The following is a 53,828-nucleotide window of genomic DNA, read 5'->3' on the forward strand; positions in this document are numbered from 1 at the left end:
GGGGGGGCGGGGGGGGCCCCCCGCCGTGCCTCGGGTGTCCTAACCCCCATTTTCTACCGGTGTGTGCCCCGAAAGTGGCTTTCGCGACACCACCTCCAGAACCCCAGGTCGGACCGGACCCGGGATCACCAGCGGCCGGGAGCCAGTAGGTACCTGAAGACCCTTGGCTAGAACCGTCCTTACCACTCGCGAGACGCTCAGCGGCGTTCCGCGTGTTTCACCAGGCGGGTGGCCAGGATCGAGATCACGGCGCGCAGGGCCGTGCGAACGGCGGCGCCCGTGCCGGGCAGCGGTTCGGTGAACCGGCCCGCCCAGCGCAGATCCGTGCCGCCGGAGGCGTTCGGCGTGAACGAGACTTCGGCGCGGTAGTCCTTCAGCGGCGCGAGACCCGCGAAGCCGTAGACGTGCTTTCGGTCCTGTTCGTACTCCAGCGTCTCTTCGTGGACGTACACCGGCCACAGCCCGACGGCCCGGACGGCGCCCACTCCGCCCGCGTCCGGCTTCCGCGCCCAGCGCGAGTGGAACACCACCGGCTTCGCCCATTCCGACCACCGGGAACCATCGGCCTCCAGCGCGAACAGCGAAGCGGGCGAGGCGCTGCTCGTCCGGTTGACCTCGAAGGAGTACGTCTTGCCCATGTGGCGACGATAACCGCTCCGGCAGCCACGGATAAGTCAAGATAGGGGCGTGAGCACGACGCGCCGCGAGATCGCCGCACCACATTGGCTGGTGCAGCTGCTCCGCAGCACACCGGTTCCCATTCCGTGGAACATGGTCGCCCGCGCCGTCCTCGCCCTCGCCGTTCCGCTGGCCGTCGGCTACGCGCTCGGCGACATCGGTGTCGGCGCGCTCATCTCCACCGGCGCCCTCCCCACCGTCCTCTCCGAATCCGCCGGCCCGTACCGCTACCGCGCCCGGCGGCTCGGCGGCGCCACCGCGGCGGCAGGCCTCGGCTACTTCGCCGGGCTGATCACCGGCGGTATCCCGGCCGCGTCCATCCCGGTCGTCGTCGGGGTCGCGGCGGTGTCCGCGCTGATCAGCGCGGCGGGCAGCAACGCGTCGGTCGCCGGGCTCCAGATGTTCGTCTTCTGCGTCCTCGGCACCGGCCAGCACCTCACCGGCCTGCGCGTCGAAGTCCTCCTCGGCTACTTCTGCGCCGGCGCGGCCTGGAGCCTGCTCGTCGCGCTCGCCACCTGGACCTTCCGCGCCACCAGCCCCGAACGCGGCGCAGTGGCGCACGTCTACGTCGAACTCGCCGCGATGCTGTCCGCGACCGACGAAGCCACCTCCCGCGTCGCGCGCCACCAGCTCACGACCGCGATGAACACCGCGTACGACCGGCTGCTCACTGCGCGCTCCTGGCTGTCGGGCCGCGACGCCACCTACCGCCAGTTGCTCAACCTGCTTTCCGCCAGCACCCCCGCCGTCGAGGCGTCCGTCGCGATGGTCAACGCCGGCCGCCGTGCCCCGGAAGACGTGATCGACCACTTCATCGCGACTTCGGCGGCCGTACTCGCGAACCAGGAACTGCCGGAGCCGCCCGAAGCGCCCGAAGACGCCGACCCGGTCCTCGCCGCGCTCTACGCCGGGCTCGGCCGGATCGGCAAGGGCGACAACCGGAAACGGCGCGAGATCCAGCCGTGGCACAAACGTCTTCGCGGCTGGGCGGGGTCGCTGATCTCCGGCCCGCTCACCTGGTTCGCCGCGCTCCGCCTCACGTTGTGCGTCGCGATCGCCGAAGTGGTCGCGCTGCTCGTCCCGTTCGAACGGTCCTACTGGATCACGCTCACCGTCGGCATCGTCCTCAAACCGGACTTCGGCTCGGTGTTCGGCCGCGCGGTGCTGCGCGGCATCGGCACGGTGATCGGCGTGGGCATCGGCGCGGCCGTGCTCGCCGCGGGCGGCGAAGGCTGGCTGCTGGTCCTGCTGATCGCCGTGTTCGCGGGCGGCGTCGCGGTCGGCAAGGTCCGCAACTACGGCATCCTCAGCGCCTTCGTGACGCCGCTGATCATCCTGCAGATGGATCTCGCCAGCACCGGAAGCTGGGACGTCGTGCTCGCGCGGCTCGTGGACACCGTGCTCGGCTGCGCGATCGTCCTGCTCTTCGGCTACCTGCTCTGGCCGGGCAGCCGGCGGCCGCAGGTCGGCGGACGGCTCGCCGACAGCCTCGACAGCCTGGTGCAATACGTCGACAAGGGGCTCGTGCTCGCGCCGTCGGGCGAAGCGCGCTTGGAACGGTCCCGCGCGCGTCGCCGCGCCTACCGCGCGCTGGCCGACCTGCGGACCGCGTTCCAGCAGGTCGTCGTCGAACCCTCGGCGGCCGGGCGGCAGGCCGTCGCCTGGTGGCCGGTGATCGCCGGGCTCGAACGCGTCGCCGACGCCGTCACCGAGGTCGGCGTCACCCTCGGCCGCGGTGCCCCGGCCCCGGCCGACGCCGATATCGCCCTCCTGACGGCCGCCCTCTCCGAACTCGCGGCCGCCGTTCGCGAAGAACGGGAGCCGGCGGAGATGCCGATGCCCGACAACGAGCAGCTGTCCGGCGTCGTCGACCAGATCGGCGCCGCCTTCGACGCCGTGCGCGGTCCCGATCTCGTCGAACGCGCGCCGCTGCGGCTGGTCCGGCGGTTCCTGCCCTACCACCGCCGCGCCTGAGCGTCAGCCGAACCGGATGTGCTTGACGCTCGTCCACTTGCGACGTGCGAAACCCCGCAGCGCGCCGTCCGTGTTCGGGGCAAGGGTCAGCCCGGCCGACGCGGCGATCCGATCGGCGACCCGCGCGACGGTGAGCGTGTCCGTGTGGATGTGCTCACCGAACTCCGCACCGCTCAGCCGGTCCAGGCAGAGGTCGAGCTTCGACACCGCGAAACTCTCGCGCTTCGGTGGCCGCCCCTTCCGCCGTACGGAATGGACGATGCCGCGTTCGCTCAGCCGTCGCAGCACGGTCTCGCGTTCGGCCAGCAGCGCGAAGTGCCGGACGTCGTGCCCGCGGCCGGCCAGCCTGCCGACGATCTCCTCGAAGTACCGGGGTTCCACCAGCGTCATCGGCACGATCACCGGACCGTCCTGCTTGCCGAGCACCAGGTCGAGCACCTCGAAAACACCCTGACGCCAGGCGGCGAGATCCTGGAAGTCGCCGCGCAGCCGCGGCGGCATCATCCGCTGCAGCCCGAACCCCGCGACCTCGGGATCGGACAGGACGCTGCCGGGAAGGCGCCGGTGCAGTTCGTGCGCGGTCTGCGTCTTGCCGCCGCCGAACGGGCCGTTGATCCAGACGAGCATGCCGCCGACCCTAGCCATGCGACCACCCGTACGGGGGAGGGTGAGCATCATCTCGAACTAATGTTCGAGTTTTCACGCATAATCGACGCATGCTCGACACTGGTGACACGCTGCCGCCGGGGCCGCGTCACCTGCACATGGTCCGGCCCAACCAGCCCGTTTGGGTCGATCTCAAGCTGGTGTACCCCGTCGGCGCGGTGAAGACCCGCCTGCCCGACGGCCTGGATCTGACCGGCACCGTCCCCGGGCTGCTGGGGATGTGGCGGGCGACGACGACGGGACACTGGGTCGGCTGGGTCACCTTCCAGCTCGGTCCGGTCGGCCGGGGCGGCACGACGCACTCACAGTGGGTGCTGGCCGAGGCGCTGCGCCCACGCGAGGAGCGGAACACTTGGTCGGGCAGCTTCCCCTCCGAGCGGAGGCGATGATCGTCCCGTCCGGTGGACGGTATTGACCGCACGCCAAAACGCGCCCACGATGGCCCCGTGTCCGTCCACTGGGAGTCCGCGCCGACACGTTCGGCCGGCGAAGGCATTGCCGCATTGCTCCTGCGCCGTGGACGTTTGGGTTCCCCGCCCGCGTAGCTCCTCATCTCGCCAAGTCATCCGACCGGTGAATCCAGGGAGCACGTATGTCCATCGCACTGCCCGACCGTGTCCGCCTCCGCCCCGCGACCGTCCCCGACGGCGGGATCCTCGAAGGGCCGCGGCTGCTGCGGCGCCTGCCGGAGGGTGCCGAAGAACGCCCGTACGAGCTTTTCGCGCTGCGCCCGCTGGGACGGGTGATCGGTGCCGAGATCGGCGGCGTCGACCTCGCCCGGCCACTGACGCCCGCACTCCACGCCGAGCTGAATCGCGCGCTGCTGGAGTGGAAGGTGCTGTTCTTCCGCGACCAGGACATCACTTCGGAGCACCAGCGCGCCTTCGCCGCCCACTGGGGTGAACTGGAGACGAACCCGTTCATCCCGAAAGGGGCGACCGAGGACACCACCCGGTTCACCCGCTCGGCGAGCATGCCCGCGTTCGAGAACATCTGGCACGTCGACGTCACCTTCCGCCCCGAGCCCGCGCTCGGTTCGGTGCTGCGGCTGATCGAGATCCCGCCGGTCGGCGGAGACACGATGTGGGCCGACATGGCCGCCGCCTACGACAACCTGCCGGAAGAGGTCCGCGAGCGGATCGACGGCTTGACCGCGGTGCACGACTTCATCCCCGGCTTCGACCGCTTCTCCGATCCGGAACTACTGCTGCGCCACCAGGACGCGTTCCCGCCGGTCGAGCATCCGGTCGTCCGCACGCATCCGGAGACCGGGCGGCGCACCCTCTTCGTGAACCAGGCGTTCACGACGCACATCGTCGGCATGGAACGCGACGAGAGCGACAGGCTCCTGCGCTACCTGTTCAGCCGGGCGCATATCCCGGAGTTCCAGGTGCGCTTCAGCTGGCGGCCGGGTTCGGTGGCCTTCTGGGACAACCGCGCCACCCAGCACTACGCCGTCAACGACTACCACCCGTACGCGCGCGTGGCCGAACGCGTCGCCATCGTGGGCGACCGGCCGTTCTGAGCGTCCCCACGACGGGTGATCGCCGGGGCGTCTTCGCCCGTACCTGTGTGACGATGTGGCCATGGGCATCAACTTCGACGAATTGAAGAACAAGGCCACCGACGCTCTCCGCGAGCACAACGACAAGATCGAGGGCGGCCTGGACAAGGCGGCGGACTTCGCGAAGTCGAAGTTCTCCGGTCACGACTCGCAGATCGACTCCGGGGTCGAGAAGGCGAAGGGCTTCATCAACAAGTTCGACGACACCCCCGACACCCCGCCCCAGAACCCGCCGCAGGGCCGGTGACCTCCCGCGTTTCGTCCTCTGGATGCGGTACTTGCGTGTGCAAGGACCGCGTTCAGAGGACGAAACGCGTCAAGAGACCTCGCCGATCGCGGTGTCGCCGTCGATCGCCGTGATCCGGCCGCCGCGCTCGCCGAGCGCGATCAGGCCGTCGCGCGCGTCCGGCGCGCTCAGACTGACCCGGACCCCCGCGCGTTCCGCGTCCTTGGCGGCCGCGAACGCTTGCGCCCCTTCGTGACCCGCGTTGACCGTCACCGCGAGGCCGCCCGTCGAAGCCAGCGAACCCCGCGCGGCACCCAGCCGCCCGAGCGCCTCGTCGACGATCGGCAGCAGCGCGTCCCGGTTGCCCTCGGTCATCGCCCGCACCAGCGCCGGGCTCGACCCGGCCACCCGCGTGCCGTCCGTGTAGGACCCGGCGGCCAGCGCCATCGCCAGCGGCCCGCCCTGCGCGCCGATCGTGGCCAGGATGGCCGCGAAGATATGCGGCAGATGCGAGATCCGCGCGACCGTCTCGTCGTGCGAGTCCGCCGGCAGCGGTACGACATGCGCGCCGACGTCCAGCACCAGCCGGGCGACCTCCGCCCAAGCGGTCAGATCTGTGTCGTGTTCGACGCCCAGCACCCAGGCCGCGCCGCCGAACAGCGCCGGGTCGCTCGCCTTCCAGCCGGAGTTCGCCGTCCCGGCCATCGGATGCCCACCGACGAACTTCGCGTACGGCGCGCGACGGCGGACCGAGTCGAGCACCGGGCCCTTCACGCTGGTCACGTCGGTGAGCACGCAGTGCCCGGCGACCCGCGAAACGGTCCGGAGCACCTCCTCGACCGCGGGCAGCGGCACCGCGAGCACGATCATCGCGTCCCGTTCGGCCGCCTTGCCCAGCGCGGCTTCGACCTGCGTCGTCACGTCGAAACCCGCTCTGCTGGCGGCGTCCGCGTCAGCTTCGGAGGTCGTCGCCCCGAACGTGGTGCGGCCGATCGAATGCGCCGCGCGCAGCAGCGAACCACCGATCAACCCGAGCCCGATCACGCATACGTCCCGCACAAGGGTTCATCCTGCCATCTGTGAGGCCACTCGTCAGAGAACGGCGGCGAGGCGGGTTCCCTGATCGATGGCCCGTTTGGCGTCCAGTTCGGCCGCGACGTCGGCGCCGCCGATGAGATGCACCGGCAGCCCGGCCGCGCGCAGGTCGTCCACCAGGTCGCGCACCGGCTCCTGCCCCGCGCAGACGACGACGTTGTCCACATCGAGCACGCGCGGCTTGTCACCGACGGTGATGTGCAGGCCGTCGTCGTCGATCCGATCGTAGGTGACCCCGGTGAGCTGCTCGACGCGTTTGGCCTTCAGCGCGGCCCGGTGCACCCAGCCGCTGGTCTTGCCCAGTCCCGCGCCGATGCCGGACTTCTTGCGCTGCAGGAGGAAGACCTGCCGCGGTGACGGCTCGACCTTCCGCTCGGTCAGCCCGCCCGCGGCCCGCTCGGGATCGGTGACGCCCCATTCGGCCATCCAGGCGTCCAGATCGAGCGCCGGGGAGGTGGTGTGCGTCAGGAATTCGCTGACGTCCACGCCGATTCCGCCGGCGCCGATCACGGCGACCTTGCCGCCCACCGGTTTCCCGTGCCGGACGACGTCCACATAGGACAGAACCTTGGGATGGTCGATACCGGGGAGCGACGGCACCCGCGGCGTCACGCCGGTGGCCAGTACGACCTCGTCGAACCCGGCGTCGATCAGATCGGCCGCGGCCACGCGCGTGCCCAGGTGCACCTTGACGCCGGTGACCTCCAGCCGCCGCGTGTAGTAGCGGATGGTCTCCGCGAACTCCTCCTTGCCCGGGATCTTCCGCGCGATCCCGAACTGGCCGCCGATCTCGTCGTCGGCTTCGAACAGTTCGACCGTGTGCCCGCGTTCGCCGAGGCCGGTCGCGGCCGCGAGCCCCGCGGGACCCGCGCCGACGACGGCGACGCGCTTGGTCTTGCGCGTGGGCGAAAGCGTCAGCGTCGTCTCGTGGCCGGCGCGCGGATTCACCATGCAGGACACCAGTTTGCGCTTGAACGCGTGGTCGAGACAGGCCTGGTTGCAGGCGATGCAGGTGTTGATCTCGTCCTCGCGCCCGCTCTCGGCCTTGCGGATCCATTCCGGATCGGCGAGGAACGGCCGCGCCATCGACACCAGGTCCGCGTCGCCGCTCGCCAGCGCCTCCTCGGCGACCTCGGGCATGTTGATCCGGTTCGACGTGACCACCGGGATCCCGACGTGCGGTTTGAGCTTGCCGGTCACCCAGGTGAACGCCGCGCGCGGCACGGACGTCACGATCGTCGGCACCCTCGCCTCATGCCAGCCGATGCCGGTGTTGATGATCGTCGCGCCCGCCTCTTCGACCTCCTTGGCCAGCGCGACGACGTCTTCCCAGCGCTGTCCGCCTTCGACGAGGTCCAACATGGACAGTCGATAGACGATGATGAAGTCCTCGCCGACCGCCTCGCGCGTACGGCGCACGATCTCGACGGCGATCCTTCGGCGGTTTTCCGCGCTGCCGCCCCATTTGTCGGTGCGCTTGTTGGTCCGCTCGGCGAGGAACTGGTTGATGAAGTAGCCCTCGGAGCCCATGATCTCGACGCCGTCGTAGCCCGCTTCCTTGGCCAGGAAGGCGCAATCGGCGAACGCGCGGATCTGGCGCAGCACGCCGTATCCGGTAAGGGCCCGCGGTTTGAAGGGATTGATCGGCGCCTTGATGCCCGACGCGGAAACGCTCAGCGGATGGTAGGAATACCGGCCCGCGTGCAGGATCTGCAGCGCGATCTTGCCGCCCGCCTCATGTACCGGATCGGTGAGTCGCCTGTGCGCCTTGGCTTCCGCGCGCGTCGAGAGTTTCGACGCCAGCGGCAGGAGCCAGCCGGTCCGGTTCGGGGCGAAGCCGCCGGTGACGATCAGCCCGACGCCGCCGCGGGCGCGTTCGGCGTAGTACTCGGCCAGTTGCGGGAAATGCGCTTCCTTGTCTTCGAGGCCGGTGTGCATCGAACCCATGATCACCCTGTTGCGCAGGGTGGTGAAGCCGAGGTCGAGAGGGGACAGCAGGTTCGGGTACGGGCTCATCGCTGGTCCTTACGCATCGTGGTGGAATGCCCGGAGGACTTCCTCGAGCCACTCGACGTGACCCTGTTCGGTTCGGATTCCTCCGCGCAGCACGAGGAACTGATGCAACGACTGTCCACTGAGGACGCTCGGGTCGGGGAAGTCGTGCTTCTCGATCAGCAGGTAGGCGTCGAGTCGTGCCGCGTGCGCGTCGCGATGCCGGGCGACCTCGGCGGCGACGGCGGCCGGGTCGCCGAGGGTGGCGCCGCGGATCTTCACGGCGAGCTCCCTGGCGGTGGCCGACGGATCGGGCTCGGCGAGCCAGCGGGCGAGTTCGGCCCGCCCCGCGTCGCCGACGGTGTAGACCTTCTTGTCGGGTTTCCCGGACTGCGCGACCGACGCGACGGCGACCCAGCCCGCGTCCTCCATCCGCTTCAGGACGCGGTAGATCTGCTGGTGGGTGGCACTCCACCACAACCCGATGGACTTCTCGAAGCGGCGCGTCAGCTCGTAGCCCGAGCCGGACCGCTCGGACAGTGAGACCAGGATCGCGTGCTCCAGTGCCATGCACCTAGTTTCATATGCACCTAGTTGCACGGCAAGGCGACGTGGGTCACAAGTGTTACGGCTTGCGGGCGATACCCCCGATGACGCGGGACTCCGAGGGGTTCGCGGCGAAGATCGTCTTCTCGTCCGGATGCCACGCCGGCGCGTAGACCAGGCCCGGCTCCAGCAGCGGCCAGCCGCCGAAGAACCGCCGGAACTCGTCCATGGTGCGCAGGAAACCGGGGTTGGTCGTGGTCTCGTAGTACTTGAGGAGGTCCAGAAGCGCCTGCTTCTCGTCCTCGTTGGCCGGGTTCTCGTTGGTCATCTGCGAGAGCACCAGCAGTGAACCCGGCGCGAGCCGGTCGCGGTAGAAGTCCAGCAGCCCGTCGGGGTCCTGCTCGTCCTTGATGAAGTGCATGACCGCGTTGACCACCAGCGCGACCGGCTCCCGGACATCGATGATGCCGGAGTCCATCACCCGCTCCCAGAGGTCTTCGGGGTCGAACAGGTCGGCGGCGATCGCATGGTGACGCTCCGGGTCCGCGGTGTCGGCGAGCAGCAGCGTCGAATGCGCGAGCGCGATCGGCTCGTTGTCGATGTAGAGGACGTGCGTGTCCTCCTGCGGTCGCGCCTCGTCGGCGACCTCGTGCACGTTGCCCGCCGTGGGCAGGCCGGAACCGATGTCGACGAACTGGCGGATGCCCAGTCCGGCGCAGTGCCGCACGGCCCGGCCGAGGAACTGCCTGCTGGTCTTGCAGTAGTCGCCCATGAGCGGCAGGCGCTCGCGCACCTTCTCGGCGAAGTTGCGGTCGATGGCGTAGTGCGTGTCGCCGCCGATGAAGTAGTCGTAGACGCGGGCCGCGGACGGCCGGTCCAAGCTGTTCTCGACGGCCTTGAGCGCCGCGTCGTGATCGATCATCGTCATCCCTTTGTCCGCGCCGGAAATTCCATGCTAACCGGCCGGGACGTAGGCCTCGCGGTAGGCGTTCACGGATTCGGTCAAGCGATCGAGTTCCGCGCGGGTGCGGGCGAGACCGGCCGCGTCGAGGCCCATCGCGTCGCCGATGATCTTCGGGATCCCGCTCGCGCGCTCCCGGAGCCGGGCGCCGTCCCCGGTCAGGCTGATGCGCACGGACCGCTCGTCGTCGGCCTGCCGGACGCGCTCGACCAGCCCGGACTTCTCCAGCCGCTTGAGCAGCGGCGACAGGGTTCCGGAGTCGAGGTTCAGCACGGTGCCGAGTTCCTTGACGAGCCGCTCGTCCTCCTCCCAGAGGGCGAGCATCACCAGGTACTGCGGATAGGTCAGGCCCAGATCGTCGAGTACCACGCGGTAGAGCGCGGTCACGGCCCGCGATGCCGCGTAGAGCCCGAAACACAGCTGATCGTCCAGGCACAGCGATCCGGTGTTGTCCTTCGGCATCGGTCCTCCTCGTCCCCATGGTGCGTCGATCATGCCGCAGACCGCCACTCGAGTGAGCCAAATCTCCTTGAGTGCATTTTAGTTGTGCGCAACTGAGTTGCGAGCTACCTTTGTCGCATCGACTTCGGAACCCAGGAGGCAGAAATGACCGCCAACCCGCACAACCTGGCCCTCGAACCGGCCGCGCAGGCTTTCGTGGAGGCCACCGCCACCCCGCCGTTCCTCTTCCAGTTGCCGCCGGAGGAAGGACGCAAGGCCGTCGACGAGGTCCAAGGCGGCGATGTCGAACTGCCCGCCGCGGACGTCGAGACCACGCACGTGGACGGCGTCGAGGTCCGCATCGTCCGGCCCCGGGGCGTGACCGGCCCGCTGCCCGTGATCGTCTACATCCACGGCGCCGGCTGGGTCTTCGGGAACTTCCACACCCACGAGCGCTTGGTGCGCGAGCTCGCCGTCGGCGCGGGCGCGGCCGTCGTCTTCCCCGAATACGACCGCTCGCCGGAAGCGCGTTACCCGGTCGCCATCGAGCAGAGCTACGCGGTGGCGAAGTGGGTCGCCGAGCACGGCGCCGAAAACGGGCTCGACGGCACGAAGATCGCGATCGCCGGCGACTCCGTCGGCGGCAACATGACCGCCGCGCTGACCCTGCTCGCGAAGCAGCGCGGCGACATCGCCTTCCGGCAGCAGGTGCTCTTCTACCCGGTCACCGACGCGAACTTCGACACCGAGTCCTACCGGCGGTTCGCCGAGGGCTACTTCCTCGCCCTCGACGGCATGAAGTGGTTCTGGGACCAGTACACGACCGATCCGGCGCAGCGCGCGGAAATCACCGCTTCGCCGCTGCGGGCGAGCCTCGACGACCTCGCGGGCTTGCCGCCCGCGCTGGTGATCACCGCCGAGGCCGACGTCCTGCGCGACGAAGGCGAGGCGTACGCCGCCAAGCTGCGTCAGGCCGGAGTTCCGGTGACCGCCGTGCGATACCAGGGCATCGTGCACGACTTCGTCATGCTCAACACGTTGCGCGGAACGCAAGCCGCGGAAGCCGCGATCGCGCAGGCGATCGGGGTGCTGCGCGCCGCACTCGAAGGCTGAGCGAGTTGTCCAGGGTGACACCCGTCACCCTGGACAACACTTTCCGGTGGTCGCACGTCTCTTGATCCAGATGTGGGAAGCGCGGTGCGGGGGCGTGCCGCCGCCGGAGAGGGACACGATCGCCATGGGACTGGGACTGAGTGCCATCCGGCTCGATTCCACACTGAACCTCGTCATCGTCGTGGTGCTGACCCTGCTCGCGATCATCGCCGTACCGTTCTTCTGGGAACGCTGGCGCCGCAAGCTTCTCGGCCGCAGCGCCACCATTCTCATGGCGGTGGTGCTGATCGTGGTCAGCACCGGAATGGGCGGGAACATGATCGGCGGGTTCTTCCCGACGGTCGGCGCCCTGTTCGGCACCGGCGTGTACTCGGCGGAAAACGTCGACGCCGTCGCCGGCGAGAACGGCTCGGACCTCGACAAACTGCGTGACGCCGGAGCGATGCGGGCCAAGGAGGGCAAGGGTTCCGTCGTGCACATGACGGTGACCGGCAAGCGCACCGGCCTCACGCGCGACGTCTCGGTGTATTTTCCGCCCCAGTACTACGATCCCGCGTACCGGTCGCTCAAATTCCCGGTCATCGAATGGATCCCGAACTATCCGTCCGGTCCGGAAGTGGTCACCGGCCCGTACGGGATGCCGGCCAGGCTCGACGAAGCCATCGCGAAACACGTGCTCCCGCCGACCCTGGTGATCATCCCGGATCCGACCGGGAAACCGAAGGTCGGCCACGACACCGAATGCGTCGACGAAGTCAACGGCGCTCCCAACGACACCTACCTGAGCGCCGACCTCCGCGACTGGGCCATCGAGAAGCTGGGCGCGAGTACGCAGCGGAAGGCATGGACGATGGCGGGCTGGTCATCGGGCGGCTACTGCGCGATGAACCTGGTGACCCGGCACCCGCAGTGGTACGGCCAGGCGGCGAGCGTCAGCGGCTACTACAAGGCTTCGGTCGACGCGGAGACGGAGAACCTTTTCAAGGGCAGGCAGGACATCGTCGACGCGAACACGATCACCTTGACCCTGCAGAAGCATCCGTCGCCGGTCGACATCCTCGCGATCGCGGGGGACAAGGAAAGCTTCGAGAGCTTCTCGCTCGACCAGCTCCAGTCCGCCGTCCGCGCGCCCGCGACGCTGTCCACTTGGCGGATCCCCGACGCCGGGCACAACATGAACACCTTCAAGGCGCAGATCCCGGACGTGCTGGCGTGGATCGGCGCGCGTACCGCGCCGCCGGGCGCGCCGCAGGACAAGAAGATCGTCGGCGGCGGCGGGGTCAAACCGTGGCCGTTGCCGAACACCGGCGCCAAGGGCGCGCTGGTCGACGTCGTCGAGTAGCTAGGCGCGGTATGCCCTGGGGTACAACCGAAGCCGGTCGGGAACGCGGTTTCCGGCCACCTTCATGACGGTGCCAAGCCGCCGAAGCCTGCGCTCGTCCGCGTCCGTCCACTTGAGACTCAAGCGATCGCGAAGCGGCTGGGGCAGCAGGCCGATCGCGCACAGGGTCAGCACGTTCCCGCCCACCGGCCGGACGGGGCGCCACAAGGCCTCCGGCAGGAACCACCACGGCGGCGGTGGCGTGTCCCGCATGGTGATCGAGTGGAGCAGTTCCCGGACCGTGTGGTTGTCCTCGAGCCGGTTCGCGACGACGTCGTCGAAATAGGCGTCGAATCCTTCCAAGTCCTCGGGCATGTGGTGCTCGCGAAGGCCGAGCAGCAGGCCGAGGCGCCGCCATTCCGCGTAGAAGTGGCGCTTTTCGGTGTGGGACAAGGGATGTATGAACATCTCCTGCAGGCGGACCGTCGTCCAGAACGTCGATCCGTGCACCCACCAGTAAGCCTCGGGGTTCAGCGCGTGATAGCGGTCGCCGTGGTGGTCGACGCCTTTGATCGCCTTGTGCAGCTCGCGGAGCCGCTCGGCCTCCGCGACCGCTTCCCGGCCGCCGAAAACCTGGCACAGCAAGGAGTCGATGGTCCGGTCGAGGCGGCCCCACGGGTCTTCGGTGTAGTTCGAATGGTCGTGGACGCCGGCGCCGACCACCGGATGCGCGACCTGCAGCAGCAACGCCGTTCCCGCGCCGAGCAGCAGTCTCCGGTCGCCGACCACTCGCCAGGCGACGGAATCCGGGCCGAGCGGGGCCAGGGCGGGCAGGTGGGCCTCGGTGCTCATGACGACCTCCCGAGAGAGTGGCGTGAGGCCACTGTCCCACCTTGTTTACACATCGTCAATAGCTGGTCGAAGCGCCTTCACCACCTCGGTCACCCGCCTGCCGGCGCCGGTGTAGGTGGTCGACGTCGGTTGAGACGTCAGGACGACGACGATGCGGCGATCGTCGTCGCCGACGGTGCCGGAGCTGTGCAGGATCCGCGAGCCGCGGCAGCACGCCCAGCCCTGTTTGATCGACCAGCGAAGGGAACCGACGGCGTCCGGGATGCCGAAGTACTGCCGGACGCCGTCGGAACCGCTCTCCGTCGCGCCGCTCAACGCCCGCATTATCGTCGTCCGCGTCCCCGCGCCCGCCTGGTCCAGCAGGTAGCGGTAGATCTTCGCGACGTCCGCGGCGGTGATCCGCGTGTCGCCCCAGCGGCCGGGATCTTCGGGCGGACGCGTGCCGCCGAGGCCGATCTTGGTCGCCCAGCGGGTGACGATGGCGGGTCCACCGTAAGCCGTCCACAGCCTGCTGGCGATGTCGTCGTCGCTGGCCGAGAGCATCCGCTGCACGCTGCTCGCCGGTGCGCCCGCTTGAAGCGCTTCCAGCGCGATGAGGAGTTTCACCAGCGAAGCCGAGGTGTACGGCCGGTCCGCCTTGACGGAGACCGTGGTCTTCTTGGCGGCGCGGTCGTAGACGACCACGCTCACCTGCCCGCCGGGGACGAGGCCTGGGAGTGCGTCGATGTCGACGGTCTTCGGCGGTGGTCCTGGCACCACCGAGGAGGACGGGGGCGGGGATTCGACCGGCACCGGCTCCGGCTCCGCTTCGAGGGTGATCACCGTGTCCTCCGACGCCGCGGCCACGACGGCCGCCGGGCCGGGCCGCGGCGACGGAAGCAGCACCATCGCGAGGATGGCTCCCAGGCACAGCCCCACCAGGAGGAAGACTCCGCTCACCTTGCCCACACGACTTCTTGACCGGATCACTCGTTCGTGTTCACGGATTAGGCCGTTCGGACGCCTCGGTTTGCCCAGGAGGGCCCCGGGGTATCCGGCCCCCAAGCCTGAAATCAGGTCGCCAACTCTGGGAGGCGGAGCAATGGCACGTACACAACGCGCTCGTATCCGGACGGCGGGTGTCCAGCCCGCGCAGGTTCTCGCCGGGCTGTCGAGCCTGGCCTTCCTGGTGTTCGGGATCGTGGGCTTCACCAGGACCGGATTCGCCGATTTCGCCGGTCGCAGCGACGAGACGGTGCTCGGGTTCTCGGTGAATCCCCTCTACAACCTCGGGTTCGTCGTGCTGGGCGTGATCGGTCTGCTGCTGACCTTCGGCTCGGGCCGGTCCAGGGTCTTCGGTCTCCTGACGTTCGCCGCCTTCGGGGCGCTGTTCGTCTGGGGTCTGATGATCGCCGGGACCGTTTCGACGAATCCGGTATCAGAGGCGGGGAACCCGTTCAACCTCAACGCGACGGACAACTGGCTGCACCTCGGCCTCGCCGCCCTCGGGCTGCTGATCGCGTTCCTGCCCGCGCGGCACAAGGTGCTGCTGCCGGAGGACGAAGAGGAGAACGTGGTGACGGACCGGGCCGACAGCGCAACGGTCGTCGACCCCCTTCCCGACGGCTCGCGACGGCCGAAGCATGAAAAAGGCCCGACCGCCGCTCGTGAAGAGCGACCGCCGGGCCTCGCCCACTAGGTCTCAGTAGCCGTACTCCTGGGCGGGAGCGTCGGCCTCCTTCTTGGAGGTGGCGTTCCCGCTCTGCGCGGCCTTGTTCTTCACCGGCGCGGTGCTCTTGCAGCCGGCGGGCTCGATCACGAACCAGGTGCCGCCGACGCCGTGCCCGTTCGCCTCGCCGGCGTTCGCGTCCTTGGCGTAGCGGTAGACGGCCCAGCCGCCGACGGTGACCTGCGTGGTGCCGTCCGCGCGCTTCACCGTGCCGAGCAGCTTCTGGTCGATGCCTTCGAGCTGGACCTCGCCCTCGGCGAGCACCGGCGGCCAGGTCTTCGCGCAGTCACCGTTGCAGGTCGGCTGCTTGTTCTTCTTGTCCTTGGTGAACATGTAGAGGGTGAAGCCCTCCTTGTCCACAATGGCCGGTCCGATACCGTCGACGTTGCTCGCGACCAGCTTCGTGTCGCCCTCTTTTTGTTCGGCAGGAGCCTCTTTGGCTTCCTTGGCCGCCTGGCCGGCCTTGCCGCCCTTGGCGTTCGCGGCGTACCAGGTGCCGCCGACGCCCTGTCCCTTCGCCTCGCCCGCCTTGGCGTCCTTGGCGTAGCGGTAAAGCGCCCAGCCGTCGACGGTGACCTGCTTGCGGCCGTCGGTGCGGGTCACTTCGCTGACCAGCGCCTGATCCACGCCCTCGATCTGGACTTCGCCCTCGGCGAGCACCGGCGGCCAGGTCTTCGCGCAGTCACCGTCGCAATTGGACTTCGGCGGCTTCGCGCTGTCCTTGTCGAAGCGGTACAAGGTGAATCCGTCCTTGTCGACGAGCACCTGACCGAGATCACCGGCTTCGGCCACGGCCAGCTTGGTCTCACCCTTGGCCGCGGGGGCGTTCCCTCCCGCCCCGGCCACCGCGGCGGCGGGAGCGACGGCCGGTGCCGCCGTCTCGGTGCCGCCGGAGCAGGCCGACAGCGCGACCAGGCCCACGGCCGCGGACGCCGCTGCGACGACGAAACGCTTGCGAAGCATGGGATTTCTCCTTGTTCGTAGGGGTTCCGCGGCTTGGCGCGGTGAGCTTGTACCCCCTACACGGAGCCGGCGCGGGACCGGTTCAAGGAGTTTTCGGGTTTTCTTCGCGGTCCTCCAGCGCGGCGTCGGTGAGCACTCCGGCCGACCCGGTGTAGTTCGCCGGATCCAGCAGCTCGGCAAGGGAATCCGCAGGGAGCACTCCGGTTATCTCCGGCAGGCCGGAAAGAACCTCGCCGAGCGGCTTGTCCTGCTCCAGCGCGAGCTTCGATGCCTCCCCGAGGATCTCCTTGGCCCGCGCCTTGCCGAGCAGCGGGGCGAGCACGGTCGACAAGCGCTCGGAGACGATCTGGCCGTGCGTGAGGCCGAGGTTCTCGCGCATGCGCCCGTCGTCGACCACCAGACCGCGGGCGAGCTCGGCGGCCGTATGCGCGGCACCGCCGGTCAGGCGGAGGCATTCGCGCAGCAGCTGCCACTCGGCGTGCCAAGCGCCCGCGGACCGTTCGTCCTCGGAGACCAGGGCCTGGGTGACGCCGGTGGCCAGCACCGGGACCTGGAGCGCGGCCGACCGGATCAGCGTCGCGAGCACCGGATTGCGCTTGTGCGGCATCGCCGAGGAGCCGCCACGACCCTCGCCCGCCGGTTCGGTGACCTCCCCGACCTCGGTGCGCGTCAGGAACTGCACGTCGACCGCGATCTTCCCGAGTGCGGCCGCCGTGAACGCGAGGGCGGCCGCGAGGTCGGCCGTCGGGGTGCGGAGCGTGTGCCAGGGGAGTGTGGTCTCGGCGAGACCGGTCTCCTCGGCGAAGGCCGTCTGGAGCCGCTGCGGATAGCCGTCGGGCAGGTTCGCGAGGCGCGCGTACTCGGCGTACGCGGCCCTCGTGCCCGCCGCGCCACCGAGCGAGACCGGGAGGACGACCCGGTTCAGCCTGTCGAGCGCGTCGAGCGTCAACCGGCGCCAGCCCGCCGCCTTGAGCCCGAACGTGGTCGGGACCGCGTGGGCGGTGAGGGTGCGCCCGGCCATGATCGTGTCGCGATGCGCGTGGGCAAGGTCCGCCAGCGCGTCCGCCGTCGCCTCGAGATCCGCGACCAGGAGCGCCCGCGTCCGCGCGGCGACCAGCATCATCGCGGTGTCGAAGATGTCCTGGCTGGTGGAGCCGCGATGGACGTACTCCGTCCCGGCGGCCTCGGTCAGCTCCTTGATCAGCCCCACGACCGGGTTCGCCGTCGCACGAGCCGCCCTCGCCAACGCGACCACGTCGATCTCGGCCGACGCGGCGGCCTCCGTGATCGCTTCGGCGGCCGCCTGCGGGATCAGCCCCGTACTGGCCTGCGCCCTGGCGAGCGCCGCCTCCGCGTCCAACAAGGCCCGCACCCAGGCGAGATCACCCGTCGCCGCCTCGGCTGGCGTGCCGGCGCGGACCGGGGACAGGAGGCCGGAATCGGGATCGGCGTTCATCACCCCAGCATCGCATTTCAGGGTTTCAGTGGCCTGTCCTCCCGTCGATGCGCTCGCGCAGGAGGTCCGCATGGCCGGCGTGACGCGCGTACTCGGCGATGTGATGGGTCAGCAGCCACCGCAACGAGAACGGCTCCCCGTCGCGCCGGCTCTTGCCCGTGTCGTCGAGCGACGCGGCCGCCACGATCTCCCGCGACCGCGCACACTCCTCATGCCAAGCCGCCCACGCGGCCTCGACGTCGCCGCCGGTGTCCTCGAAGTCCTGCTCAGGCCACTCGTCGGAGTAATAGAGCAGCGGGACGTCCTCGCCCGCGAACTGCAGGCGGAACCACCAGCGCTCGGTACCCGTGAGGTGCCTGAGCAGCCCGTGCAGCGACAACCCCGACGGCTCCACCGCCCGCAGAGCCATCTGCTCCGGCGTCAACCCCTGGCACTTCAGCTCGAAGGTGCGGCGATGCCAGTCGAGGGTGGACGTCAGGATCTCGCGCTCGCTCGCCACGCGCGGAGGCTCCGGACGGTCGCCCTCCCAGCTGGCCGCGTAGTTCTCGTCGGGGATCGTGTCCATGCTCACGACCATGGCAGAGACCCCCGACAATTCCGTGGCGTTCCGGCGGCCGCCCCGGCATCCTGGTGGCCGACGGCGGTCTACTAGACTCAGCCGCACGGGCCGTTAGCTCAATTGGTAGAGCTGCGGACTTTTAATCCGTAGGTTCTGGGTTCGAGCCCCAGGCGGCCCACTCTTTCGCCTGGTCCACGCGTTGTGGCCACCCAAGACCAAGATCATCTCCCCGGTTTATCCCCGGTTTTGGGTTGAACGGGTTTATCCAGGAGCCCTTCCAGGGCCTTCGCCGTGGCCGGGTCGACCGTCTTCCGCTCCAGGTAGTTGTCCTGCGTCATCGACACCCGCGAGTGGCCGAGCTGGTCCGCGATCAGCCTCGTCGGCACCCCCGCGTCGTCCAGCGCGGTCGCGGTCGTCTTCCGGAAGGTGTGCGAGGTGACCCAGAGGAAGTGGTCGCCACCGCGGATTTCCCTGATGACCCGCAGGACGTTGTTCGGATCGCGCATTCCGCCGGTCGTGCTGGGGAAGATGGGTCCAGACGCCGCCGCCCGCTTCGTCAGCAGCTCCACGGCCCAGGAGGGGAGCGGGAGCGCGCGTTTGCTCGACTCGCTCTTCGGACGCGGCTTGCGGAGCAGCCCCTGGCCCTTGATCCGGACCACGGTGTGCGTGATATCGACCGTGCCCGCGATCAGGTCGACGTCCTCCCAGTACGTCGCGAGCGCTTCACCGACCCGGACACCGGTCGCCATCATGAACCGGGACAAGTCGGGCAGGTCCCAGCGCACCGCCTTCTCACTCGCCTCCAGTCGCGCCAGCCACCCAGCGCGTTCGTCCGCGTCCAGCGCGCGAGGCTTCTTCTTCGCCGTCGGGATGCGCCGAGTGTCCCGAGTGGGGTTGCCGTCGATCGCGTCGTACCGAGCCGCCAGCCCGAGCATTCCCGAAAGGACGGTCCGCGCCGTCTTCGCCGTCGAAGCTCCGACGTTGAGCTGAAGAGCCCCAAGGAAGCGATCCAGCCGCATCACGGTGGCTTCCCGCACCCGCAGCTCCCCGAGGCCGGGCACAACGTGAGCGTTCAAGACCGATTCGTACGCGGTCTCGGTGGTCGGCGACTTCTTGCCGTCCTCGACGTCTTGCCGCACCTGGTCCATCCAGACTTCAGCCAGCACCTTCAGGTACGTCTCCCGCGTGATCTCGCCAGTCGTCGACCCGGTCCATTCGCGGAACACGTCCTTGAGTCGCTGCGCGGCCTTGCCTTTCGTCTTCCCAGTCCGCTCTACCTCGCGGGTCTTGCCGTCGAAGTCGCGGAACAGCGCACGAGCCCGGTACCCGCCCGGAACAGCCGAATACCGGATCTCCCCGTACGTTCCGATCTCCAGTTGAGGCCGAGGCATCAGGCCACCTCGACGGCCAGCTGATCAACCCACGCCCGGACGTCCTCGGGGCGGTACCGCACGTATCGGCCCATGCGACGGCCAGCAGGGCCGTAGCCCTTGCTGCGCCACTGGTACAGCGTCCCGACAGGGACACCGAGGTATGCCGAGACGTCTTCCACTGTCCAGAGTGGATCGATGTCGTGCACGTTGTTCATGTGATCCCCCTTAGGCCGCGAGTGGAGTTGCCGAAAGATTCGGTGGACTCTGTGCGGCTAGTAGTGCTTTGTCGTACTCGGCTTTCCAGGTGATGCGTTCGGAGATGGCGTGCATGACCAGGTGGTCCCGTGGTGGCACGGAGGGGTCGCCGGAGTCGACCTTGCGCCAGACCAGCCGTGCCGGGTCGGGTGTCGGTTTCTCGATCCCGACCGCCGCCAGCGCTTGCAGGACGAACGCCTTCCGGTCCGCCTTGTGGTCGACGAGCGTCTTGCCGGACCACTTGCGCGAGACCAGCACCCGGCGCCCCGGCAGGCCGAGGGTGGTCCGCCGATGAGCACGGCCCTTGCAGTGGCCCGGTGTGGTCTTTCCGTTGGCGCCCTTGGGGTTGATGCCGTAGAGCAGCCACACCGCGCACCGAGGCGAGCAGGGTGTCACCGATAGTTCCGCGTGCAACCGGTCGTGGTGATCCCTCTGCCGGACCGTGTCGGCTTCGACCACCTCACCCGTGGATTTGGTGAGGTACTTGGTCAAATACCCGATGTGCCGCCCAGCTTCTTCGGTCCCGCCGAGGATGCCCTTGGAGTGGACCTGACGGCCGAAGGTGACCACGTGCGCCGGGTGCTCCACGGCCTCTATCGCGTCGTCCCAGTCGGTCAGCGGTGCGCGGGTGTCGGGGTCGACGAACACTCTGGCGTCGCCGTCCCAGACCGGCATCCGGTCGACGTAGACGACCTGGTCATGATTGGGCCACCAGACCTGGTGATAGGTCGCTTCGGTGACCTGTCGGATCACGTCATGCGGGAGGGATCCCCGAATCGCCGCGTGCAGATGGGGCGCCGCGCGTCGTTGGGGTTCGACGGTGGCGAAGTACTGCGCGTCCCAGCCGACCACGCGCCGGAGGTTCTGCCACCAGCGGTCCACCAGTGCGGAGAAGTGCACCGCGTCCCGAGCCGCCCGCCGGTAGTCGTAAGTCGCCGGGTCGACCGGTGCGCCGTCGGAGCGGACTGGGCCGTAGGTGTCGCAGGTGAGTGTGACGAACATTGACGGCCGGAACCGCCCGGCATACTCGCGGCCCACGGTGGTCTTGGCGACCTTGCGCCGAGGTAGGTTGGGCGCGTCCTGCCGCCGCTTGGTCGAGCGCTTCACCGCCTTCTTGGTGGGCAGGTCGATCGAGGGGAGACGGCCGCGCATCCCGAGTTGCCGAAGTTCGTCGTCGACGCTCTGGATCTCCTCCCGCAGCTCGTCGGCTTCGGCCTGGTTCGTCTCTTGCTGGTAAGCGGCGACGAGGTCAGCCCGGAACGCTAACAGCTCCGTTTGGGTCTCGGAGGGTGGCTCTGGGGTGAAGTCCGGTTCGGTGTCTATGTGCCAGCCCTCGCGGCACTGGACCTGTCGCAGTGCCTTCGCCTTGCGAGCGCACGGCAGGCAGACCGATTCGACCGTCGAGCCACACGGGACGGGGACGTAGCGGAGTTCGCCGGTGTCGGTGTCGCCGACCTCCATCGTGAACGGCCGAACGCACACGCCGTGCTTCTCAGCGGTCGCTTTCACCACGTCCGACGCCAGGGGCTCACGCATTCGAGCGGCCCGGGTTTTGGCCGGCATAGTCACCGCGGATTCCTGGGCATTCATCAGGCAGCCACCTCCCCAGGCGTGTTCCACTGCCGCAGGACGAACACCGGCATCTCCTGCCGCATCCCCGCAGGCAGGTCCGGGAAGGTGGCTTCGTCGAACCAGACACCGCCGTAGACGACCACGGGGATGCCGCAGGGAGTCCGGCCGCTGAGTTCCAGGTGCACCGACCCGCCGCCCGCAGGACGCCATAGCGATGCCGTCACGTCGTCGAGCGAGGTAGCCCAGGTGAGCAGTCCGCTGGCGACGTCCTCAAGACGGTCGGAGTCGAGCTGCACCGTGATCGGATCAGGACCCACGCCGACCCGGACGGACGCGGCCGGAGGAAGCGCGAACGAGTCGAGGTGATCGCGGAGCGCGTCGAGGAAGACCATCAGCCGGTTCATGCCGCCCTCCCCTCGGAGACGATGTGAGCGCCGCCGTTGGTCACGTAGGTCTCCAGCGCCTTGATCTGCTCGTCGGCGACCCAACCGGCCCGGACGCGTAAGGGTTCGCGGACGCCTTCGCCCCAGACGTAGCCGACACCGGCTTCGGAATCGCCGATGCGGTTCGCCCACGCGCCCCGTTCGTACGCGCCGTCGCCGAGGACCATCCCGACGTGGGTCTTAGAGGTCACCCGCAGACAGACACGGCGCGGGAACAGTTCACGAACCGGGACGGTGTCCTTTGTGGGTTCCTGGACGTAGCCGCGCACCGTGATCCCCAAGGCCCGGCCCTGCGTGGTGAGGAGCGCGACCTTCTCCACGATCGCGTCACGGGTCTTGCGGTCGGTGTACTTGGTCAGCGCGCCGATCTCGTCGAACTCCAGAACTTCAAGCGGATGCTCGACGCTGATCGGGATCATGCGCACGCGTCCGGCGAACTCATGCTTGCGGGCTTCCATCTCCTCAAGCAGGCCGTCGAGGAGTTCGAGCGCCTGCTTGCCAGTCACCGCGTACCGGGCGAAGATCCCGCGCCCGTAGGCGAGTTCCATCCCCTTGGGATCGATGCCGGACACCCGGACCACACCGGACCTGATCGCGGGTGCGGCCGACACGAGCGGGCACCACATGACCGAGTTCTTGCCCGATCCGGTCGCGCCAGCGGTCAGGCAGTGCGCGCCCGAGCCGACCAGCGGAACCCGCCAGTCCGAGCCGTACTCCGTGGTCCCGGACCACACATGCCGCAGAGCCACGCCGAGCCCATCGGGTGCCACCAGGTCAGGAACCGGCAGGGAGGTCACCGCGGATTTGAGTAGGTCACGGCGCTGGAAGTCGATGGAGACCACGTTGGGCTCCAGTTCCCGCACCTGGCACCGCTTGACCTTGCGCGCCACCGCCAGCGCCCGCGCGGCCTCGTCGAAGTCCTCGGGCTTCTGTCCCGGAACGAGCTGCACCCGCACCTCATCCCACGACGACCCAGACCGGACCTTGAGCACCTTGGGCACCTGAACGGCCCGTGATGCCGAGGCGGCTTTGCGGGACAGCAAACGTCGACGGCCGACCAGGTTCACCGTGACTTCCACCGGCAGCGTCTCGTCCCGGATGCTCAGCCCGCAGGCGTGCAGCCAGGCCGGGAGCTTGCGCGCGTAGACCGCCCAGCGCATCCACCAGGACCGCAGGAACCGGCCGCAGTGGTGGTCATAGGACACCACGTTGAGCAGCCGCCACGACGTCAGCGCGGCAATGACCAAGCTCGTCATGACCGCCAGGGACAGCCACCCGAGGTACTGCCACCACGCCATGATCGCTACCACGGTGAGGCTGGTCCGCCAGCGCGTGATGACTTGCTTTCCCAGCCACAGCAACGATTTGAGTAGCCACCAGAGGGCGATGAACACCAGTGCGGCCGCCGCCAGGACTTCCAGGATCGTGGCGAGCGCGCGGCCGAGCTTGTGCAGCAGCCACACCACCACGCCGAGCACTCCGCCGCCGATGAGAAGGACACCGATCCCGTTCATCGGCGACCACCGCCGGTCAGGTCCAGCGGAAGCATTCCCCGGCAGGGAGCGCATTCGGTCTCGCCGGACAGCAGCTTGGCGAACCGCTTACAAACCGTGCAGCGCGTTCGGGTGACCCCGTCTAGCGCCCGCTTGTTGCCATCGTTTAGCGTTGTCATTGTTCACTTCCAGAGGTTGTGGACAGCGCAGGAGCGGCAAGGTTGGTAGCCGGATTCCGCTTCTGCGCCTTACCGGACAAGAAAAGCGTTTGAGGACGTGTTTGTACGCCGCACGTCCCCGCGTGCGTTTTTCGCTCTGTCATTCAGTTTTCAGCTGGCTTGCGACTTCTCCTGCTGAATCTGCGCGGCCACCTCCTCGGCCTTGCGTTCCTCGTAGCCGACCCAGTAGCGGAGTTCGTGGTGGTGACCTCGGTCCACATCGGACACGGCGCGATACATGCGCGCGTTCTCCTTGTGGAATTTCAGCCACGTCGACAGGTTCGAACCGGGTTTCGGGCGGCGAGCGGAAGCGACGGCGTGTGCGTCCGCCAGCGTCTGCGGCTCATTCCGGCCGGGCGTCGTCATCACGCACCGCCTTGTGCTTGTCGAGGAACACGGCCAGTTCGTCCGCGCTGTCGCGGATTTGGCGAAGGAGCCGGATGAATTCCGGCCACGCGGCCGGGTCGGACGGCGGCAGGATCGCCAGGCTGTCCGGATCGAGGTAGATCACTAGGGCCGGGTTCGCCGAACCATTGCCCTGCATCCCCGCGACCGCCTGCGGCCCCGGCTTCCACATCGCGTTGAACGCCACGGCCCTGCTCCTCCTCACTGTGAGCGCGGATCTCCCACGACCGCGCGTTCTCCTCGAATCCCTCAGCTGCCGCTGTCACGGCCGCGAGCACCCACCACGGCAACTGGCCTTCCGAAGCGAGGTCCCGCCAGGCCGACGCCACCGCGAAGGAAGCAACGGCTAGGTCATGCGCCGCCACGGAGTCGACCGCGTGCGCCCTCAGTGCGCTGTAGTGGTGGTAGGCCATCTCCCACGCCTGGACCAGGTGCGGAGGAACCACGGCCACGCAGCGGCTCCCCGGCACCCCGCCCGGCATCACGCAGCCTTGGGCGTCGACTCAGCGGAACCTGAGGCCCGGCCCGACTTCGAGGCACCGCTAGCGGCCGCAGCCTTGAAGCCGGTCGCGCGGAACGTGTACGACTGGTACTTGAACTCGCCCTGACCAGCCACCTTCGGCTCAGCCGTCAGGCCCTCCAGCTCGATCGGCCGCATACCCGGCAGCACCTCGGACGTGGTCGGCACCGGCTGCACATCGGCCAGCAGCGTGATCTCGAACGACGCGCGCTTGGCCTTGACCTCGTCCGGGTCGGTCACCGTGACCTTCCACTGACGCTTGCCCGTCACCTCGTCGACCCGCTGCCGCGCCGGACGACCCGAAGCACGGTCCTCACGCGACTGGTACTCGTTGTCCGGCGACACCTCACCGACCATGACCAAGCCCTGACCGAAAGCCTCGTCGAACTCGATGGGGAACCGGAAACCCTTGTAGATAGCCATTTATTGCTCCTAAGTGTGATCAGTCGTTCTTGCGCGTGACGGCGTCGTCGGCAGCGTCGGACCACTGGTCATGGAAGGAAGAGGTATGCGAGCGCGTGCGGTGCTGGGTTTCGCACCACTCGCTGAACTCGCTGGCAGCGGCCGCGAGACTCTGCGCGAACCGTGCTGTGTCCATCAGGCCGCCGATACGGGCGGGCACCTGGACGATGAAGGAGGTCTCTTCACTTCCGGCGACGAGCTGACGAACGCCAGGAGAGGGTGAAACCACCGCCGCGCCGTAGCCGACGAGGGGCTGAATCACCACGTGAATGCCCATGTGTGCTCTCCCGATGTCTCGGTCTCGGCGAGCCCGGTCGGGCGCGCTGGACACAGGAGACACCCAGTGAGCAGCCTCACCCCGGACAAACTGTCCGGGTAGGTACTAGCGGGGGAGAGCGTGCTCAGAAATGACGGCTCACCTGGCGTGACGTAGCTGGGTTCAGGAGGCTCGGTACTCGTCGAGGAGGCGGAAGAACACCTTCAGAGGTTCCTCACCGTCGGAATGCGCCTCGATGGCAACCGCCCAGCCAGCAGACATCGACCAGCCAAAACGAGCCTCGATCCATTGGGCGAACGGACCGACAGCCCCCATCGTGAACTTCTCATCGAGTCCGTGAACGTCCAGGGCGACGCCGTAGCCGAAGAGGATGCTCTCCAAGTCCCGCAAAGACCGTTGCCGGAGCCACATCCCCGGCCGAAGCCGGATCTGGTCGAGGATTTCTTGAACGTTCTGACACTGATCGATGGGTTTCGGCCGTTCCCCAGACGCAGCTGTCACACCGTCGATCTTACCGAGCTAGCCCGGCGACGGGACCGCTGCGTTCACCGCGGAAAGTACGGCTGACCAGGGCAGCTCCCTCCCGGGAGCGCTCCGCGGTTCATGCAGCGGCCACACGTCATCCCCGTACACGAGACGCACGCCAGCACGCCGCAGCGCGTCGATGTGGGTTTCCCAGGACGGGTGACGAGCGTGCGCGGCGTTCACGCGTGGGAAGACGACGACCGGAAGGTTCAGAGTTCCGATGGCCTCGTTGACCTGCGTCAGGGCTTGATTGTCGGCGATGCCCATCGCGAGCTTGGCGACCATGTTCGCCGAGGCAGGCGCGACCAGGTAGCAGTCCGGGGCCGGATGCGGGCTGGTTTCGGCCGGCGAGCGCGGCTCCACCCGGACCGGGAACCCGGTGGCCTCCTCGATCTCGGCGCGGCCGCCGTTCTCGTCCAGCCAGCGGCCCGCCGTCGGGGTCAAGGTCACCGCGACCGTCCAGCCGTCCTCCTGGAGGGGGCGGATCACGCGCGGAAGAAGGTCCTCAACACCACCAGCACCCGAGCCCACCAAGCTCAGAACACGCGACGCCACCCGACCTACCTCACCGCGCCGCAGCGCTCAGCCAACGCCAACAAGGGCGAGGACTTCTTACCAGCTGTCGCCGGGGCACGGCGATACATCGACCGCACGACCTCCCGCACCGCCGTACTGTGCCGCACGATCCCCGGCGCCTTCTGCTCAGCCGTCAGCAGCGCTGACAATGCCTCGTCATCCTTCGCGACCAGGCTCAACGCCCGTGCGAAGTCGATCAGGTGCGTGACCTGCCGCTCCACCGGCAGATGGTCGACGCTGATCCTCGGAGCCGACTCGATCACCTGCGAAATGTCGCCCAGATCCAGCGCCGCCGACAACCGGTGCAGCTCGACGTTGGCCGGGCCGAACCCGGTCTGCCAGTGGTTCGCGTCCACGCCGAGCTGATCAGCCGCACGACCCGCGTGAGACAGCAGCTCGTTCGCCGTCGACCGGTCCTGTTGCCGAGCAGCGGCGACAGCCGTCCGCAGGTAGAGCATCCCGTACAGGCTCAGCGCGGCCGGATCACCATCGCGCATCCTCGGAACCAGCCACTTCGCGGCCACGTCCCCCAGCTCAAGAGCGTCATCGAACCTGCCCACCGCCAGCAGCGCGTGAGTACCGGACCGGGCAGCGGAGGCCAGGACCAGCGGGTCGTCTGCCTCGTCGGCTGCCTGCATGGCGCGCTCTGCAGCGATCCAGGCGAGGTCGGCTTCACCGATCTTGCTCAACGTGGTTGCGGCCAGGTGGTGGACGCGAGCTGACACCGCTGCACAGGCCCGCCGGTAGGCCGCATCATCGGCCGAGGCGGACTCCATGCCCTGACTGGTCTTGATCAGACCCGGCAGCGCCGCGACGACACGGCCAAGGTCACCCTTCTGATAGCTGGACCAGGCACCTTCCACCAGTTGAGCCACCGGGGCCGGGTCGATGTACTCGGGCGACATGGCCGAGGAGAACAGGGTGCGGGACAGGCGTCGCGGGGCCATGAGCGCGTCGCGGATGGCCGGGACGTCGTCGTTCTTGTCCTCGTCCTCCATCAGCACCGGTTCGCCGAGCAGGTCTCCCAGCGTCACCCGCAGACCCCGCGCGACGTCAGCCAGCACATCCAGACGCCGGATCTCACGTTCACCGCGCTCGATCTTGCTCAGCCAGTCCTCGGTACGGCCCACCAGGTCAGCAAGAACCGCCTGCGATAGACCACGCCGCCGCCGGTAGAAGGCAATACGCTCCCCGATGCTGAGCTGATCACCCGCACCACGCATACCCCCAGGCTACAACGTAGGAGTCCTGTCTACGTGTAAGGCTAATTCTATTCAGGCGTAAAACTTCCTGAAGTTCCTACTTGTTACGCTGATAGATGTCCTCTCAGGCATCAAGAACGCCTTCCCTTTCGAGGACGAGACGCACTTCTTCGAAGCTTGCGGAGATGTTGCCTTTGGGGAACCTTATTTGACCTAGGCCGTTAATGTTTGAAAACTCTTCGCAGCCTTCCTCTAGCATGACGATGGCGCGAGAGAAGCCTAGTCGCCCTTGGAAAAGCCCGACTTCGTGAATAACGTTCATTCGCGCAGTTGTGCTCCCATCTTGTCGTTCGTCTTCTGCTGTGAGTACAAGAAATGCAATTATGGAGCTGTCGAGCATGCCAATTAGGCGCTGAATGTTTGTTACGCCCGCCACTGGAACCCTGTTGAATTCATCGTATGGCAGCTTTAGGCGGTCGCTGAGAAAGTCCTTCAATTCGCGCCATTGAAGGGAGCGCCCGTGTCCAATAAATACGTTTGTTCCTGTATTTACGGTCGCCAGTGAACCGCCTTCGGCCCTGCGCGCGATATGTCGAACTGTGGAGACTACCGTGGACTTCAGTTCGCGACAGGCGTCAAACGGTGCAATTATCGCGAGCATGTCGGCCAGGATCTCTTGGTGTGGAGCAACTTTAAGCCCGCCGTCGAGGGCGGCGGAGTCGCGAGTGATAATCTGTCCTCGGGGGAGCCAAGCCCGTGCAATCTGTGCCATTAAAGCAATTTCTAGGCCTTCAACCCGTTGTTCCGCTTGAGCCACGTACGTGTCGGGAACGTACTCTTGATAGGTCTTCAATATTGACAAGACATCTTGCTTCGATGTTTCGAATTCTGTCGCGGCTTGCGCCGACAAGGCCCGCACGTCCGCTAGGTCTGGCTCGCCAGCTACCTCGCGAATTTTGGCCTGGACGGTACCCTTATTGTATTCTTTCCAGTTGTCGCTCGATCCATGAAAGGTTCCAGCAAATCCCCACTCGCGGCTAAAGTGATCGCCGGGTGCGACAGGCTTGAAGTTGTGGTAATAGACATTTGCGTGATATCCCAGTGATGATCCCGACCAAGTCTCACCAACTTTCTCCGCCGCATCTTTCATGTGCACCACTGGTTTCATGACGCTGCTCTCTGCGTCAACAGCAGCATACTTGTCTAGGCGAGCAGCGACCTCGATCAACTGTTCATCTGAAGCTTGTGACACTGGGTGGCTCCTTGTGATTGCCGAACTTGGCTCTATGGGATCAAGGGCGCGCCGCCGCCGGGCGGCGCGCCGGGCGCGTAGGTAGCCCCTCGCCTGGGCGGCCGCGCCGGTTCCCGACACGGCGGGCTGCCGCTCCGCTCCGCCCACCGGCCGGGCGACGCGGCCGCCAGCGGGTCACCTTGCGCAGCGCCACCCAGCGGCGGCGCACATGTCCCCATAGCCAACGTCGGCCCTCCTCAACGAGCGTCGTGACATACCGGTCGTCGGTGTATCGCCACCTGTTACGCGCCGTCGTCTATCTCCTCCACCCCGACGCCTGATCGTGACAACGGCCGGTAACGCCGCGTCAAGGCTGGAAAGCATGCCTTGACCCGACGCCACCGGCCGCGTGCTGGCTTCGTATCGGGATGAAGGGGAGGTGTGGGCAGTAGAATGGCGTCACGCGAACGTGCGCGAGACCAGGGCGAGAAGCATGATCATCTCCCCGGTTTATCCCCGGGAAACGACCGCAGACGACGCCAAACGATCACAGGCCATGATCGTTATCGGTCAGAGTTCGCGCTGGTGAGAGCGGTTGTCGGCAGCTAACGGCAGACGTCCGCAGGCCCCGCCCAAGATTCCGTAGGTTCTGGGTTCGAGCCCCAGGCGGCCCACTCACTCGACGTCCTCGCCGACCAGCGGGGACGTTGGTGTTTCCGGCGCATGTTCCCGCGGCTTCGCGCCGTTGATGGTCACGACCGAGCACGCTCGGCCGCGAGCACCTCCTCAGGCCCGAGAACAACCGAGTCGAGGTGGCCGCGCCGTAGCGGGCCACCTCGGCTCAGCGGATCAGCGCGTAGCGAGACCGGGATGACGACTTTCGCGTTGCGCCGCAACCGTTCCTACGGCGCGGTCCTGATCGCTATGGACAGCGGAGCCGAGGAGTGCCGCTACCGGGAGCGCGGTCAGTACGCCACTGTGACGACCTTCCTGCTCGCCTCGGGCTGGTCGATCAGCCGCAGCATGAATTCGGCCGCGTCCGCGGCCGCGATGCGGAGGGCGGCGCGCAGGGTGTGCCCGTAGGCCGTCCGGTAGCGGCCGGTCGGCGGTCGGTCCATCACGTACGGCACCCGCATGACCGTCCAGTCCAGCTCACAGCCGCGCATGAAGTCCTCCATCAGCGCGACATCGACGAAATGAGCGCCGAGCACCCGCCTGGCCACCGGTGTGGCGAAGTACCGCATGATCAGCCCCGCGCCCGGTTCGCGTTTGGGCGGGTGCGGGCGACCGGGCGTCGGCACGGTCGAGACACCGACCCCGCTGACGACGAGCAGGCGGGGTACCGACGCGGACTCCACCGCGGCGGCGAGCGCCATGGCACTTTTCGAGACGATGCCGTGCTCGGCTTTCTTGCGCGGGCCGATCGCCGACAGCACCGCGTCAGCGCCGTCGACCGAGTCCTTGAGCAGGGCCGGATCCGCGTGGCTCAGGTCCGCGGTCACCACCCGCACGTTCGGCGCACTGTGCACCTGGGCGCCGAGTTTCGCCGGATCGCGGGCCACCGCCGTGGTGTCGTGGCCCGCGGCGATGGCCTGAGCCAGGACCTGCTGTCCGACCAGGCCGGTCGGTCCGAAGATGGTCAGTTTCATTTGCTGCTTCCGTTCTTGTCCGCGGGAAACAGGGCATCAGCCAGCGAGACGGGGCGACCAGACCTGTGCCACCAGCACGGTGCTCGCCCCGAACAGCGCCACCCCCAGAGGCACATGGACGGCGAGATCACCGCTGCCGCCGACCACGAACTGGACGCCCACCAGCACCAGAAGGATCGCGCTGACGACCAGGTATCGCGGCGATCCGTGGCCCGCCCGCCACACCAGGAGCGCGGCGACGATCTGCAGGACCATCGCGACCGTGACGAGGGGGCCGGTGGCGTGGTGCACCGAGCTGCCGCCCTCGCCGGACAGGAGCAGGCCGGCGGTGATCCCCTGCACCAGCAGCGTGGCCGCCAGGAACAGCGAGCTCGCCTTCAGCAGGCCGAAGAACCGCCCGTTCACCACGTCACCCGCAACGCGCGCACGCCGTACACGAGGCTGAAGACACGGAAGTCGATCGGTTCCTCCGGGTCGGCCAAGGCGAGGCCGGGGAAACGCCGAAGCAGCGCCGGGAGGGCGATGCGCAGCTCCATCCGCGCCAGTGGTGCACCGAGGCAATGGTGTGCGCCATGCCCGAAGGCGACGTGGCCGGTCGTTCCCCGGGTGATGTCGAACGTCTCGGGATCGTCGATCAGGGCGGGGTCGCGGTTGGCGGCCGGGATCGAGCAGATCACGAGCGATCCCGCGGGGATGTGGTGCCCGGCGACCTCGACGTCCGTCGTGGTCGTCCGCGGCGGCAGCGACTGGACGACGGAAAGCCAGCGCAACAGCTCCTCGACGGCGGGTTCGATCAGGCCGGGATCCGCACGGAGTACGGCCAGCTGATCCGGGTGCCACAGCAGGGCCAGGGTGCCGAGCCCGAGCATGTTCGCGGTCGTCTCGTGTCCCGCGAGCAGCAGAAGGCTCGCGACGCCGGTCAGCTCATCGGAAGTGAGCTCGTCGCCGTGCTCGCGCACGAGCATCCCCAGCATGTCCTCGCCAGGATCCGCCCGCGCGCGGGCCACGAGAGCGGCCATGTAGTCGTGGTCCTCCCGCTGTGCCGTCACCCGCTGATCCACCGGCAGCGAGGTGTCGAGAATCCGCGCGGCACGTTCGTGGAACTCGCCGCGGTCGGCATAGGGGACACCCAGCAGCTCGCAGATCACCAGCGACGGCACCGGCAACGCGAAGTGCGTCACCAGATCGGCCGGTTTACCGGCGCCCTCCAGGTTGTCCAAGGCCGTTCGGACGATCTCGGTGATCCGCGGCTCGAGTCTGTTCATCCGCCGGACGGTGAACTCCGGCGTGAGGAGCCGTCGCAACCGTGTGTGGTCGGGCGGATCGAGCCTGAGCAGCTGTCCCGCCGTGACGTCCTCTTGCCCGGCGCCCGGCAAGGGCGTGGCGCTGCTGAACCGGGCCGGATCCGCCAGCACCTGGCGGACGTCCTCCTTGCGGCTGACCAGATAGGCGGGCAGGCCGAACGGGGTCTCGACCCGCACGACTCCCTCGCCGTCGCGAATCCTCGCCAGCTCCGCGACCGGGTTGAGACCGTTCCTTCGCATGTGAATCGGCATTGTTTCGGTCATTTTCTGCCTTTCCGGTTCAGGATCGGGCGTCGAGCCACTCGGCGAACGTGGGGCCCGCGAGCTTGGCGTGCGGGCTCGGCAGGAAAGCGCCGGCGGCCGCGATCTCGGCGTCGGGCATGCCGGAGCCGTCGACGCCGATGACCTCGATACCCCGGCGGGAGCCGAGGAGACGGGCGGCGTCCGCCATGATTTCCTTGCGGGGCCCCGCGATTTCGGGGATCGGCGTTCCCGGGTCGCTCGTGTCGACGGCGAGATCGACCAGTTCCTCCGCGACGGTGCGGCAGGCCACGAGCTGGGTGGGCAGCGCCGGCAAATGGACGACGTCGCTCTGCTGCCAGTCCAGGAGCTGGCCGACGAACTCGTGGAATTGCGCGGCCCGCAGGAGGCGAACGGGAAGAGGCCCGGCCAGAAGGAGTTCCTCGTGCACCTTCTTGGCGGCGAGGAAACCGGCGGTGGCCTTGTCGGCGCCGATGATGGACGCCGCGGCGATCCGGGCGACCCCAGCCTGACGGCCGGCTTCGTGCAGATTTCGGGCCGACGTACGGAAGAACTCCGTCGCCGCTTCCTGCTCGGAGCCGTGCCATGAGGCGACGTCGATGATGACCTCGACTCCGGTGAGTGCTTCGGCGAGTCCCTCGCCGGTGATGATGTCCACGCCGGTGGCCCGGGACATCGGCACGACGTGGTGCCCTCGTTCGGTGAGGACGTCGACGACGTGTCGTCCCAGCCGTCCGGTCGCTCCGGCGACCGCGAACTTGCTCATGGTTCAAGCCTTTCTCGAAGACGGAAGATTCAGTCGGTGTAATTGCGGCCGGGCGGCATTCCGGGAATCGGCTTGGCGATGAGCGCGGCGGGGGCGAAGAAGCCGATATGCGCGATCGCCATGACGAGCGTCCAGAGTTCCTTGGCGTCGTAGCATTCGGATGCCTTGGCGTACAACGAATCGGGGACTCGCTCGCCGGACGGATTCGGCGTGAGGACGGCCTCCACGAGTTCCAGCGCGATGCGTTCGCCTTCGGAGAAGCAGGTGGCGTCGTGCCAGGTCGCCACCGCGGTGATGCGTTCCTCGGGCTCCCCGGCTTGCCGGAGATTCTTGGTCTCACGAATGGTGAAGTACGTGCTGCCGAGCAGTTGCCCGGCGCGCAACTGCAGCAGGGCGATGGTCGTCGAGGGGATCGCACCGTTCTCGAGGACCTTGTGCAGGCCGCCCGCGACCTCGGCCATCTCGGGAACGAAAGGAATCGGGTTGGGCATACGTGACCGCGGGCCCGTCGTCGTGGACATGAGCGGACTTCCTTTTCTCTCGGCGTTGTGCCCAAGAGATCCCGGCGACGTCGATCCCGTGACAGATCGGCCTTGTGACACAGGCCACCGGAGAGAGTTCGCCGTGTTCAGGCCCCGAGACGGTTGTAGATCCGGCTGGCCAGCGTGGCGGCCAGCTGGTTCAAGGCGCTCCAAGGTTCGGCGAGCGCGAACCGGCCGAGCAGTTCCGCCACCGCGTAGGCCTCGGCTTCCGAGAGCAAGGTCGCGCGCTGGTCTCGCTGCCCCTGCTCGACCAGCCGGCTGAGCGCTTCGGCGTACTCCTCCAGGTCACGCACCTTCGCCAGGCCGTACCGCTCGTCGAGCGAATCACCGGCGAGGTCGTCACTCATGGTCGTCTCTCCTTCTGTCTTCACCCGTCCGACGCGCCGCAGAAAATCTATGGTGGCTGGGGTAGACATTCAACGCCGGGTGTGGGTAATCTTCTCCTCGTACCGAGAAAGACAACGTCAAGCAGGCGCGGGAGATGACGGAACTACCCGCGAGGTGAGACAAGCCGGTCAGGCGGCGTGGGGCCGATCAAGGAACAGGTCCCGCACGGTGATCGGGAGCAAGACCCCGGGGCCGGGTTGTGAAGAGGTTCGACCAGGTAGTGCCGGCCCTGGCAGGAAAGTGCAGGACGCGGGCGGAGCAGGTGCGTCCGTGGAGAAAACGCAGTTGTAGTCAGTGAATGCGGTTGCAGGACCGGTCAGGTGGCCGGAGCCGATCGGTGATGGGGCTCCGGGCAGTGACCAGCGGCGTCAGCGTGCTGGGACCGATCAGTGGAAGGGTTCCCGTCGTTGGCGTTCGCAGCAGGTGAAGTAGCAGTACCCAGCAAGGTGAGAACACAGGAAAGAAGGGAACGGCAACATCATTGGATCGCCCGCAGCGGCAGGGTAGCGCCGCGCGGGTGCCGTAGTTCCATCGAGTTCGGAGGTGGTTCGCGGTCACGAATGAGCGATCCCCGCGAGGTCCGGCTTCCCAGCGGACGCGGGTGCAAGAGGCCGGCGGTCACGTCGGTTGACAATGGTGAAACCCAACCCTGAGGACCCCGGGTGCCGTTCTGGCACCCGGGGTCCTTTGTGATGTGGAGGTGGAATGATCCCTGACCAGAACGGACCGGCCACGCCCGACGGGGCCGACAAATTCGATGACGAGCACTACCCCGCCTACACGATGGGCCGGGCAGCCGACATGCTCGGCGCCACCCAAGGCTTCCTTCGCAGCCTCGACGAGGCCGGTCTGATCACCCCGCAGCGTTCCGCCGGCGGCCACCGCCGCTACTCCCGGCACCAGCTCCGCCTGGCCGCCCGGGTGCGGGAACTGGTCGATCAGGGCACCGCCGTCGAAGCCGCCTGCCGCATCGTCACCCTCGAAGACCAGCTCCACGAAGCTCAGCGTCTCAACGCCGAACTCCGCGCCGACGACTGAAATCCCCACCCTGTGAACGCCCTTGTCCGGACCGGGCAAGGGCGTTCGTGCGTGGATGTCGAGACGGCCGGGCCTGCTCCGACTCCCTCCTGAAAGCGCCGGACAGCGGCGCCACAGGAGCGAAGGAGGCCTTGCGATGAGCAAGGTGGTGCTGGATGTGTCGATGTCGCTGGACGGCTTCACCGCCGGGCCGAACGTCCGGGCCGAAGAGCCCATGGGCGACGGCGGGGAACGCCTGCACGAATGGATGGCCGGGGGAGCGCCCGACGCCCGCGTCTTCGAGGAGGTGAACGCGATGGTCGGGGCGACGGTCATCGGCAGGCGCACCTTCGACCTCGGGTTGCGGCCGTGGGGTGGGACCCCGTGGCCCGGTGTGCCCGGTTTCGTGGTCACCCACCGGACCAGGGAAGACCTCCTCGGCGACAACGGCGGCACGTTCGCCTTCGACGGGCTGGAGGCAGCGGTCCGCCGTGCCAAGGACGCCGCGGGGGACAAGGACGTACTCGTGATGGGCGCCGACGTCGCCGGGCAACTGCTGGCCTCGGGCCTGCTCGACGAGGTCTATCTCCACCTCGCTCCCGTGGTGCTGGGGCAGGGGACCTCCGTGTTCGCCGGGCACTGGGGCGAGCTCATCCCCGAGGGTGAAGCTGTCGCGGGCGTCGCCACCCATCGGCGTTATCGCGTCCGGTGACTACCACGGGATGGTGGCTCGGATGGCGGCCGAGACCGGTTCGAGGTCGGCGACGAGGCGCTTGACTTCGCTAGGGCTCAAGGCGTTGTACGGCGCCTCCGCGAGCCGGTCGGTCATCGCCTCGACGCGCTCTCTCGCGGCCCGGCCGGAGTCGGTGAGCCAGCCGTCGGTGCCGATCAGGCCGCGGTCGCGCATCCCGTCCACGACCGCGGCCAGCTGTGCGGCGGGGAGATGCCAGACCCGGCCGAACTCGTTCGCGGGGATGCCGACGGACAGGGCGTGGAGCACGTGGCACTCGGTTCCGCCGATGCCTTCGGTCAGCAATGCGGCGGTGTGGCCGTCGCCGCGATGTTCACGCAACAGGGTGGCCGCGTGCCACAGCCGCGCCACGGGTTCCTCCGGCACCGGGAGCGTTCGGACGGCGGCGAAGAGGGCGCGTCCCTCGACGGGCGCGCTGGTCGCCGCCTTCAGCAGGAGTTCGCCGGCGCGCGTGACGCCGGGGTCGTCGGCGAGGTCACCGAGGATCCGCCGCATCCCCGCGACGCATCCTCGCTCGCGGGCGGCCAGCGCCGCCTCGGGCGTGGTCAGCTCCCAGACCTTCGGGAGATGACGTGCCACCTCGCCCGGCGCGAAGTTGTAGAAGATCGCGTGGATCACCTCGGCGGGTACCGACCGGCCGAACGGCGCGGCCCGCCCGGCGAAGTAGGCGTCCCACGGATTACGCAGGCCGAGCGCCATCAGCGCCTCGTCGGACTCGTCGGCGAAGTAGGGAATCAGGCCGATCGGCTCGACCAGGTCGTACATGCGGCGGGCGACGGGTTCCGGGTGCGACATCGCGTCTCCTGTGGTCGTGGCGGCGCCCTCGTGGCGACCGCTCGACTACCCCACGAACGGCGCACCCGGAAATCGACATCGGCCTAATTCAGGTGCCGGGCGATGAACCGGCCCGCGGAGTCTCCTTCGAAGTGCGGGACGCCGGTGTGCCCGCCCATGTTGGCGTGCAACGTCTTCTCCCGCGAACCGAAGGCGTCGAACAGGTCGAGGGCGTGCTGCCGGTCGTTGCCTTCGTCGTCCCACTGCAGCAGGACCAGCAGCGGGATGGTGACCTTCCGGGCCTCTTCGAGGATGCTGCGGGGCACGTAGCTTCCGGCGAACAGGACGGCGGCCGCGATCCGGGGTTCGACCACCGCGAGCCGCGTGGCGATGGCGATCACCCCGCCCGAGAACCCGACCGGGCCGCCGATTCCGGGCAGCGCGAGGAGGGCGTCCAAGGTGGTCCGCCATTCCGGGACCGCCGTTTCGACCAGCGGGAGGACGAGCCGGTCGACGATGTCGCCGCTGACCGGCTCCCCGGCCTTCAGCGCGCGCTGAAGGTCGGCGCGGGCCTCGTCGACGGCGGGGAAACGGGGCCGGTCACCGGCTCCGGGGAGTTCGATGGTGGCCGCGGCGTAGCCCGCCGCCGTGCAGGCCAGAGCCCTGGCCGCGAGCCGGGGGTACATCTTGCCGAGTCCGCCGGGATGACCCATCAGGATCACCGGGGCCGGCGCGGCCGCGGGTTCGGGCGTCCACAGGATTCCGGGGATGTCGCCGAGGGTGAATTCGCGCTCGAAGGCGCCTTCGAGACGTCGTTCGGAAGTGAAGTGCATGGTCGTGCCTTTCGGAAGTGCTCGTGAAACGGCGCTCCCGGACGACCTATCGCCCGACCGTGACCCCTGAGGGGAGCACCCTGGTCGAAATGTCCACGGGTACCACCTCCTCGTTCGCTCGCACGGCCTCCGGCAAGGTAGCAGCGGCCGCGATCGCGCGCCAGCGCTTTACCCGATGACCGAAAGCCCGTCCGCCACGACGACGCCGTCGTGCAGCACCGTGCGGTCCTTGCCGCGGTCCATCACCGCGCTCGTCGGGGTCTCGCCGTCCACCAGCACCAGGTCGGCGCGGTCGCCGACGGACACTCCCGGCCGGTCGGCGACACCCGCCAGCCGCGGGACGTCGTGGCTCATGATCGACGCGCCGCCCATCGTCGCGACGGCCAGCGCCATCTCGATCAGGTCGTCGCGGCGGAAGCCGTTGGTGAAGGCCAGCTGCCAGGTGCGGTCGAGCAGGTCGCAGTTGCCGTAGGGGCTCCAGTAATCCCGCTGGCCGTCCTCGCCGAGACCGACGCGCACACCGGCGGTCGTGAGGTCCGCGAGCGACAGCTGTCCGTCGGTGGACGGCGCGACGGTCGCCATCGCGATGTCCAGTTCCGCGAACGTGTCGATCAGGCGGCGGCTCACCGATTCCGAGATCGAGCCCAGTTCGTACGCGTGCGACAGGGTGACCTTGCCACGCATGTCCAGCGCGCGGACCCGTTCGATCACCAGGTCGGTCGAGAACACGCCGAGGTGGCCGGGTTCGTGCAGGTGGATGTCCACCTCGACGCCGTACTTCTCGGCGAGCCCGAACACGACGTCGAGATGCCCCTTGGGGTCCTTGTCCAGCGAGCACGGGTCGATCCCGCCGACGACCGTGGCACCCGAGCGCAGCGAGGCCTCCAGCACGTCCGCGGTGCCGGGTTCGCGCAGGATCCCGGCCTGCGGGAACGCCATGATCTCGACGTCCGCGTGCTGGGCGAAGCGCTCCTTCGCGGCGAGGACGGCGTCGAGCTTCTCGAGCCGGCAGTCGACGTCCACCTGCGCGTACGTGCGCACGCGGGTGGTGCCGTTGGCGATCATGCGCTCCAGCGTCCCGATGACGCGTTCGGGCAGCGGGACCTCGGCGTGGCGCCAGTTTTCGCGGTCGTTCAGCATCATCGCCCATACGCCCGGCGCGCCGGTGTGCGGCCGGAACGGCAGGCCGATCCGCGTCGAATCCAGGTGGACGTGCACGTCGCTGAACGACGGGAAAAGCAGCCGCCCGCGCCCTTCGACCGTGTCCGGAGCCGGCGCGACGGCGGGGTCGTGCGGCCGCACCGCGGTGATCCGGCCGTCGGCCACCTCGACGTCGCTGCGCTGTCCACCCCAGGGACGGACGTCACGGATCATCACAGAAGACACCTCTTTGGTATACCAAATCCGGCGAGGGGCGGCAACGTCACTTGGTGTGCCGGTACGGGCGCGTGTGCCCGGTCTCCGCGTTGTGCTTGGTGATGTGGTCGATCCCCATCGCTTCGAGCCTCGGGTACTCGGTCACGTCGAACACGTTGTCCTCGCGGCGATGCGGGTAGATGTCGTGTCCCTTGCCCGGCCAGTAGGGGAAGACCACGTGTGTGTCCTTGTTGGAGTTCTTGGCGAAGGTTTCGGAGACGAAGTCCCATTTCTCCTGGACGAGCGGTTTCCTCGGGTCGTTGGGATCGTTGATCCACCCGGGCATCTTGATGTTGTTGTCCTTGAGCGTTCCTTCGAGGGTGTTGCCGCCGTTCTGCTTCGCGATCTTGGTGGCCTTCTCCTCGACCGAGCCGAGGTACTCGTCCTCTTCGCCGCGTTTGCGCTTCTTGGTGCCGCCGGACCAGAAGAAGTGCTTGTCCGCCTTCAGGATCTGCTCGAGTTTCGGCTTGAACTTCTCGAACTCCTCCTTCGACATCTTGTCGACGTCGACGGGAGGCTTCCGCGGGCTCCTTCGCAAGGGCTGGGGTTGCCCACTGGGGCCGACCGGTTGGGGCCGCTGTTGGCTGCCAGGGCCGCTCCGCCCACAGGGCGGGACGAGACCGAGCGGGTCACCGATGAGCAGCGGCTGGTCGACGTAGCCCACGGGGTTCGGCGCGGCGGCCAGGCCGAGCGGGTCCTGGCTGAGGTACCGCGAGGTCCTGGGGTCGTAGTACCGGAAGACGTTGTAGTGCAGCCCGGTTTCCTCGTCGCGGTGCTGGCCGGGGAACGCGAGCGGCATCGACGCGGTGTCGGCGCCGGGCAGCGGCACCCCCCAGAAACTGCTGCGGTCCTGCCAGACCAGCGTGCCGTGTTCGTCGAGCAGCTCGGTGGGCGTCCCCGCGGGTGACGTGATCACGGCACGGAACACGGCGTCTTCGAGGGCCCCCGTGCGCTCGATCTGCACGACGGGGCGGTCGTCGTCGTAGCGTTCCCAGGTCAGGAGCCGGTAGGACTCGTCAGCGGGGTCGTAGTCCATCCGCTCGACCACGTTCATCCCGCTCCACAGGAACCGGACGTCGTGCGTGAGCCCGGCTTCGCCCTCCGCGTCGATCAGCCAGCGGCGTTTGGCGAACCGTCGTCCGAGCGCGTCGTAGTGGTAGGTCCAGAGCGCGCCGTCGGGGGTGCGCACGGAGCGCAACCGGTCGAGGTGGTCCCATTCGTAGGCGCAGGACCGGTCGGCGGTGACCCGGCCGCGCTCGTCGTCGCTGTAGACGCCCTCGCCGAGGGCGATGGCTCCCGCGGCGTCGCGGGTGAACCGTTCGGTCCCGGCGGGCCCGCGCGCCTCGCTGACCCGGCCCGCGGTGTCGAAGGTGAGCTGCCATGGCCGGATCGCGTCGTCGACGGCGGCGAGCCTGCCGTCCGGCCGGTAGGCGTAGACGCGCGGCCCGACACCCGCGATGTGCTCTTCGGCGAGCCGGTCTTCGGCGTCGAATCGCCGCCGGAGCACCACGGTGCCGTCGACGCTGCGAGTGACCTCGCGTCCGGCGTCGTCATAGCCGAACTCGACTTCGTGGCCGGCGATCCGCAGCGACCTCGGCAGTCCTGACTCGGTGAACCGCCACTCACTGTCCACACCGGACGACGTCCGCCGGACGAGCACGTCGCCGTCGTGGCGCCAGCACACGCCGAGCCCGTTGATCGTGTCGACGACGACCCGGTCCCCGTCGTCATGGACCATCTCGACCCGCGATTCGGTGTTCTCGGCGACGATCATCCTGCCGAGCGCGTCGTATTCGTACAGCGTGACGTCGTCCGGGGTACGCCTCGCCACGACGTTGCCCTGGAGGTCGTAGTCGTACTCGGTCGCGTCACCCGTACTGCTGATCATGCGAAGCAGTTGTCCCGCCGCGTCGTACGCGTAGCCGATCCGGCGGCCGTCGTAGTCGACCTCCTCGACGAGCCTGCCCGCGGCGTCGCGGACATAGCGCCAGGTGCGGCCGTTCGGGTTGGTCACCGAGGTGAGACGCAGTTCGCCGTCGTAGGTGAACAAGGTGCGCGCGCCCGCGGCGTCGGTCTCTTCCAGCACGAGGCCGAACGGGCCGTACTTGCGGCGCCGCGCGGCACCCGCCGCGTCGCGGTGCTCGACGACGTGACCTTCGGCGTCGTGCACCCACGTCTCGCGGCCGCCGTCGGGCCCGAGGCGCCACGCGCGGCGTCCATCGGCCGTCCAGCCGAGCCTCGCCGCGCCGCCGGAGGCCGTGTACGCGAGGCGGGGCCGGCCGAACAGGTCGCGATCGCCGGGACGATCCGGCATGGGCGCGTCGGTGAGCGGGTCGGGCGCGTCCGGGATCTCCACCGGCATCCCGGTGCCGACCAGGGTGGTGGCCGGGTCGAACGCGGGGACCGTCCGCCGGACGTCGCCCGCCGACAGCCGGACCTCGCCGTCGGCGTGTGTCACCAGCACCGTCGATCCGCCGGGGCGGTGGACGGCGACCAGTTCGCCGTCTTCGTCGTACTCGTAGCCGGTCTCCCGGCCGAGTTCGTCCACTTGGGACAGCAGCTCGTCGCGCCGGTTCCAGGAGTAGCGCTGGGAGTTGCCCAGCGGATCGACGCGTTCGACCAGTTGCCTGGCGTCGTTGAGGCGGTACGTCCACGTGTGCCCGTCGGCGTCGGTGTGCCGGGTCGTGCCGGGTTCGTAGACGAACGTCGCGTTGTAGTAGCCGCTCGCACCGACGGCGCGGACACAGCGCCCGGCGTCGTCGTAGACGTAGCGGTACCAGGTGCCCGTGCGGTCCTTCCAGCCGACGAGCCGGTGTCCGAAGTCGTAGTCGAGGGTCATGGGGCGGCCCGCGTAGTCCATGACGGTGCTCAGCTGGCCGAGCCGGTTGTACGAGAAGCGCACCAGCGGCGGCTGTCCCGGAGCCCCGAGCGCGACGATCCGCCCGTTCGCGGTGCCGATCGCGAGTTCGACGCCGTCGGCGCGGCGGAGTCGCGCGGGCGTGCCGTCGGCCGCGTAGGCGAACTCGGTGCGGACGCCGTTCTGCTCGATGGCCGTGATCGGCAGGATCCGGCCCACGCCGGCGAAGTGCAGCTCGCGATCGCCCATCGACAGCCGGTAGCCGTCCGCCGCGCGGTGCAACCGGTGCCGAGGGCCTTGCACCGGCAGGACGGGGCCGCCCGCCGGGACGGGATAGGTCAGCACCATGCCGTCTTCGGCGTAGAACAGGACGCGGTCGCCATGGACGGCCAGCCGTTGGTCCATTGTGGACGTCCAAGATGGACCGAACCAGCGGCCTGCGGTGTAGGACGACAGATGCGTGCGGGAGAGTTCGAGATCGCCCGCGTCGCCGGGCAGGGTCACGTCGACCTGCTTCATGACGACTTCGCCGGTCGCGACGTCGACGGGGTCGCCGCAGTAGTTCTTGGAATCCGACGACGTCGAGCGGTCGCCGTTGCCGTCCTTCTTGGTGGTGTCGGTGTTGCCGCCCCGGTCGCGGGTGCCACCGCCGCCACCGGTGCCGCTGGTGTTCGTCTGGTCGTTGTCGGTCTTGGTGGTGTTGTTCTTGTCGTTGGAGTTGCCGCCACCGCCGTTGCTGCCGTTGTCGGGCTTGCCGTCGGCGCTGGAGCTGGTGGTGCCCTCGTCGTCCTTGTCCTTCTTGGGGTCGATCCCGCGGTCGTTCCCGCCCTTGGTCTTGGGCGGCGGCGGGGCGTCCACCTTGCCGCTCTGCAGCTTGCGCAGCGCCTTGGCGGCGTCGTCGAAGAGCGTGTCCGCCCGCTTGAGCAGCGGCATCAGGCCCTTGAGCGCCTTGACGAGCTTGGTGGTGAGGTCGGCGATCTTCGAAGCGGTCTTGGCGACCGCGGTCACCACCTGCGGCACCACCCAGGTCAGGCCGATACCGAGGGTGAACAACACCTGCAGCGCCCAGCTGATGAGGTGACCGACGAGCTCGGCGATGATGTCGCGGACCAGGGTGCGGACGGCCGCGACGACCTCGCCCGCGGTCTTGACCCCGCTGGACGCTCCCTCGCAGCCCTTCTGCGCGGCGGTGAGCACGGTGACCGTGTCCTGTGAACGTTCGCGGTAGCGGTCCGCGGCGTCGCCCGTCCACGTCCGCAGATCGGCCTCGACCAGATCGGTCAGATCCGTGCCGATCGCGCCGAGTTCCTTGGCGATGTTGGCCCAGGTCTCGGCCTGCGCCTTGATCTGGTCGGCGTCGCCGGTCAGGGCGTCGAGAGCGTCGGAGAGCGGGCCGACGTGTTCGAGCAACCAGCCGACGCCGGCGGCGAGGATCGAACCGAACGGGTCCATGGCCATCGACAGCGCGTCGAGAGCCGTACCGACGGCGCCCATCGCGACCGCGGCCCAGTCGCCCTTCTCGATGCCTTCCTTGAGGTCGATCGCCGATTCCAGCAGCGGGACCCCGGAGTGGTCCTTGGTGGAGTCCTGGCGCTCAGCGACCAGCGGATTCGCCATTTATGCCGTCTTCCTGCTTCGGGATCCTCGCCGACCGGGCAGACGATTTCTACCATCGCCGCGCTCCGGTGCCCCTTCGTGGAAACGATCTTTGCCCGCCCGTCGAGAGGACGGCCCGTACGGGCAGGGTCTTGCGAGTTCTGCCATGCGGAAGTTAACCTCCGCAGATTGAAATTGCCCGGCATCGCTCGCTTCTATCGAGAGGCGGATCCATGGTGAAGAGGACGCGGGCCGAAACGGCCGCGAGCGGCAGGCCCGAGGACGAACGGCTCGGGATCGGCAAGAGTTTCACTTACGGCATCCAGCACGTCCTGACGATGTACGGCGGGATCATCGCGCCGCCCCTGATCATCGGCGGCGCCGCGGGCGTCTCGACCGCCGAGATCGGGCTGCTCGTCGCGTCGTGCCTGTTCATCGGCGGTCTGGCGACGATCCTGCAGTCGTTCGGCATCCCGTTCTTCGGCTCCCGGCTGCCGCTGGTCCAGGGCACCTCCTTCGCGGGCGTGGCGACGATGACCGCGATCGTGGCCGACGGCGGGCTGCCGGCCGTGTTCGGCTCGGTGATCGCGTCCGCGCTGCTCGGCCTGCTCATCACGCCGGTGTTCTCCCGGCTGGTGAAGTACTTCCCGCCGGTGGTCACCGGGACGGTGATCACCGTGATCGGGCTCAGCCTGATGCCGGTCGCGGCCCAGTGGGCGATGGGCAACAACACCAAGGCGCCGGAGTTCGGCTCGGTCTCCAACATCGGCCTGGCCGCGATGACGCTGGCGATCGTGCTGCTGCTGAGCAAGGTCGCCGTCCCGGCCATCTCCCGGCTCTCGATCCTCCTGTCGATCGTGGTCGGCACCGTACTGGCCGCCGTGCTGGGCAAGGCCGACTTCTCGCAGGTCTGGGACGGCCCGATCTTCGCCGTGCCGACCCCGTTCGGCTTCGGCGCGCCGACCTTCGACGTCGCCGCGATCGTGTCGATGTTCATCGTCGTGCTCGTGACCCTCACCGAGACCACGGCCGACATGCTCGCGGTGGGGGAGATCGTCGGCACGCGGGTCGGCAAACGCCGGATCGGCGACGGGCTGCGCGCCGACATGGCGTCGTCGGCGGTCGCGCCGGTCTTCAACGGGTTCATGCAGAGCGCGTTCGCCCAGAACGTCGGTCTCGTCGCCATCACCGGCGTCCGGAGCCGCTTCGTGGTGACCGCCGGCGGCGTGATCCTGCTGGTACTGGGCATGCTCCCGGTACTCGGCCGGGTCGTCGCCGCGATCCCGTACCCGGTGCTGGGCGGCGCCGGTCTCGTGCTGTTCGGCACGGTGGCGGCGTCCGGTATCAAGACCCTGTCCAAAGTGGACTACAACGGGAACATGAACCTGGTGATCTTCGCGGCCTCCGTCGGGCTGGGCATGGTCCCGATCGCGGCGCCGGAGTTCTACCACCACTTCCCGGCGTGGGTCGGCACGATCTTCCACTCGGGGATCAGCTCGGCCGCGCTCATGGCCGTCGTGCTGAACCTGCTGTTCAACCACCTGAAACCGGCCAAGGCGGGCAGCGACCCGTCGGTGTTCGCGACCGCGACCAGGGTGATCGACTACTCCGACCTCAAGGCCTTCTCGCGGCTCAAGGACGGCGACCGGATCGTCGACGGCAAGATCGTGGACGCCGAGGGCAACCCGGTCGAGGTGTGCGACGAGGACGGCAAACCCGTGCCCTACCGGATCGGGTCCGAGCCGGAGGGGCACTGACGCAACCGGGCACGGCGGGCGAGTTCGCCGACGATGCGTCGCCACGCCGGTGACGACTCGGAGATCCGGGATACCACCAGCTCGCGGTGTCCCGTCCGCCCGCCATCCCGTTCGTGTTCGATCTCCCAGGCGTCCAGGTCTTCGATGAGCCGGTCGAGGCGCGGATCGCGTGGATCCCAGCCGACCGCCTGATCGCAGGCCAGATAGATCCGCAGCGTCTCGGGATCGTCGAAGGCGGCGTTCTTGTCCCGCAGCCGTTCCGGCATGGCGCGCGGCTCCAGCGCCTGCATCAGGATCCACGCGTCGCGTTCGAGCAGCACCCGCTGTTCGCTGACGCCGAGGCCGCGCATCCGCTCCAGGAGGGCGACCACGCCGGGAGGCAGGACGAGCCGTTCGCCGCCGGTCAGTTCGGCGATCCGGTGGCGGGTTTCGGTGAGCCGGTCGATCTTGCGCCGCAGTTCGGCGTCGATTTCGGTGATGCCGTCGGCGAACTCGGCGGGCTCCGCGTGCAGCAGCGCGTCGACGCGGGCCAAGGGGACGCCCGCGTCCGCGAGGGTCTTGATCCGGATGAGGTCCACCGCCGCCTGCGCGCTGTAGCGGCGGTACCCGGAGGCGTCGCGTTCCGGCTCGGGCAGCAGGCCGATGTGGTGGTAGTGGCGGACGGCGCGCACGGTCACCCCGGCGGTCGCCGCGAGCTGGCCGATCGTGAGCACCCGTCCTCCTTCCGCGGTTGAGTGGCCGGACTCTGGTCCGAAACGTCACGCGTCCCCCCGGCGGGACCGGTCGACGACGTCGCGGATCGCCCGGACCACGGCGTCGGGGCGATCGAAGCAGAGCCGGTGGTGGAGCGTATCGGGGACGAGCCGCTGCTCCGCGTGGGAGAACCCACTCACCCGCGCGGCGTCCATCTTCGTCTTGGCCTCGTCGATCTCCGGCGACGGATCGGCGACGGTGAGCGCGACCATCGGCACGTCGGGGAGGGCAGGCCCGCCCCGCAGTTCCTCGGCGAGCGCGACCAGCCCGGTGCGTTCCGCGGCGCCGGCGCGGAGCCATTCGTCACTCACCTTGGCCTCGATCAGGAGGCGGCCCACATCGTCCGGGTAGCCCGCGCGCAACTCGGCGTGCATCGCGCGAAGGGCCTCGCGGTCCGGCTCGGGTCCAGGGCGCTCGGCCTGGGCCAGGCTCGCCGCGGGCGGCATGAAGTCGTCCCAGTCGGGGTGAAGGGCGTCCAGGAAGACCAGTCCGGCCACTTCCCGCGGGTACAGCTGCGCGAATCGGTGCGCGTAGAGGCCGCCGAGTGAGTGCGCGGCCAGCACGTACGGGGCGGTGATGCCCTGGCCGAGGAGCAGTTCGCGCAGTTCCGTGGCGACCGCGGTGGCGTCGCGGGGCAGCGGGAGGGAATCGCTGTAGCCCGTGCCGCCGCGGTCGTACAGCACGGCGGTGGTGAACCGCGCGACCTCCTGCTGGACACCGAGGTAGTCCAGGCCGACCGCGCTCGCCCCCGGCAGGAACACGACGGCGGGCCCGCCGTCACCCGACCGGTGCACGAACAGGCGGCGGCCGTCGATCTTCTGGAACTCTCCGAGTGGGGGTGTGGTCGTCATACGGCTAGGCTCCGGCCCTGACGCAGGGTCAAGGTCAAGCCCGGGGTCTCGGAGACGGCGAAAATCGGCGATCCGACCCGCCTGCCGACCCGCCAAGGGTGACGTTGACCTGGCGATCTGTACGAATTTGCGACGGCGACGTGTGTTACCGGCGAAGACCTGCGAGAATGGTCCACGAGATCGGGGCATCGAATGAGCTCAGACTCGCTATGAAGAGCAGGTAGAAAAAGTATGGCTCAGGGCAGCGTTAAGTGGTTCAACGGCGAAAAGGGCTTCGGCTTCATCGCTCAGGACGACGGCGGACCGGACGTTTTCGTGCACTACTCGGAGATCCAGGGCAGCGGTTTCAAGTCCCTGGACGAAGGGCAGCGCGTCGAGTTCGAGATCGGCCAAGGTCAGAAGGGCCCGCAGGCCCAGCGCGTCGTCGCCATCTGACTTTCTTCACGCCGAAGGCCCCCATCCGTACCGGGTGGGGGCCTTCGGGCGTTTCGGGACCCGATATCGTCGATGCATGCTTGTGATCGTTCGTGAGCACCCGTGCGGCCGGACGCGGTGACCCGCTCCGCCCTGGAGCCCGAGCAGGTCGGGCGGAAGGTGCGGTTGCGCGAGGTCGGGCTGGGGGATCGCCGGGTCCTGATGGGCTTCGACCGTGACATGGCCCGTGAGGCGACGCCGCTGATCGGTGGGGGGCACCGGCACTGGGCCTCACACCGTTCGGGGTCCTCCGGAGACGACATCCACTTCGGCATCGAGACGGTGCGCGGCCGGATGCTGGTCGGTTCGGTCTGCACCATCGGCGCCGATCCGGTGACCGGCCGGTTCGGCTACGGCATCGGGATCGCCCCGCGCCACCAGCGCTGCGGGTACGCCACGGACGCCATCACCGTCCTCCTGGCGCATATGTTCGGGCAACGCGGCTTCCGCAAATGCGAGGTCACCGTGTACGGCGGCAACCTGGCGTCGCTTTCGCTGCACGGCGGTCTCGGCTTCCGCGAGGAAGGCAGGCTGCGCGACACCGAGGTGGTGCGCGGCGAGATCAAGTACCTCGTGCGGATGGGCATCACCGCCGAAGAGTTCGCCGCGCGCCCCGTCGACAGCCTCGCCGACCTCGGCAGGCGCGGACAGCACCGGCGGCCACGGCGCGGCAAGCACTGGCGCGCGCCCGCCGCGGTCAGCGGCTGATCATCCCGGATTCGTAGGCGAAGACGACGGCCTGGACGCGGTCGCGGAGCCCGAGCTTCGTCAGGATGCGGCCGACGTGGGTCTTCACCGTGCCCGGTGAGAGGAACAGCAGTTCGGCGATCTCGGCGTTGGACAGGCCGCGCGCCAGCTGCTGGAGCACCTCGTTCTCGCGGCCGGTGAGCAGGGCGAGCCGGTCGTCCGGCGGCGACACGGGCAGGCCGGTGACGACCCGGTCGAGCAACCGCCGGGTGACGGTGGGCGCGAGGGTCGCCTCACCCGCGGCGACCACCCGGACCCCGGCGAGCAGATCCGGCGCCAGCGCGTCCTTGAGCAGGAAGCCGCTGGCCCCCGCCCGGAGCGCGGCGTAGACGTATTCGTCGAGGTCGAACGTGGTCAGCACCAGGACGCGGGCGCGCCGAACCGCGGCGATCGCGGCCGTGGCCTCGACGCCGTCCATCTCGGGCATCCGGATGTCCATGAGCACGACGTCGGGATCGAGCTCCGCCACCAGCGCGACGGCCTCCGCGCCGTCGCCAGCCTCGCCGACGACGTCGATGTCGTCCGCGTTGTCCAGGATCATCCGCAGGCCGGTGCGCACGAGCGCCTGGTCGTCGGCGATGACCACCCGGATCGTCATGACGGCAGGGTCGCGCGGACGGCGAAGCCGCGCTCCGCCCGCGGACCCGCGTCGAAGGTGCCGCCCAGTACGTTCACCCGTTCCCGCATCCCTTCGAGGCCGTGCCCGGTGCCGGACGGCGTTTCCGCCGCGAGGCCGTCGTCGGTCACCTCGATCTCCAGCGCCCCGGGCTCGTACCGCATCACGATAGTCACCGACACGTCAGGACCGGCGTGTTTCAGCACGTTCGTCAGCGCCTCCTGCACGATCCGGTACGCCGCCAGGTCCACTGTGGACGGAAGGGGCCGTGGATCCCCTTCGACGCGGAACTCGACCGGCGTGCCCGCCGACCGGATGTCGGCGGCCAGCCGCGGCAGGCGCTCCGCACCCGGCTGAGGTTCCCAGTCCGGCTCGTCCTGGCCGAGCGCGCCGAGCAGCCGCCGGATCTCGCTCAACGCGGTGCGCCCGGTGTCGACGATGGCGTCCAGCGCCTCCCTCGATCGCTCGGGCCGCCGGTCCAGTTCCGCCTGGGCGCCCTGCGCCTGCAGGACCACCACGGAAAGCGCGTGGGCGACGACGTCGTGCAGTTCGCGGCTGATCCGGCCGCGTTCGGCCGCCACGGCCAGCGCGGCCTGGGTGTCGCGCTCGCGTTCGAGATCGGCGGCCCGCTGCTCCAGCACCGACAGCCGGATCCGGCGCTGCCGCGTGTTCAGCCCGGCGAGCCACGCCACCCCGAGCGACAGGCCGATTCCCGGAAAACCGCCCCAGTCCTGCACCTGGTGGTCGTCGGCGTCGGTATCGGCCGGTGCCAGCCGATCGATGATGATGATCCGCGGTGGCGTCGGGCCCGGTGTCCGCGTGTTCGCTTCCGAGGCATAGAACGACCAAGCCGCCGCGACGAGCAGTCCTGCCGCCAGCAAAGCGACGGAACGCCGTCGCGACCCCCAGGCCGCGACGGAGAAGAGGCCGACCAGCGCGACGACGTCGACGGGTTTGAGGTCGTTGCCCATGGCCAGATGCAGGAGCGAGGCCGTGCCCCCGGCAGCAAAGGTGATCGTGGGATTCCGGTGCCGGACGAGCAAAGAAGCCAAGGCCGCCAAGGAGACCAGCCACCACTCGAAGCCCTCCGGGTCGTCGGCTGTGACCACAGTGGACAGTCCGATGAGGAGGGTCAGGCCGCGGTCGACGGCTCGCGGGTGATCACTGAGGAAGGACGGCACCAGCCGAGCGTAATCCCGGATCGGGCGGCGCGGATCCCTCTCGCGGCAGACCTCGGGATACGACCTGCGGCAGACGCGCGAATACGGCGCCGGGCTCCAGCCTGGACACAGGAAGATCCTCGACAGAAACGGAAACCCCATGAGACGGCTTCTCGTCGCGCTGACCGCCCTCGCCGGCATGGTGTCCTTGGCGAGCCCGGCCGCGGCGGCCCCACGGTTGACGCTGCCGCCGCCGACCGGCTCGTATCCCGTCGGCTCCACCGACCTCCACCTCGTCGACCGCTCGCGCCAGGACCCGTGGGTGCCGTCCGGGCCGCGCGAGCTGATGGTGTCGATGTTCTACCCCGCGCTGGTGCCGATCGGCCCGAAACGGCCCTACCTCACCTTGGCCGAGGCCAAGGCGTTCCTGACCGAATCGGGCCTCCCCGACATCGATCCCGCACTGGTCGCCGGGACCCGGACCAGCGCCAGGGTCGACGCCCCGCCCCAGCCGGGAAAGCACGCGCTCGTCGTCCTGTCGCCGGGATTCGGCAAACCGCGCACGACGCTCACCGGGCTCGCGGAGGAGCTGGCGAGCAAGGGGTTCGTGGTCGCGCTGATCGGCCACAACCACGAGTCCCATGGCACCGCGTTCCCGGACGGGCGCGTCACCGAATGTGCCGCGTGCGGCTCCGAGTCGACGTTGCTCCCGCCGATCCGCTCCGCGGACGCCTCGTTCGTCCTCGACACGCTGACCAGGCCTTCGTCGCACTGGTCGCGGCTGATCGACCGGACGCGCATCGGCATGGCGGGGCATTCCATCGGCGGGTACAGCACGCCGACCGCGATGGTCGACGACCGGCGGATCCGCGCGGGCGCCGACCTGGACGGCAGGCTGTGGTCGCCGATCCCCGCGTCCGGGATCGACCGGCCGTTCCTGCTGCTCGGCCGGGAGAGCGAGTACACCCCGGCCGGCCCGGACACGACGTGGGCGGGCAGCTGGCCGAACCTCACCGGCTGGAAGCGCTGGATCAGCGTCGCGGCGGCCGGGCACGCGTCCTTCACCGACGTCGGCGTCCTCGGCGAACAGCTCGGCTTGGGCCAGCCCGGTCTACTCGACGGCGAGCGTGGTATGGCCCTGACCAGGGCGTATGTCTCCGCGTTCTTCGACAAGAACCTGCGCGGCGGGCAGCAGCCGCTGCTGGACGGGCCGGTGCCGGGCAACCCCGAGATCAAGTTCTGGAGCTAGCCAAGCGACGTCCCGGTGACGTTGGCGGAGAGCTTCCAGAGCCGTGCGGCCTCGCCGGGATCGATCGCGTACGGGCGCACGCCGACCCACTCGCCCTCCTCGGGGGCGAGCTCGGCGATGTCACAGTCCTCGCAGTAGAGCCCGCCCATCCCGTCGAGCAGCGGTGACGTCGCCGCCCAGACCTGGGTCGCCGCGCCCTGCTCCGGCGTTTTGAAATCCGGGTCGGCCAGTTCGCCGTGTTCGTCGATCCAGCCGCGTTCGACCATCTCCTCCTGCCGCAGATACCGCTGCAGGGGAGTGAGGATGGCGCCCGGATGCAGGCTGAACGCGCGGATCCCGTGTTCGGCGCCGAGCGTGTCCAGCTGCACCGCGAACAGCACGTTCGCCGTCTTGGCCTGGCCGTACGCGAGCCAGCGGTCGTAGCCGCGCTCGAACTGGACGTCGTCCCAGCGCATCGGCGAGGAATGGTGACCGGCCGACGACACCGTGACGACGCGGGCGCCGCCGTCCGCCTTCAGCGCGGGCCAGAGACGGCTCACCAGGGCGTGGTGGCCGAGGTGGCAGATCGCGAAATGCGACTCCCAGCCGGGACCCACCCGCCGTTCCGGCGCGGCCATGATCCCGGCGTTCGCGATCAGCAGGTCGATCGGGCGCCCGGTGCCGAGGAACCGCCGGGCGAAGGCCTCGACGCTCGCCGGTTCGCCGAGGTCGAGCTCGTCGACTTCGGTACCGGAGATCCCGGCGAGCGCGGCCTCGGCGTCGGCCGGACGGCGCGCGGGGACGACCACGCGCGCGCCGGCGTTCGCCAATGCGCGCGTGGTTTCCAGGCCCAGCCCCGAATAACCGCCGGTGACGACGGCGAGTTTGCCCGAAAGGTCGATCCCGTCCAGTACTTCTCCGGCGGTGCTGCGCGCGCCGAAGCCTGAGCCGATCTTGTGCTGCGAAGTGGTCATGCGGCGGACGCTAGGCGCTAGAGGGCTCTCTAGGTCAAACGCTATCGTCGCCCGAGTGACGGAACTCGCGATCGGCCAGGTCACCGCCCGGACGGGCCTCAGCGTGCACGCGCTTCGCTTCTACGAGAAGGAAGGGCTGCTCGCGGCGCCGGTGAAACGGGACGCCGGCGGCCGCCGCGTGTACACCGAGCAGGACGTCGATTGGCTGGTGAACTGCACGAAGTTCCGGGCGTCCGGGATGCCGCTCGCCACCATCCGCGAATTCGCCGGACTCGTCCGGCAGGGGCCAGGGAACGAGGAAAAGCGGCTGGAGCTGCTGCGGGAACACCAGAAGAGCGTCCGGAACCGGATCGCCGAACTGGCCGACTGCCTGGAGCTGATCAGCCGGAAGGTCGAGATCTACGAGGAGCATGTCGCGCGGGGGACGGCGGACGGGCTCTGGCGCTAACCGTCACGTCCCGCGCGGTTGCCTCGTCCTAGAGGTATGACGACGCGACTTTCCAGATTCACAGACCAGAAGACGATTCTGCTGAAGACCTTCAAGCGGAACGGGACACCCATCGGGACACCGGTCAACATCGCCGTCGAAGGCGATCACGCGTATATCCGGACGTACGACGCGGCGTGGAAGGCCAAGCGCTTGCGGAACGACCCGCGGATCGAGATCGCCCCGTCGACGTTTCGCGGCACTCCGACGGGAGAGCCGGCGCGCGGGCGGGCCCGCCTGCTCGACGGTGAAGAAGCGCGGCACGCGGCGGCCCTCCTGGCCAGGAAGCATCGGCTCCTGCACGGGTTCCTCGTCCCGCTTGTGCACCGGCTGAAGAAGTACAAGACGCTCCATTACGAAGTCCGGCTCGATTAGAGTCCACAATGGACAGACACTGCCACCCGATCGGTGCAACGTTTCGCCTGGCGATGGGCAGGAGCGGCCCTTAAGCTTTGCCGCTTGTGACCTGCGAGGTGAGGCGATGAGGTCCTTCGGTGCGGTTGACCCGATCAAGCTCGCGCTCGCCGGGCTCACCACGATGGCCCTCGGGATGGCGGCGGCGCTCAACGCCGACGCGCTGCCGGTGATCGGCGGCGGCACCACCTATTCCGCCGAATTCTCCGACGCGGGCGGGCTGCGTGCGGACAACGACGTCCGGATCGCCGGGGTGAAGGTCGGCAAGGTGTCCGAGATCGACCTCGAAGGCGATCGCGTGCTCGTCTCCTTCCGGGTGAAGGACGCCTGGGTCGGCGACGCCACGAGCGCGTCCATTCGGATCAAGAACGTCCTGGGGCAGAAGTACTTGGCGCTCGACCCGCACGGCGAAGCGATCCTCGATCCCGGCGATCCCATTCCGCTGCGACGGACCACCGCGCCGTACGACGTTCTTGAAGCGTTTCGGGATTTGTCGAAAACCGTCGACGCCATCGATGTCGGCCAACTCGCGAAAAGCTTCGACACTATTTCGGCGACTTTCGCCGATACGCCCGCCGACGTCCGCTCGGCCCTGGACGGGGTCTCGAAGCTCTCCGGCACCATCGCCTCCCGCGACCGGCAACTCCGGACGCTGCTCGCGAACACCCGGCAGGTGTCGCAGACCCTCGTCGACCGCGACGCCGAGGTCCAGCGGCTGATCCAGGACGGCGACGCGCTGCTGCGCGCGATCTCCACCCGGCAGCAGGCGATCAAGGATCTGCTCGACGGATCGAAACGGCTCGCGACCGCGCTCGACGGCATCATCGCCGACAACGACGGGCAGCTCGGACCGGTGCTCGAACAACTCGACCGGCTGACGTCGATGCTCCAGCGCAACCAGGATTCGCTGGCCAAGGGGATCGCCGCGTTCGCGCCGGCGATCCGGGTGCTCACCAACGTCGCGGGCAACGGGCGCTGGATCGACGGCTACCTGTGCGGCCTGGTGCTGCCCACGTTCGGACCGCTCAACGAAAAGGGCTGCTTCGACTCGTGAGTGGCAAGGACGGGGTGGATTCATGCGATCGTCGCAACGTGCTCCTGTTAGGACAGTAGCTTGTTGAGTCGTTCGGCTGGGGTGTCCCAGTTGAGGGTTTTGCGGGGGCGGCCGTTGAGTTCGGCGGCCACCCTCGCGAGGTCTTCCCGGCTGTGTGTGGCGAGGTCGGTGCCTTTGGGGAAGTACTGGCGGAGCAGGCCGTTGGTGTTCTCGTTCGAGCCTCGTTGCCAGGGTGAGTGCGGGTCGCAGAAGTAGATGTCGAGGTCGGTGGCCAGGGTGATCTGGGCGTGCTGGGCCATCTCGGTTCCTTGGTCCCAGGCCAGTGACCGGCGCAGCTCGGCGGGCAACCGCTGAATCGTCGTGATCATCTCGTCGGCGACGGTGGCGGCGTCTTTCCCGGCCCTGTCATGATTTTCGTGTAAGCCACGGATGATTGTGTGGTTATTTTAGTGGATTGGTAGGCGGCCGGGGAAGAGGACCACGAGTGTGTTGA

56 protein-coding genes, 1 tRNA gene and 1 pseudogene are annotated in these 53,828 nt (G+C 68.5%); 17 read left to right on the forward strand and 41 right to left on the reverse strand.

Translation table 11 applies throughout. The features are described 5' to 3' along the window. Positions 1-197: 197 nt before the first annotated feature. The gene (locus ACFVM3_RS22445) at positions 198-638 is read right to left on the reverse strand and encodes an SRPBCC family protein (RefSeq protein WP_378441403.1); all 441 of its coding nucleotides are present in this window, start codon (positions 636-638) and stop codon (positions 198-200) included. Between the two features lie 49 nt (positions 639-687). Here ACFVM3_RS22445 and ACFVM3_RS22450 point away from each other — a divergent pair, with 49 nt between their 5' ends. After that, entirely contained in the window at positions 688-2,652 is a 1,965-nt protein-coding gene (locus tag ACFVM3_RS22450; protein ID WP_378441405.1) for an FUSC family protein, read from the forward strand. Between the two features lie 3 nt (positions 2,653-2,655). Here the strand turns inward: ACFVM3_RS22450 and ACFVM3_RS22455 are convergent, their stop codons facing one another. Beyond that, positions 2,656-3,297, reverse strand: a complete 642-nt coding sequence (locus tag ACFVM3_RS22455; protein WP_378441407.1) for an AAA family ATPase — start codon at positions 3,295-3,297, stop codon at positions 2,656-2,658. 71 nt (positions 3,298-3,368) lie between these two features. On the opposite strand from ACFVM3_RS22455, the gene ACFVM3_RS22460 reads away from it, so the two are divergent. From ACFVM3_RS22460 to ACFVM3_RS22470, 3 genes are all read left to right on the forward strand, one after another. Further along, positions 3,369-3,707 carry a hypothetical protein gene (locus tag ACFVM3_RS22460; protein WP_340686730.1) on the forward strand — a complete coding sequence of 113 codons (339 nt, stop codon included), beginning with the start codon at positions 3,369-3,371 and terminating at the stop codon, positions 3,705-3,707. Between the two features lie 203 nt (positions 3,708-3,910). Next, on the forward strand, positions 3,911-4,843 hold the full coding sequence (locus ACFVM3_RS22465) for a TauD/TfdA dioxygenase family protein (protein ID WP_378441409.1): 933 nt from the start codon (positions 3,911-3,913) through the stop codon (positions 4,841-4,843). Positions 4,844-4,904: 61 nt separating this feature from the next. Beyond that, positions 4,905-5,129, forward strand: a complete 225-nt coding sequence (locus ACFVM3_RS22470; protein ID WP_378441411.1) for an antitoxin — start codon at positions 4,905-4,907, stop codon at positions 5,127-5,129. Positions 5,130-5,198: 69 nt separating this feature from the next. Here ACFVM3_RS22470 and ACFVM3_RS22475 read toward each other — a convergent pair whose 3' ends face one another. Genes ACFVM3_RS22475 through ACFVM3_RS22495 form a run of 5 tightly spaced genes read right to left on the reverse strand, consistent with a single transcriptional unit; the run spans position 5,199 to position 10,164 of the window. Next, positions 5,199-6,152 carry a prephenate dehydrogenase gene (locus ACFVM3_RS22475; RefSeq protein WP_378441497.1) on the reverse strand — a complete coding sequence of 318 codons (954 nt, stop codon included), beginning with the start codon at positions 6,150-6,152 and terminating at the stop codon, positions 5,199-5,201. A 48-nt stretch (positions 6,153-6,200) separates the two neighbouring features. Continuing rightward, positions 6,201-8,219, reverse strand: a complete 2,019-nt coding sequence (locus ACFVM3_RS22480) for an FAD-dependent oxidoreductase (protein WP_378441413.1) — start codon at positions 8,217-8,219, stop codon at positions 6,201-6,203. A 9-nt stretch (positions 8,220-8,228) separates the two neighbouring features. Next, a complete protein-coding gene (locus tag ACFVM3_RS22485) occupies positions 8,229-8,765 on the reverse strand; it encodes a PadR family transcriptional regulator (protein WP_378441415.1) in 537 nt (178 codons plus the stop codon). Between the two features lie 55 nt (positions 8,766-8,820). Continuing rightward, on the reverse strand, positions 8,821-9,669 hold the full coding sequence (locus ACFVM3_RS22490) for an SAM-dependent methyltransferase (protein WP_378441417.1): 849 nt from the start codon (positions 9,667-9,669) through the stop codon (positions 8,821-8,823). 27 nt (positions 9,670-9,696) lie between these two features. After that, a complete protein-coding gene (locus ACFVM3_RS22495) occupies positions 9,697-10,164 on the reverse strand; it encodes a MarR family winged helix-turn-helix transcriptional regulator (protein WP_378441419.1) in 468 nt (155 codons plus the stop codon). Positions 10,165-10,308: 144 nt separating this feature from the next. On the opposite strand from ACFVM3_RS22495, the gene ACFVM3_RS22500 reads away from it, so the two are divergent. Next, positions 10,309-11,256 (forward strand): alpha/beta hydrolase, encoded by a 948-nt coding sequence (locus ACFVM3_RS22500; RefSeq protein WP_378441421.1) that lies wholly within the window; start codon positions 10,309-10,311, stop codon positions 11,254-11,256. Positions 11,257-11,380: 124 nt separating this feature from the next. Next, positions 11,381-12,598, forward strand: coding sequence for an alpha/beta hydrolase (locus ACFVM3_RS22505; RefSeq protein ID WP_378441423.1), 1,218 nt, complete (start codon positions 11,381-11,383; stop codon positions 12,596-12,598). Here ACFVM3_RS22505 and ACFVM3_RS22510 read toward each other — a convergent pair whose 3' ends face one another. Both ACFVM3_RS22510 and ACFVM3_RS22515 read right to left on the reverse strand, forming a co-directional pair. Continuing rightward, a complete protein-coding gene (locus ACFVM3_RS22510) occupies positions 12,599-13,429 on the reverse strand; it encodes an oxygenase MpaB family protein (RefSeq protein WP_378441425.1) in 831 nt (276 codons plus the stop codon). 45 nt (positions 13,430-13,474) lie between these two features. After that, positions 13,475-14,377 carry a hypothetical protein gene (locus ACFVM3_RS22515; protein ID WP_378441426.1) on the reverse strand — a complete coding sequence of 301 codons (903 nt, stop codon included), beginning with the start codon at positions 14,375-14,377 and terminating at the stop codon, positions 13,475-13,477. Between the two features lie 133 nt (positions 14,378-14,510). On the opposite strand from ACFVM3_RS22515, the gene ACFVM3_RS22520 reads away from it, so the two are divergent. Beyond that, a complete protein-coding gene (locus ACFVM3_RS22520) occupies positions 14,511-15,107 on the forward strand; it encodes a DUF4383 domain-containing protein (protein ID WP_378441428.1) in 597 nt (198 codons plus the stop codon). A 3-nt stretch (positions 15,108-15,110) separates the two neighbouring features. On the opposite strand, the gene ACFVM3_RS22525 is transcribed toward ACFVM3_RS22520, so the two are convergent. The 3 genes from ACFVM3_RS22525 to ACFVM3_RS22535 form a co-directional block, all read right to left on the reverse strand. Further along, complete coding sequence (locus ACFVM3_RS22525; RefSeq protein WP_378441430.1) at positions 15,111-16,100, reverse strand: SCO0930 family lipoprotein; 990 nt, start codon at positions 16,098-16,100, stop codon at positions 15,111-15,113. Positions 16,101-16,182: 82 nt separating this feature from the next. Beyond that, the gene (locus ACFVM3_RS22530) at positions 16,183-17,556 is read right to left on the reverse strand and encodes a lyase family protein (RefSeq protein WP_378441432.1); all 1,374 of its coding nucleotides are present in this window, start codon (positions 17,554-17,556) and stop codon (positions 16,183-16,185) included. Positions 17,557-17,581: 25 nt separating this feature from the next. After that, complete coding sequence (locus ACFVM3_RS22535) at positions 17,582-18,121, reverse strand: DinB family protein (protein ID WP_378441499.1); 540 nt, start codon at positions 18,119-18,121, stop codon at positions 17,582-17,584. A gap of 99 nt (positions 18,122-18,220) precedes the next feature. On the opposite strand from ACFVM3_RS22535, the gene ACFVM3_RS22540 reads away from it, so the two are divergent. Next, positions 18,221-18,293: transfer RNA gene (locus tag ACFVM3_RS22540), tRNA-Lys, on the forward strand. 43 nt (positions 18,294-18,336) lie between these two features. On the opposite strand, the gene ACFVM3_RS22545 is transcribed toward ACFVM3_RS22540, so the two are convergent. The 19 genes from ACFVM3_RS22545 to ACFVM3_RS22635 form a co-directional block, all read right to left on the reverse strand. Beyond that, the gene (locus tag ACFVM3_RS22545; RefSeq protein WP_378441434.1) at positions 18,337-19,506 is read right to left on the reverse strand and encodes a tyrosine-type recombinase/integrase; all 1,170 of its coding nucleotides are present in this window, start codon (positions 19,504-19,506) and stop codon (positions 18,337-18,339) included. Beyond that, a complete protein-coding gene (locus tag ACFVM3_RS22550; protein WP_034319955.1) occupies positions 19,506-19,703 on the reverse strand; it encodes an AlpA family transcriptional regulator in 198 nt (65 codons plus the stop codon). The genes ACFVM3_RS22545 and ACFVM3_RS22550 overlap by 1 nt, the downstream gene beginning before the upstream one ends. Positions 19,704-19,713: 10 nt before the next feature. Then, positions 19,714-21,333, reverse strand: coding sequence for a replication initiator (locus tag ACFVM3_RS22555; protein WP_378441436.1), 1,620 nt, complete (start codon positions 21,331-21,333; stop codon positions 19,714-19,716). Then, complete coding sequence (locus ACFVM3_RS22560; RefSeq protein WP_378441437.1) at positions 21,333-21,719, reverse strand: hypothetical protein; 387 nt, start codon at positions 21,717-21,719, stop codon at positions 21,333-21,335. The genes ACFVM3_RS22555 and ACFVM3_RS22560 overlap by 1 nt, the downstream gene beginning before the upstream one ends. Beyond that, positions 21,716-23,272: an FtsK/SpoIIIE domain-containing protein gene (locus tag ACFVM3_RS22565; protein ID WP_378441439.1), complete on the reverse strand. Its 1,557-nt coding sequence runs from the start codon at positions 23,270-23,272 to the stop codon at positions 21,716-21,718. Before ACFVM3_RS22565 ends, ACFVM3_RS22560 begins: the two co-directional genes overlap by 4 nt. Positions 23,273-23,580: 308 nt before the next feature. After that, positions 23,581-23,835, reverse strand: a complete 255-nt coding sequence (locus tag ACFVM3_RS22570; protein WP_378441441.1) for an AMED_5909 family protein — start codon at positions 23,833-23,835, stop codon at positions 23,581-23,583. Next, entirely contained in the window at positions 23,813-24,061 is a 249-nt protein-coding gene (locus ACFVM3_RS22575) for a hypothetical protein (protein ID WP_219146367.1), read from the reverse strand. Before ACFVM3_RS22575 ends, ACFVM3_RS22570 begins: the two co-directional genes overlap by 23 nt. Before the next feature lie 294 nt (positions 24,062-24,355). Then, positions 24,356-24,817 carry a hypothetical protein gene (locus tag ACFVM3_RS22580; protein ID WP_378441443.1) on the reverse strand — a complete coding sequence of 154 codons (462 nt, stop codon included), beginning with the start codon at positions 24,815-24,817 and terminating at the stop codon, positions 24,356-24,358. 19 nt (positions 24,818-24,836) lie between these two features. After that, the gene (locus ACFVM3_RS22585; protein ID WP_378441445.1) at positions 24,837-25,133 is read right to left on the reverse strand and encodes a hypothetical protein; all 297 of its coding nucleotides are present in this window, start codon (positions 25,131-25,133) and stop codon (positions 24,837-24,839) included. Positions 25,134-25,295: 162 nt separating this feature from the next. Continuing rightward, positions 25,296-25,634, reverse strand: coding sequence for a hypothetical protein (locus ACFVM3_RS22590; RefSeq protein WP_378441447.1), 339 nt, complete (start codon positions 25,632-25,634; stop codon positions 25,296-25,298). Positions 25,635-25,652: 18 nt separating this feature from the next. Then, entirely contained in the window at positions 25,653-26,213 is a 561-nt protein-coding gene (locus tag ACFVM3_RS22595) for a flavoprotein (RefSeq protein WP_378441449.1), read from the reverse strand. 5 nt (positions 26,214-26,218) lie between these two features. After that, positions 26,219-27,457, reverse strand: a complete 1,239-nt coding sequence (locus ACFVM3_RS22600; RefSeq protein ID WP_037319070.1) for a helix-turn-helix domain-containing protein — start codon at positions 27,455-27,457, stop codon at positions 26,219-26,221. Positions 27,458-27,560: 103 nt separating this feature from the next. Continuing rightward, positions 27,561-28,688 (reverse strand): TIR domain-containing protein, encoded by a 1,128-nt coding sequence (locus ACFVM3_RS22605; protein WP_378441451.1) that lies wholly within the window; start codon positions 28,686-28,688, stop codon positions 27,561-27,563. A gap of 944 nt (positions 28,689-29,632) precedes the next feature. Continuing rightward, positions 29,633-30,316 (reverse strand): NAD(P)-dependent oxidoreductase, encoded by a 684-nt coding sequence (locus ACFVM3_RS22610; RefSeq protein WP_378441453.1) that lies wholly within the window; start codon positions 30,314-30,316, stop codon positions 29,633-29,635. A gap of 36 nt (positions 30,317-30,352) precedes the next feature. After that, positions 30,353-30,721, reverse strand: a complete 369-nt coding sequence (locus ACFVM3_RS22615) for a hypothetical protein (RefSeq protein WP_378441455.1) — start codon at positions 30,719-30,721, stop codon at positions 30,353-30,355. After that, positions 30,718-31,860 carry a cytochrome P450 gene (locus ACFVM3_RS22620; protein WP_378441457.1) on the reverse strand — a complete coding sequence of 381 codons (1,143 nt, stop codon included), beginning with the start codon at positions 31,858-31,860 and terminating at the stop codon, positions 30,718-30,720. The genes ACFVM3_RS22615 and ACFVM3_RS22620 overlap by 4 nt, the downstream gene beginning before the upstream one ends. A 40-nt stretch (positions 31,861-31,900) precedes the next feature. Continuing rightward, positions 31,901-32,647 carry an SDR family oxidoreductase gene (locus tag ACFVM3_RS22625; RefSeq protein ID WP_378441459.1) on the reverse strand — a complete coding sequence of 249 codons (747 nt, stop codon included), beginning with the start codon at positions 32,645-32,647 and terminating at the stop codon, positions 31,901-31,903. A 29-nt stretch (positions 32,648-32,676) separates the two neighbouring features. After that, positions 32,677-33,168, reverse strand: coding sequence for a carboxymuconolactone decarboxylase family protein (locus ACFVM3_RS22630; protein WP_378441460.1), 492 nt, complete (start codon positions 33,166-33,168; stop codon positions 32,677-32,679). 107 nt (positions 33,169-33,275) lie between these two features. Further along, the gene (locus ACFVM3_RS22635) at positions 33,276-33,536 is read right to left on the reverse strand and encodes a hypothetical protein (RefSeq protein WP_378441462.1); all 261 of its coding nucleotides are present in this window, start codon (positions 33,534-33,536) and stop codon (positions 33,276-33,278) included. 745 nt (positions 33,537-34,281) lie between these two features. Between ACFVM3_RS22635 and ACFVM3_RS22640 the strand changes: the two genes are divergently transcribed. Next, on the forward strand, positions 34,282-34,614 hold the full coding sequence (locus tag ACFVM3_RS22640; RefSeq protein ID WP_378441463.1) for a MerR family transcriptional regulator: 333 nt from the start codon (positions 34,282-34,284) through the stop codon (positions 34,612-34,614). A gap of 136 nt (positions 34,615-34,750) precedes the next feature. Beyond that, positions 34,751-35,305, forward strand: a complete 555-nt coding sequence (locus ACFVM3_RS22645; protein ID WP_378441465.1) for a dihydrofolate reductase family protein — start codon at positions 34,751-34,753, stop codon at positions 35,303-35,305. Here ACFVM3_RS22645 and ACFVM3_RS22650 read toward each other — a convergent pair whose 3' ends face one another. From ACFVM3_RS22650 to ACFVM3_RS22665, 4 genes are all read right to left on the reverse strand, one after another. After that, on the reverse strand, positions 35,306-36,139 hold the full coding sequence (locus ACFVM3_RS22650) for a MarR family transcriptional regulator (protein WP_378441467.1): 834 nt from the start codon (positions 36,137-36,139) through the stop codon (positions 35,306-35,308). An 83-nt stretch (positions 36,140-36,222) separates the two neighbouring features. Next, positions 36,223-36,951 (reverse strand): alpha/beta hydrolase, encoded by a 729-nt coding sequence (locus ACFVM3_RS22655; protein ID WP_378441469.1) that lies wholly within the window; start codon positions 36,949-36,951, stop codon positions 36,223-36,225. Between the two features lie 168 nt (positions 36,952-37,119). Further along, positions 37,120-38,328, reverse strand: coding sequence for an amidohydrolase family protein (locus ACFVM3_RS22660; RefSeq protein WP_378441470.1), 1,209 nt, complete (start codon positions 38,326-38,328; stop codon positions 37,120-37,122). Between the two features lie 46 nt (positions 38,329-38,374). After that, on the reverse strand, positions 38,375-42,841 hold the full coding sequence (locus ACFVM3_RS22665) for a DUF6531 domain-containing protein (RefSeq protein WP_378441472.1): 4,467 nt from the start codon (positions 42,839-42,841) through the stop codon (positions 38,375-38,377). A gap of 212 nt (positions 42,842-43,053) precedes the next feature. Between ACFVM3_RS22665 and ACFVM3_RS22670 the strand changes: the two genes are divergently transcribed. Then, complete coding sequence (locus ACFVM3_RS22670) at positions 43,054-44,577, forward strand: nucleobase:cation symporter-2 family protein (RefSeq protein WP_378441474.1); 1,524 nt, start codon at positions 43,054-43,056, stop codon at positions 44,575-44,577. Here the strand turns inward: ACFVM3_RS22670 and ACFVM3_RS22675 are convergent. Together ACFVM3_RS22675 and ACFVM3_RS22680 are read right to left on the reverse strand one after the other, a co-directional pair. Further along, positions 44,544-45,290, reverse strand: a complete 747-nt coding sequence (locus ACFVM3_RS22675) for a MerR family transcriptional regulator (protein WP_378441476.1) — start codon at positions 45,288-45,290, stop codon at positions 44,544-44,546. The genes ACFVM3_RS22670 and ACFVM3_RS22675 overlap by 34 nt on opposite strands. A 45-nt stretch (positions 45,291-45,335) precedes the next feature. Continuing rightward, positions 45,336-46,181 (reverse strand): alpha/beta fold hydrolase, encoded by an 846-nt coding sequence (locus tag ACFVM3_RS22680; protein ID WP_378441478.1) that lies wholly within the window; start codon positions 46,179-46,181, stop codon positions 45,336-45,338. A 231-nt stretch (positions 46,182-46,412) separates the two neighbouring features. On the opposite strand from ACFVM3_RS22680, the gene ACFVM3_RS22685 reads away from it, so the two are divergent. Further along, on the forward strand, positions 46,413-46,616 hold the full coding sequence (locus ACFVM3_RS22685) for a cold-shock protein (protein ID WP_005149851.1): 204 nt from the start codon (positions 46,413-46,415) through the stop codon (positions 46,614-46,616). Between the two features lie 102 nt (positions 46,617-46,718). Continuing rightward, positions 46,719-47,363: a GNAT family N-acetyltransferase gene (locus ACFVM3_RS22690; RefSeq protein ID WP_378441480.1), complete on the forward strand. Its 645-nt coding sequence runs from the start codon at positions 46,719-46,721 to the stop codon at positions 47,361-47,363. On the opposite strand, the gene ACFVM3_RS22695 is transcribed toward ACFVM3_RS22690, so the two are convergent. Further along, positions 47,353-48,000, reverse strand: coding sequence for a response regulator (locus ACFVM3_RS22695; protein WP_378441483.1), 648 nt, complete (start codon positions 47,998-48,000; stop codon positions 47,353-47,355). The two genes, ACFVM3_RS22690 and ACFVM3_RS22695, sit on opposite strands and share 11 nt — an antisense overlap. Then, positions 47,997-49,199, reverse strand: a complete 1,203-nt coding sequence (locus tag ACFVM3_RS22700) for a sensor histidine kinase (RefSeq protein ID WP_378441485.1) — start codon at positions 49,197-49,199, stop codon at positions 47,997-47,999. The genes ACFVM3_RS22695 and ACFVM3_RS22700 overlap by 4 nt, the downstream gene beginning before the upstream one ends. A 139-nt stretch (positions 49,200-49,338) precedes the next feature. Here ACFVM3_RS22700 and ACFVM3_RS22705 point away from each other — a divergent pair, with 139 nt between their 5' ends. After that, a complete protein-coding gene (locus ACFVM3_RS22705) occupies positions 49,339-50,427 on the forward strand; it encodes an alpha/beta hydrolase family protein (protein ID WP_378441487.1) in 1,089 nt (362 codons plus the stop codon). On the opposite strand, the gene ACFVM3_RS22710 is transcribed toward ACFVM3_RS22705, so the two are convergent. Continuing rightward, positions 50,424-51,380 carry an SDR family NAD(P)-dependent oxidoreductase gene (locus tag ACFVM3_RS22710; protein ID WP_378441489.1) on the reverse strand — a complete coding sequence of 319 codons (957 nt, stop codon included), beginning with the start codon at positions 51,378-51,380 and terminating at the stop codon, positions 50,424-50,426. The genes ACFVM3_RS22705 and ACFVM3_RS22710 overlap by 4 nt on opposite strands. Positions 51,381-51,435: 55 nt before the next feature. Here ACFVM3_RS22710 and ACFVM3_RS22715 point away from each other — a divergent pair, with 55 nt between their 5' ends. The 3 genes from ACFVM3_RS22715 (at position 51,436) to ACFVM3_RS22725 (ending at position 53,335) form a co-directional block, all read left to right on the forward strand. Continuing rightward, positions 51,436-51,828 carry a MerR family transcriptional regulator gene (locus ACFVM3_RS22715; RefSeq protein WP_378441491.1) on the forward strand — a complete coding sequence of 131 codons (393 nt, stop codon included), beginning with the start codon at positions 51,436-51,438 and terminating at the stop codon, positions 51,826-51,828. Positions 51,829-51,864: 36 nt separating this feature from the next. Continuing rightward, on the forward strand, positions 51,865-52,242 hold the full coding sequence (locus tag ACFVM3_RS22720) for a PPOX class F420-dependent oxidoreductase (protein WP_378441493.1): 378 nt from the start codon (positions 51,865-51,867) through the stop codon (positions 52,240-52,242). 106 nt (positions 52,243-52,348) lie between these two features. After that, positions 52,349-53,335, forward strand: coding sequence for an MCE family protein (locus tag ACFVM3_RS22725; RefSeq protein ID WP_378441495.1), 987 nt, complete (start codon positions 52,349-52,351; stop codon positions 53,333-53,335). A 47-nt stretch (positions 53,336-53,382) separates the two neighbouring features. Here the strand turns inward: ACFVM3_RS22725 and ACFVM3_RS22730 are convergent. Next, a pseudogene (locus tag ACFVM3_RS22730) lies at positions 53,383-53,730 on the reverse strand (IS30 family transposase); the annotation flags it as partial. Between the last annotated feature and the right edge of the window lie 98 nt (positions 53,731-53,828).

Origin of the sequence: Amycolatopsis sp. NPDC057786 (assembly GCF_042797905.1) — a bacterium.
Taxonomy (GTDB): domain Bacteria; phylum Actinomycetota; class Actinomycetes; order Mycobacteriales; family Pseudonocardiaceae; genus Amycolatopsis.

Excerpts from the sequence above, each read along its gene's own strand:
- ACFVM3_RS22470 (WP_378441411.1), top strand. The coding sequence starts at position 4,905 with ATGGGCATCAACTTCGACGAATTGAAGAACAAGGCCACCGACGCTCTC.
- ACFVM3_RS22505 (WP_378441423.1), top strand. The coding sequence starts at position 11,381 with ATGGGACTGGGACTGAGTGCCATCCGGCTCGATTCCACACTGAACCTC.
- ACFVM3_RS22510 (WP_378441425.1), bottom strand. The coding sequence starts at position 13,429 with ATGAGCACCGAGGCCCACCTGCCCGCCCTGGCCCCGCTCGGCCCGGAT.
- ACFVM3_RS22665 (WP_378441472.1), bottom strand. The coding sequence starts at position 42,841 with ATGGCGAATCCGCTGGTCGCTGAGCGCCAGGACTCCACCAAGGACCAC.
- ACFVM3_RS22455 (WP_378441407.1), bottom strand. The coding sequence starts at position 3,297 with ATGGCTAGGGTCGGCGGCATGCTCGTCTGGATCAACGGCCCGTTCGGC.
- ACFVM3_RS22695 (WP_378441483.1), bottom strand. The coding sequence starts at position 48,000 with ATGACGATCCGGGTGGTCATCGCCGACGACCAGGCGCTCGTGCGCACC.
- ACFVM3_RS22535 (WP_378441499.1), bottom strand. The coding sequence starts at position 18,121 with ATGGACACGATCCCCGACGAGAACTACGCGGCCAGCTGGGAGGGCGAC.
- ACFVM3_RS22670 (WP_378441474.1), top strand. The coding sequence starts at position 43,054 with ATGGTGAAGAGGACGCGGGCCGAAACGGCCGCGAGCGGCAGGCCCGAG.
- ACFVM3_RS22560 (WP_378441437.1), bottom strand. The coding sequence starts at position 21,719 with ATGAACCGGCTGATGGTCTTCCTCGACGCGCTCCGCGATCACCTCGAC.
- ACFVM3_RS22500 (WP_378441421.1), top strand. The coding sequence starts at position 10,309 with ATGACCGCCAACCCGCACAACCTGGCCCTCGAACCGGCCGCGCAGGCT.
- ACFVM3_RS22530 (WP_378441432.1), bottom strand. The coding sequence starts at position 17,556 with ATGAACGCCGATCCCGATTCCGGCCTCCTGTCCCCGGTCCGCGCCGGC.
- ACFVM3_RS22620 (WP_378441457.1), bottom strand. The coding sequence starts at position 31,860 with ATGCGAAGGAACGGTCTCAACCCGGTCGCGGAGCTGGCGAGGATTCGC.
- ACFVM3_RS22630 (WP_378441460.1), bottom strand. The coding sequence starts at position 33,168 with ATGTCCACGACGACGGGCCCGCGGTCACGTATGCCCAACCCGATTCCT.
- ACFVM3_RS22525 (WP_378441430.1), bottom strand. The coding sequence starts at position 16,100 with ATGCTTCGCAAGCGTTTCGTCGTCGCAGCGGCGTCCGCGGCCGTGGGC.
- ACFVM3_RS22555 (WP_378441436.1), bottom strand. The coding sequence starts at position 21,333 with ATGAATGCCCAGGAATCCGCGGTGACTATGCCGGCCAAAACCCGGGCC.
- ACFVM3_RS22655 (WP_378441469.1), bottom strand. The coding sequence starts at position 36,951 with ATGCACTTCACTTCCGAACGACGTCTCGAAGGCGCCTTCGAGCGCGAA.
- ACFVM3_RS22685 (WP_005149851.1), top strand. The coding sequence starts at position 46,413 with ATGGCTCAGGGCAGCGTTAAGTGGTTCAACGGCGAAAAGGGCTTCGGC.
- ACFVM3_RS22725 (WP_378441495.1), top strand. The coding sequence starts at position 52,349 with ATGAGGTCCTTCGGTGCGGTTGACCCGATCAAGCTCGCGCTCGCCGGG.
- ACFVM3_RS22565 (WP_378441439.1), bottom strand. The coding sequence starts at position 23,272 with ATGAACGGGATCGGTGTCCTTCTCATCGGCGGCGGAGTGCTCGGCGTG.
- ACFVM3_RS22495 (WP_378441419.1), bottom strand. The coding sequence starts at position 10,164 with ATGCCGAAGGACAACACCGGATCGCTGTGCCTGGACGATCAGCTGTGT.
- ACFVM3_RS22460 (WP_340686730.1), top strand. The coding sequence starts at position 3,369 with ATGCTCGACACTGGTGACACGCTGCCGCCGGGGCCGCGTCACCTGCAC.
- ACFVM3_RS22545 (WP_378441434.1), bottom strand. The coding sequence starts at position 19,506 with ATGCCTCGGCCTCAACTGGAGATCGGAACGTACGGGGAGATCCGGTAT.
- ACFVM3_RS22485 (WP_378441415.1), bottom strand. The coding sequence starts at position 8,765 with ATGGCACTGGAGCACGCGATCCTGGTCTCACTGTCCGAGCGGTCCGGC.
- ACFVM3_RS22640 (WP_378441463.1), top strand. The coding sequence starts at position 34,282 with ATGATCCCTGACCAGAACGGACCGGCCACGCCCGACGGGGCCGACAAA.
- ACFVM3_RS22705 (WP_378441487.1), top strand. The coding sequence starts at position 49,339 with ATGAGACGGCTTCTCGTCGCGCTGACCGCCCTCGCCGGCATGGTGTCC.
- ACFVM3_RS22625 (WP_378441459.1), bottom strand. The coding sequence starts at position 32,647 with ATGAGCAAGTTCGCGGTCGCCGGAGCGACCGGACGGCTGGGACGACAC.
- ACFVM3_RS22570 (WP_378441441.1), bottom strand. The coding sequence starts at position 23,835 with ATGACGACGCCCGGCCGGAATGAGCCGCAGACGCTGGCGGACGCACAC.
- ACFVM3_RS22445 (WP_378441403.1), bottom strand. The coding sequence starts at position 638 with ATGGGCAAGACGTACTCCTTCGAGGTCAACCGGACGAGCAGCGCCTCG.
- ACFVM3_RS22600 (WP_037319070.1), bottom strand. The coding sequence starts at position 27,457 with ATGCGTGGTGCGGGTGATCAGCTCAGCATCGGGGAGCGTATTGCCTTC.
- ACFVM3_RS22520 (WP_378441428.1), top strand. The coding sequence starts at position 14,511 with ATGGCACGTACACAACGCGCTCGTATCCGGACGGCGGGTGTCCAGCCC.
- ACFVM3_RS22710 (WP_378441489.1), bottom strand. The coding sequence starts at position 51,380 with ATGACCACTTCGCAGCACAAGATCGGCTCAGGCTTCGGCGCGCGCAGC.
- ACFVM3_RS22480 (WP_378441413.1), bottom strand. The coding sequence starts at position 8,219 with ATGAGCCCGTACCCGAACCTGCTGTCCCCTCTCGACCTCGGCTTCACC.
- ACFVM3_RS22580 (WP_378441443.1), bottom strand. The coding sequence starts at position 24,817 with ATGGCTATCTACAAGGGTTTCCGGTTCCCCATCGAGTTCGACGAGGCT.
- ACFVM3_RS22490 (WP_378441417.1), bottom strand. The coding sequence starts at position 9,669 with ATGACGATGATCGATCACGACGCGGCGCTCAAGGCCGTCGAGAACAGC.
- ACFVM3_RS22585 (WP_378441445.1), bottom strand. The coding sequence starts at position 25,133 with ATGGGCATTCACGTGGTGATTCAGCCCCTCGTCGGCTACGGCGCGGCG.
- ACFVM3_RS22550 (WP_034319955.1), bottom strand. The coding sequence starts at position 19,703 with ATGAACAACGTGCACGACATCGATCCACTCTGGACAGTGGAAGACGTC.
- ACFVM3_RS22635 (WP_378441462.1), bottom strand. The coding sequence starts at position 33,536 with ATGAGTGACGACCTCGCCGGTGATTCGCTCGACGAGCGGTACGGCCTG.
- ACFVM3_RS22465 (WP_378441409.1), top strand. The coding sequence starts at position 3,911 with ATGTCCATCGCACTGCCCGACCGTGTCCGCCTCCGCCCCGCGACCGTC.
- ACFVM3_RS22650 (WP_378441467.1), bottom strand. The coding sequence starts at position 36,139 with ATGTCGCACCCGGAACCCGTCGCCCGCCGCATGTACGACCTGGTCGAG.
- ACFVM3_RS22645 (WP_378441465.1), top strand. The coding sequence starts at position 34,751 with ATGAGCAAGGTGGTGCTGGATGTGTCGATGTCGCTGGACGGCTTCACC.
- ACFVM3_RS22680 (WP_378441478.1), bottom strand. The coding sequence starts at position 46,181 with ATGACGACCACACCCCCACTCGGAGAGTTCCAGAAGATCGACGGCCGC.
- ACFVM3_RS22610 (WP_378441453.1), bottom strand. The coding sequence starts at position 30,316 with ATGAAACTGACCATCTTCGGACCGACCGGCCTGGTCGGACAGCAGGTC.
- ACFVM3_RS22720 (WP_378441493.1), top strand. The coding sequence starts at position 51,865 with ATGACGACGCGACTTTCCAGATTCACAGACCAGAAGACGATTCTGCTG.